This window comes from Pseudomonas sp. BN607 (assembly GCF_029871175.1).
Lineage (GTDB): Bacteria > Pseudomonadota > Gammaproteobacteria > Pseudomonadales > Pseudomonadaceae > Aquipseudomonas.
Genome location: NZ_SSOE01000028.1, coordinates 115,344 through 173,014, shown reverse-complemented (window position 1 = coordinate 173,014; position 57,671 = coordinate 115,344). Strand labels below are relative to the sequence as shown.

The window sequence follows — 57,671 nt, the reverse complement described above, 5'->3', positions numbered from 1 at the left end:
CCCAACTGCAAGCTTCGCAGCCGCTGGAAGGGCACGTGCCACTGGCTAAGGGCCGTCTGCGGGGGCTGTACAGCATCGCCGGCCGGTACTACGTCAAGCTCGGCGATGACGCCTATGAGGTCATCGAGACCTGGAACGGCATGCAGATCATCGGGCCCGAGCCGAGCAGCAGCGAATGGGTGTCGCAATGGAATGGCGACCCGGACGGTTACCACATCGTTGGTCGTGAACGGCAAAAAGGGCCATGGCTTACGCGCTGGCATGAACAATGGTCTTTGAACGTAGGCGTCTTTGGCGGCATGCCAAAGGACAGGCACACCATCAACGCTGAAAACCGCCAACGGTTCGGCATGTTGAGCGCAACCGCCACGGCGAATCAACAAGCGCTGAATCGGGTGGGGCTACTCATGGAGCGCAGCGGAGTGCAACTGCAGGCTTATGACGAGCTCGCTCTGCAGTACAGCCGGGCTATAGATGCATTACCGGAGCAGGAGCGCACTTCACTGCCGCCAGCATTGCAGCTTCAGAAGCAGGCACTGAAGGCCCAACGCTTACGCCAATTGCCTGAAATCAGGGCATCCGCGCTCTACCTGGAGCGACAAAGTACGCTGTTGCATGGGAACATCGAAGTGTTCAAGGAAATGGCCGAACCGCGGTTCAGCAAATACGACGATCGTCCCCAGAACCGACGTCAATACGGTAATTGGTACGGTGCTGCCATAGAAAACGACATGCTGCTGTGCCGCCGTTTGCTAGAGCAGGTCGACCACCAGGCATTGAGCGCACAGGCCGCAGGGCTACGCCGCGTCCCCCAGACCGCCGAAGATATCCAGCATTACCTCGATTATCGCGAACGGGTGCACGATTCCTGCCAGGCCAGCCGCCGCCTGCTTGCCGCCAGCCAGCGTCTGGACCGGACGCTGGCGGAGGCGCTCGATGACCCCAAGATCGATTTTGCCAATAAAGCCACGAAGCTCGCCCAGACCAATCGGAGCAGGACTTATTCGACACTGGTCATTCGGGCACAGTTGCTCAGTGACCTGGCTTACCTCGTCGTCGACAAGACGCGGCTCTCTGCGGACATGGCCGAGCACCTGCTTACCATGCGCGCGCCGCTCAGCAACCTCGAGTTGAGCCGCATGGTATGGAGCCACGACGGGCTGGCAGCTACCGAAGAACCACCCCAGGTCAAGGCCGAACTGCTTGAAGATATCCTTCAGAAGTACCGTACCGTGCTGGACCGCGCCCATTACATGAAGACCCTGGACTCGCCGGCGCTGGTCACGGACGTGCTGGACGAATACATACGCGAATTGTCCACGATGACCCAGGTCACGGAGCAACAACTGAGCGCCACCTTGGCCAACGTCGACAGCGGCATCAGCCCACCTCCGCCTTCCCCCGGCCATCGCCCCACGACCGTCAGGCGGCGGGTCATCCGCATCGACCGAGGTCGACCGCTGCTGGTGGAAGTCGACCAAGTGGGCAACCGGGCAATTCAGCGTAATGCGTTCAACCATGAGCCAGCAGGCAGTTTCGCGCAACGCGACGGGGTGTGGCATGCCGTGGCTGAGCAAGCACGGCCTGCCCAACGTGACCGGGCACAGGTGCGCCAACGAGCGAACCGCCTGCTGGCAGAGGTGGATGGGAAAATCGCCTTCGCCGCTCACTATGCCGATGAGCCCAACAGCCTGAGCGACTTTCTGGAATGGCCGGCCGGTGACATGCGCGAAGTGCAACAGCAGCTGAGCGAGCTCAACAACCCGCTGGATAACGGCCTGGTTGACCTCCTGCGTGCAGCGGTAGACCGTGTCCACCACGAAAGGCTTCGGCTACTCACCGACGCCTACCTGAACACCCGCCATCCCGACGGCAAGGCGCTGCGCTTCCTGGCTGAGCAGGGTCGGATACGGATCAGGCAAACCGTGATTCGCCGCCAGCTACGTCACGCCCATGATTACCTCGACGTTTACGAGGTGCGTGATGTGCAAGCGCCTCGCCGGGTGCTGTGGGAGGCGCACTTTCATTATCCCAGCCTGGACGCGAGCGCCCACGACTTCGTCAAGGGCCACCTCAAGTTCTGGGATGCAGGTGTAAGAGGCCGCAAGGCCATGCTCGAGCAGGCCGCAGACGCGCGCGAGCGCATCGCGATCTACCGCGGCGACCTGCGCCTTGACCAGGTGATCGGCATCATTCCATTCCCGGAGACCCCGCCACGATAGCCAGCAGGTCAGCCCCAGGTCAGGCCAGGGCCTTGTCCAGCGCCCGCTCGATTTCGCCTTTGATGGTGCCGCTCATCATCGACAGCATCATGCCCAGCTTCAACTCGACGCGGATGCTGTCGTCGCCAATGTGCACGCTGCCATTGGCGCCACTGCGCGCCACATCGACCCGGTCACCGTTCCAGGTGGCCTTGAGGTCATATTCGCGGCTGAGCTTGTCGACCAACGCTTCGGCTTTGGCGCGGGCGGCATCGCGGCCTAGGGAGTGTTTGCGTTCGACGCTGATCTGGGTCATGCGGGCGTTCCTGGAAATGTAGACATAATGGGCATTATGCCCGCGCCTGCCCCCTGGCACACCCCGCCAAGACAAATCCGCCCGTTCGCCCTAGAATGGCAGTAATTTTTTCCGGTGAAGCGATATGAACGACCAGCGCAAAGGCGAACACGCCGAACCCACCACCCATTTCGGCTACCAGGACGTGCCTGAAAGCCAGAAGGCGAAGAAAGTCGCCGAAGTGTTCCACTCGGTGGCCGCCAAATACGACCTGATGAACGACGTGCTGTCAGGCGGCATGCACCGCCTGTGGAAGCGCTTTACCATCGAGCTGTCGGGCGTGCGCAGCGGCAACCGCGTGCTGGACATCGCCGGCGGTACCGGTGACCTGGCCGCCAAGTTCTCGCGCCTGGTAGGCCCGACCGGGCAGGTGGTGCTGGCCGACATCAACGATTCGATGCTCAAGGTTGGCCGTGACCGCCTGCTGGACCGCGGCGTGGCCGGCAACATCGAGTTCGTCCAGGCTGACGCCGAAAAGCTGCCCTTCCCAGACAACCACTTCGACTGCGTGACCATCGCTTTCGGCCTGCGCAACGTCACCCACAAGGACGCCGCCATCCGTTCGATGCTGCGCGTGCTCAAGCCCGGTGGCCGCCTGTTGATCCTGGAATTCTCCAAACCGACCAACAAGCTGATGTCCAAGGCCTACGACGCCTACTCGTTCGCCTTCATGCCGCTGGCCGGCAAGCTGATCACCAATGACGCCGAGAGCTACCGTTACCTGGCCGAGTCGATCCGCATGCACCCCGATCAGGAAACCCTGAAAAGCATGATGGTCGAGGCCGGTTTCGACCGCGTCACCTACCACAACATGACCAGCGGCATCGTTGCCGTGCACCGGGGGATCAAGCCCTGATGCTGCTGGCCGGGCTGCTCGCCAGCGTCGAACATGGCCTGAATCGCGTCCTGCGCCTAGACAGCACGGCCTTGCCGCGGCTGGCCGCGCTTGAGGGCAAGGTCATCGAGATCGACTGCCGCCAACCGGCCCTGCAGGTGTTCATTCTGCCCGATGAAGAGGGCCTGATGCTCGCCGCCCATTGGGAGGGCGAGGTCGACTGCAGCCTGCGCGCCCCCGCGGGTAGCCTGGCGCAACTGGCCCTGGTCAAGGACAAGACCGCTGTGCTGCACAGCCCGCAGGTCGAACTACACGGCGACAGCGCCGTACTGCTCGACCTGTTCGGTGTGCTACAGGACCTGGAGCTGGACTGGGAACACGAGCTGCAACGCTGGCTTGGCCCGGTCGCCACGGCCATGCTGGCCGGCCATATCCGCCTGCGCGCTCGCTGGACTCGCCAAGGCCTGGCACGTTTCAGCCAGAACCTGTCCGAATACCTGGCCGAAGAATCCCGTACCCTTGTCGGCAAGCGCGAAGCGGAAGCCGCCTTCAGCGAGCTCGATGCCTTGAAGCTTGATACAGAACGCCTCGAAGCGCGCCTCAAGCGCCTCTCCCGATCCCTAGATACCAGCGATAACGCATGAAGCTGCTCGCCGTCCGACGTCTTTTTCGCATCCAGCGTGTGGTGATCCGCTACCGCCTCGATGACCTGCTGTTCGAACAACCCTTGCTGCCTTGGTGGCTGGCCAGCGTACGCCTGCTGATGCCGTGGCGCTGGCTGCCACGCAAGCCCACCGAACTCAGCCGTGGCGCACGCCTGCGCCTGGCGCTGCAGGACCTGGGGCCGATCTTCATCAAGTTCGGCCAGCTGCTGTCCACCCGCCGCGACCTGCTGCCACCCGACATCGCCGACGAGCTGATGCTGTTGCAAGACCGCGTGCCACCGTTCGACCCGAAAAAAGCCGTGGCCTTGATCGAGGAACAGCTCGGTGCGAAGGTCGGCGAGGTGTTCAGCCGCTTCGACGTCGAACCGCTAGCCTCGGCCTCGGTGGCCCAGGTGCATGCCGCACGCCTGAAAACGGGCGAAGAGGTGGTGGTGAAGGTCGTGCGCCCGGGCCTGAAGCCGGTCATTGCCCAGGACCTGGCCTGGCTGTTCCTGATCGCCAAGGCTGCCGAACGCGCCTCGGCGGATGCCCGTCGCCTGCACCCGGTAGACATCGTCGGCGACTACGAAAAAACCATTTACGACGAGCTCGACCTGCTGCGCGAGGCTGCCAACGCCAGCCAGCTGCGGCGCAACTTCGAAGACTCCGAGCTGATGTACGTGCCCCAGGTGTACTGGGACCTGTGCCGCCCCAAGGTGCTGGTGATGGAGCGCATCTACGGCGTACCGGTGACCGACATGGCTACCTTGGCCGACCAGCGCACCGACATGAAGCTGCTGGCCGAGCGCGGCGTGGAAGTGTTCTTCACCCAGGTGTTCCGCGACAGCTTCTTCCATGCCGACATGCACCCCGGCAACATCTTCGTCAGCACGGTCAAGCCGTGGAGCCCGCAGTATATTGCCATCGACTGCGGCATCGTCGGCAGCCTCACCGCCGAGGACCAGGACTACCTGGCGCGCAACCTGTTTGCCTTCTTCAAGCGTGACTACCGCCGCGTCGCCCAGTTGCACATCGACTCGGGCTGGGTGCCGGCAAACACCAAGGTGAACGAGTTCGAAGCAGCGATTCGCACCGTGTGCGAGCCGATCTTTGAAAAACCGTTAAAGGATATTTCTTTCGGCCAGGTGCTGATGCGCCTGTTCCAGACCGCACGGCGCTTCAACATGGAAGTGCAGCCACAGTTGGTATTGCTGCAGAAAACCCTGCTCAACATCGAAGGCCTGGGTCGTCAGCTGTACCCCGACCTGGACCTGTGGAGCACCGCCAAGCCGTACCTCGAACGCTGGATGCGCGACCGCTACAGCCCCAAGGCCGTGTTCGGCAACCTGCACAGCCAGGTAGAACAACTGCCACACCTGGCCGGCATGACCCGCGACCTGCTCGAACGCCTGTCGCAGCCTCACCTGCACGATCCACAACTGCCGGAGCGCCGTCGTCAGGGCGACCGCTGGGCGCTGCGCCTGCTGGGCGCAGGCCTGCTGGGCGGTGGCGCAGTTCTAGCCGCAGGTGCTGCCGAAACCGCCAGCCTGGCCGCCCCGGTTGCCTGGCCAGCCTGGCTGATGCTGGCTGCGGGCCTTTACCTGATCGTGCGCCAATAGCCAGCCGCGCCTGTGGCTGGCACACTAGCGCAAATGGCCCGGTACAGGAGCGGGCCCGCTTTGGAGTCGACGATGAAAGACTGGCTGGACGAGATCAAGTGGAACAGCGATGGCCTGGTACCGGCGATCGCCCAGGACCACAAGACCGGACGCGTGCTGATGATGGCCTGGATGAACCGCGAATCCCTGGCCCTGACCGCCGCCGAGCAACGCGCCATCTATTGGTCGCGTTCGCGTGGCAAGCTGTGGCGCAAGGGCGAGGAATCCGGGCATGTGCAGAAACTGCATGAGCTGCGCCTGGACTGCGACGCCGACGTGATCATCCTGATGGTCGAGCAACTGGGTCATATCGCCTGCCATACCGGCCGTGAAAGCTGCTTTTATCGCGTCTTCGAAGACGGCCAGTGGAAAATCGTCGACCCGGTCCTGAAGGACCCGGATGCCATCTACAGCGCAGGACACTGACATGAGCGACACCCTCAACCGCCTGGCCGAAGTGCTTGAAGAACGCAAGCAAGCGGCACCTGACAGCTCTTACGTGGCCAGCCTGTACCACAAGGGCCTGAACAAGATTCTTGAAAAGCTTGGCGAGGAGTCGGTCGAAACGATCATTGCCGCCAAGGATGCCGCGGTCAGCAAGGATTACAGCGATGTCATCTACGAAACTGCCGACCTGTGGTTTCATAGCCTGGTGATGCTCAGCGCGCTGGGCCAGCATCCACAAGCCGTACTCGATGAGCTGGATCGCCGTTTCGGGCTGTCCGGGCACGATGAAAAGGCCGCTCGCCAGCCTTCGGCTTGAGCACAACGCATTCTAGGAGAGCACCATGGGTATTTTTGACTGGAAACACTGGATTGTCCTGCTGGTCGTCGTGGTCCTGGTGTTCGGCACCAAGAAACTGAAGAACTTCGGCAGCGACCTGGGCGAATCGATCAAGGGCTTCCGCAAGGCCATGAACGAAGAAGAGAGCAAGCCGGCCGAGCAGACTCCGCCGCCTGCCCAACCAGTGCCGCCGGTGCAGAACACCGCCCAGCCGCAGCAAGGCCACACCATCGAAGGCCAGGCCCAGCCGGTCCAAGAGCCGCAGCGGAAAGACTGACCCATGTTCGGCATCAGTTTCAGCGAGCTGCTGCTCGTCGGCCTGGTCGCCCTGCTGGTGCTCGGTCCCGAGCGCCTGCCGGGTGCCGCCCGCACGGCTGGCCTGTGGATCGGGCGGCTCAAGCGCAGCTTCAACAGCATCAAGATGGAGGTCGAGCGCGAAATCGGTGCCGACGACATCCGCCGCCAGCTGCATAATGAGCACATCCTGCAGATGGAAGAGGAAGCCAAGCGCATCCTCAACCCGCTAGCGCCACCCGCACAGCCGCCAGTGACCACGGCCAGTGTGCAGCCACCTGCCGGGCTCGAAACCAGGCCGGTTGTCGAGCCAGCTGCCACCCCGGCCGCTTCTTCTGAACCACCTCAACCGCCGCGAGCCCCATGAGCGAGAACCCGGAACACGACCAGCCAATGCCGCTGGTTTCGCACCTGACCGAACTGCGCACCCGCCTGCTGCGCTGCGTTGCTGTCATTTTCCTGATCTTTGCCGGGCTGTTCTCTTTCGCCCAGCAGATCTACACCTTGGTCTCCGCCCCGCTGCGCGATCACTTGCCGGCCAATGCAACGATGATCGCCACCGACGTGGCCTCGCCGTTCCTCACGCCGTTCAAGCTGACCATGATCGTGGCGCTGTTCCTGGCCATCCCGTTCATCCTCCAGCAAATCTGGGGCTTTATCGCCCCCGGGCTGTACCGCCACGAGAAGCGCATTGCCATTCCGCTGCTCGTATCGAGCATCCTGCTGTTCTACGCCGGCATGGCCTTTGCCTACTTCCTGGTGTTCCCGCTGATGTTCAAGTTCTTCGCCGCTGCCACGCCGGCAGGCGTGGCGATGATGACCGACATCGCCAACTACCTCGACTTCGTGATGACGCTGTTCTTCGCCTTCGGCGTGGCTTTCGAAATCCCGGTAGCGGTCGTACTGCTGGTGTGGATCGGCGTGGTCGAGGTGAAATATCTCAAAAAGATCCGCCCCTATGTGATCATCGGCTGCTTCGTGGTCGGCATGATCCTTACCCCGCCGGACATCTTCTCGCAGACGTTGCTGGCCGTGCCCATGTGGCTGCTGTTCGAGATCGGCGTACTGTGTGGCGGCCTGATCCGCAAGCGCAGCGCCCACGACGAAACCGCCGACGACCATAACGACCAGCCACCAGCGACCCAACCGTGAACCTGTTGCTTCTTGAAGAGGCCGACTTCGTCTCGGCCGACCGTGTCGTTCTTGCTGATCGACGCTTCACCCACATGCAGGAAATCCACCGCGTGGCAGTGGGCGACAACCTGCGCGTGGGCCGCATCAATGGCCTGATGGGCAAGGCCACGGTGCTGCGCCTGGAAAAGCACGAAGCCGAACTTGAAGTGGCCTTCGACCAGCAACCACCGGCCAAGCTGCCGCTGACCCTGGTGCTGGCGGTACCACGCCCGAAAATGCTGCGTCGACTGTTCCAGACCGTGGCTACCCTCGGCGTATCACGGCTGATCCTGGTGAACAGCTACAAGGTCGAGAAAAGCTTCTGGCAAACACCTTTTCTGCAGCCCGAGAGCATTCGCGAAAACCTGATCCTCGGCCTGGAGCAGGCACGTGATACGGTGCTGCCCGAGGTAGTCATCGAGAAACGCTTCAAGCCGTTCGTCGAAGACCGCCTGCCTGCCATCGCCGCCGGCACCCTGGGGCTGGTTGGCCACCCCGGCCCCTACCCTGCCTGCCCGCGTGCGGTGGACCAACCCGTAACCTTGGCCATCGGCCCCGAGGGCGGCTGGATACCCTATGAAATCGAGCTGCTGGGCAAAGCTGGCCTGGCACCGGTACAACTGGGCGATCGCATCCTGCGGGTAGAGACCGCCGTCACCGCGTTGCTTTCGCGTATTTTCTGACGCAAACACCCCTTTTTCGCCCATCAAGTTTCCTTCTCCCGGGCCGATGGCCTTGGCAACACAACAACTATTTGTGCTGCCAAGCCGCCGGGGAGTCGTACATGTATCAATGGTTAGCCCAATCGATGGGCAATGTGAGCGTCAATCGCAAACTGGGGCTGGGCTTTGGCCTGGTGCTGCTGTTGACCCTGGCCATTACCCTTACGGGTTGGATGGGCATGGATAGCATCATTGATCGAGGTGACAAGCTGGGGAATATCTCGGTGATTCATCAGTACACCCAGGAATTGCGCATTGCCCGCCAACACTACGAACGCAACCGTGACAATGCAGCCGTAGCAGAGCTGGAAAAGGCGTTGAACAACCTTGAGCGCCAGGTCCAGTTGATGCTTGGCCAGATCGAAAAACCCGAGGACCAGCAGCGCCTTCGGCAGCAAATGACAGCGGTAAGCGGATATCGGCAGGCTTTCGCTGACCTCAAGCAATCTGCGGCTGATCCCGACGCCACAGAGCAAGCCCTGCGGCGCATGGCCGAACAAGGCACGGTGCTGCTGCAAACCAGCCAGGCGATGACCACCTCACAAACCGAGGTGCGCGATGCCGGCGCAGCCAACGCCAAGACCCTGCTAGCTGCGGCTACCGCGTTGGCACTGGTCCTCGGCTTGCTGGCAGCCTGGGCCATCACCCGGCAGATCATCATCCCCTTGCGCCATACCCTGCGCGCTGCTGAACGCGTGGCCAGTGGCGACCTTACCCTGAACTTGCAGGTGGACCGCCGCGACGAGCTAGGCCAGTTGCAAGCCAGCATGCAGCGCATGACCCAGGGCCTGCGCGAACTGATCGGCGGCATTGGCGACGGCGTCACACAGATCGCCAGCGCTGCCGAGCAGCTGTCGGCCGTTACCGAGCAGACCAGCGCTGGGGTCAATAACCAGAAGGTCGAGACCGACCAGGTGGCGACCGCCATGAACCAGATGACCGCTACCGTCCACGAGGTGGCCCGCAACGCCGAGCAAGCCTCGGAAGCCGCCTTGATGGCCGACCAGCAAGCCCGTGAAGGCGACCGTGTAGTGGGTGAGGCCGTGGCGCAGATCGAGCGCCTGGCGGGTGAAGTGGTCAATTCCAGCGAAGCCATGAACCAGCTCAAGGCCGAAAGCGACAAGATCGGCAGCGTGCTCGACGTGATCAAGTCGGTGGCCCAGCAGACCAACCTGCTGGCCCTGAACGCGGCGATCGAGGCCGCCCGCGCCGGCGAGGCCGGGCGTGGCTTTGCCGTGGTTGCCGATGAAGTGCGCAGTTTGGCTCAGCGCACCCAGCAATCGACCGAAGAGATCGAAGAACTCATTGCCGGCCTGCAAAGCGGTACCCAACGGGTGGCCAGCGTGATGGACAACAGCCGCCAGCTGACCGACAGCAGCGTCGAGCTGACCCGCCGTGCTGGCAGCTCGCTGGAAACCATCACCCGTACGGTGTCGTCGATCCAGGCGATGAACCAGCAGATTGCAACGGCGGCAGAGGAGCAGACGGCGGTGGCCGAGGAGATCAACCGCAGCGTGATGAATGTTCGGGATATTTCCGACCAGACCTCGGCGGCCAGTGAGGAGACAGCCAGCTCCAGCGTGGAACTGGCGCGGTTGGGCACCCATTTGCAAGGGCTGGTTGGGCGGTTCAGGCTGTGATCTGACCCAACGATCGCCCGGCCGGGCCTCTTCGAGGGTAACTCCACGAAGAGGCCAGTGCGCTTACAGCACCTGGCGTAGGAATGCCTGCGCGCGCGGGTCTTTCGGCGCAGCGAAGAACGCGGCCGGGGCCGAATCTTCCAGCAGTTTGCCGTGGTCGAAGAACAGCACCCGGTCAGCCACTTCGCGGGCGAAGCCCATTTCGTGGGTGACACAAACCATGGTCATGCCTTCCAGGGCCAGGGTCTTCATTACGTCGAGCACCTCACCGACCATTTCCGGGTCAAGCGCCGAGGTGGGCTCGTCGAACAGCATCACTTTCGGGTCCATTGCCAGCGCGCGGGCAATGGCTACCCGTTGCTGCTGGCCGCCAGACAGCCGGGACGGGAATTCATTGGCCTTCTGCGCGATGCCGACCTTTTCCAGCAGCGCCCGGGCCTTGGCCTCGCGGTCAGCCTTGTTGCGCTTGCGCACCACCTTCTGCGCGAGGCACAGATTTTCCAACACAGTCATGTGCGGGAACAGGTTGAAGTGCTGGAACACCATGCCCACTTCGCGGCGGTAGGCATTGATGTCGGTCTTGGGGTCGGCCAGTTGCAAGCCATCGATGGCCACATGGCCCTGGTCGAAATGCTCCAGGCCGTTGAGGCAACGCAAAAAGGTCGACTTGCCCGACCCAGACGGGCCCAGCACCACCACCACTTCGCCCTTGGCGACCTGCGTGGTGACGTTATCCACAGCCCTGACCACCTGGCCACGGGTGTCGAAGACTTTCAGCAAATCACGGACTTCAATCACTTTGCGCAAGCCTCCGCTCAAGCCGGCTGGCAATGTGCGACAGCGGCAGGTTGATCAGCAAGTACAGGCCTGCCACGCAGAACCAGATCTCGAAGGTAGAGAACGACGTAGTGATGGCCTCACGGCCGCTCTTGGTGAGCTCGGTGATGGCGATCACCGACACCAGCGAGGTGTCCTTGACCAGGCTGATGAACTGGCCGGCCAGCGGCGGCAGCACGCGCTTGAACGCCTGCGGCAGGATCACGTGGCGCATCGACTGGCTAGCGTTCAGGCCCAGCGAACGAGCAGCCTCATTCTGGCCCTTGGCAATCGACTGCACGCCAGCCCGCACGATTTCGGCCACGTAGGCGCCGGTGAACAGCGCCAGCGCCGCCACCCCGGCGAACTCGCGGGACAGGTTGAGCACGGTACCGATGAAGAAGTAGAAGATGAAGATCTGCACCAGCAACGGTGTGCCGCGCACCAGTTCGACGTACACGGTCGAGAGGTCGCGCAGGGTCGGGTTGTTCGACAACCGGCACAGGCCCGCGAACAGGCCGATCACCAGGCCGAACGCCCCGGATACCACCGAGATCCACAACGTGGTCCACAGGCCCCAGGCTAGCGGACCTGCCGCCCAATGGCGGGTTACACCAATCTGGTCGCCTTCGGCGACATCGTCGCCACGGCTCAGTTGCAGGCTGTCCTTGTCCACATCGAGCACTTGCTCGGCACCGCTTTCGTCCTTCAGCGTGACGCGGGCGCTATCGCCGGAGATGACGATTTCCTGCACGGTACCGTAGCCAGAGGCGCGCTGGGTTTCCTCAGCCTTGTACGCGAAGTACTGGGGTACGCGGTTCCAGCGCCACTCGTAGGAAATCATCGAGGTGGCCATGTACAGGCTGAACGCCAGGCCCACCAGGACCAGGGCAGTCAACCCATGCCAGGGCCACTGGGCTTTCTTGTGTTTGATCACGTGGGGTACTTCCGTAAATGCGAACGCGCAGGGTTTGCCTGCGCGTCGGGGTCATAAAGCCGGGCTTGTGGCCTTGGCCTTATTCCATTTCCTTCAGCCAGTCCTTGTTCTTGAACCACTTGTCGTGAATACGATCGTAGGTCCCGTCGTGCTTGATCTGGTGCAGGAAGTTGTTGATGAAGTTGATGCTGTCGTAGTCGCCTTTTTTCAGGCCGAAGGCCAGCGGCTCGTAGGTGAAGGGTTCTTCGAGGAACAGCAGCTTGCCAGCACCGGCTTTGTCTACCGCCACCACGTTGTACGGCGCGTCATAGACAAAGGCGTCGGCCTTGCCATTGACCACATCCATCACGGCTTCCTGTTCGTTGTCGTAACCGTGGTACTTGGCTTTGCTGATCAGCTTCTTGGACACCATTTCGCCGGTGGTGCCAAGCTTGGAGGTCAGGCGGTACTTCTCGTTGTTCAGGTCCTTGTACGACTTGATCTCGCCAGCCAGCTCCTTGCGGATCAGCAGGGTCTGGCCAACCACGATGAAAGGCTCGCTGAAGTTCAGGCGCAGGTTGCGTTCCTGGGTAAGCGTCATGCCGCTGCCGATCATGTCGAACTTGTCGGTCAGCAGGGCCGGGATGATGCCGTCATAAGCAGTGGAAACTGCCTCGAACTTCACGCCCATGGACTTGGCCATGGCTTTGAGGATATCGACTTCGAAGCCGATGATCTCGCCACGTTTGTTGGTCATCTGGAACGGCATGTAGGTTGGGTCCATACCCACCCGCAAGGTGCCGCGCTTGACCGCGTCATCGATGGCGCCCGCTTGAGCCGCCGTCACGGCGACCAGTGCGGTGACACCGACCATTAGCCGCGAAAGGTATTTCTTGATCATCACCAAGTCCCCTAGCAAGAAAAGTAGCGAATCTTATTGTGTTGGCACGGCCGTACTGGCCGAAGCGTCGTATCGGAGAGGGATGCTAACGCATGGCGGCCCGTGGACCTAGAGCCGCGGGGGGACTTTGTTGGCCAAAATGAGGGGGCTAGGCCAAAAAGCTTCGCGGGTGAACCCGCTCCTACAAGGGAATGTGTATCCCTGGTAGGAGCGGGTTCACCCCGAAAAGGCCCGATCAGGCGCCGACGAGGGTCGGCTGGCCTTCATTCTCCGGATGCAGGGGCAACAGCGGCGAATGAGGGTCGTTCTTGATCGACGCGCGCCACACATCGATCCACGCCGCATTGTGCCCGGCCCAGACCTGTTCATGCAGGCGGCTCAATGCCACCGGGTCGCTGAGCAGGGCCAGGCGGGTATTGAGGTCCAGCCCTTTCGGCCCGACTTCGATCGCCTTGGCAATGCGCTCGGCACGCAGTGCCTCGATCGGCGCAGCCTGGCCATGCCGGGCGGTGGCCATGGCACAGGCCAGGGCGTTCTGCCGTGGGTCGACCACCGCACGCACGAAGCCGTCATGCAGGGCATGCCAGCGGTTCTCGTGGGTGTACTGGTCGGTGGCCAGCAGCTCCTGCGGGGTGGCGTATTCCTCAGGGATGAGGAACAGCTTCTCGTCCTTCGCCGCCAGGCCCAGACGGGTACGGCTGGAAATCACCGACACCGGGATCGACAGCACCAGCGAGCCAACGATAGGCGCCAGCCACCACAGGAAACTCGGGTTCAGCCACGCCACCAGGCCTGCCCAGGCAAAGCCCAGCAAGGTCTGAGGGCCATGCCGACGCACGGCTTCGCCCCACGGGGTGGAGTCGTCGTCACGCTGTGGCGAGTTCCAGGTCGCGGCCCAGCCGAGAAATGCGGCCAGTACGAAGCGGGTGTGGAAGATCATGCGCACCGGGGCAAGCAGCATGGAGAACAGCATTTCCATGAGCATCGACAGGGTGACCTTGATCCGCCCACCGAACTCGATGGCACCCTTGGCCCAGATCAATATGACGCTGAGCAGCTTGGGCAGGAACAGCAGCACGATGGTGGTGGAGAACAGCGCCACGGCCTTCTCTGGGTGCCACTGCGGCCACAGCGGGTAAAGCTGGTACGGCTCGATGAAATACTGCGGTTCCATCAGCGTGTTGGTCGCCAGCAGCGCGGTCGACAGCACCAGGAACAGGAACCACAGCGGCGCCGACAGGTACGACATCACCCCGGTGAGGAACACCGCACGGTGTACCGGGTGCATGCCCTTGACCAGGAACAGGCGGAAGTTCATCAGGTTACCGTGGCACCAGCGGCGGTCGCGCTTTAGCTCGTCGAGCAGGTTCGGCGGCAGTTCTTCGTAGCTACCCGGCAGGTCGTAGGCGATCCACACGCCCCAGCCGGCACGGCGCATCAGCGCGGCTTCGACGAAGTCGTGGGACAGGATTGCCCCGGCGAACGCGCCCTTGCCCGGCAACGGCGCCAGGGCGCAGTGCTCGATGAACGGCTTCATGCGGATGATCGCGTTGTGGCCCCAGTAGTGCGACTCGCCCAACTGCCAGAAGTGCAGGCCGGCGGTGAACAGCGGGCCGTACACGCGGGTGGCGAACTGTTGCATGCGCGCGTACAGGGTATCCATACCCGAGGCTTTCGGCCCGGTCTGAATGATGCCGGCGTCCGGGTTGGCCTCCATCAGGCGCACCAGGCTGCTCAGGCACTCGCCACTCATGACGCTGTCGGCGTCGAGCACGACCATGTACTTGTACTCGCCACCCCAGCGACGGCAGAAGTCGTCGAGGTTACCGCTCTTGCGCTTCACCCGGCGCCGGCGGCGGCGGTAGAAGATGCGGCCAAAACCTTTGGTTTCGCGGCACACGTCCAGCCAGGCCTGTTGCTCGGCCACGGCGATGTCGGTGTCGTTGGTGTCGCTGAGCACGAAGAAGTCGAAACGGTCGAGGTTGCCGCTGGCGGCTACCGACTCGAACGTCGCCCGCAGGCCGGCGAACACCCGAGGCACGTCTTCGTTGCAGATCGGCATCACCAGCGCGGTACGCGCCTCGGGCGCAATCGGCTCATTGCCGGCGCTGCTGCCGGAAATCTTGTACTTGTCGCGCCCGGTGAGCAACTCGAGGAAGCCCATCAATGCGGTCCAGAAGCCCGCCGACACCCAGCAGAACAGGATACCGAAGAGGATCAGGATGGACGTCTGCAAGGCATACGGCCACACCTGCACCACGGTGTCCCAGAGCGGCTGGCTGAGGACCTCGTCGAGGTCTACGAACGACCAGCCCTGGTACGGCAGGATGCCCTTCATGTACCAGCCGGCAACGATGGTCTGGCCGATCATCAGGGCCAACAGGATATAGCGGCGGATCGAACCGACCGTACGCCAGCGCGCCGGCGGCAGCTCGCGCTTGGGCGGCTGCGGCGGATTCGAGCGGCCGGTCATGCGCCGCCACATGCGGATCAGCACGTTGGTGCGCCACGGCTCGGGCACGACCTTGGTGCGCTTGATCGGCGGTGCAATCTTCAGGCACAGGCGGCCGCTGCCATCGACGCCGAGCATTTCGGCGTCCTCCAGCTCGGCAGCGCTGCCTACGGTAAGGCGCGGGCCCACCGAAGCCTGCACGGCCTCGGCGGAGTTGGCGGCCGGGTTGGCCGCCAGGCGTTGGTGCAACTCACCGAACGACGTGCAACTGGCAAGCTCTGCCCGTTGCTCGTCACTCAGTGGTAGGTGAGCCAGGTACTCGCCAAGCGAGACTGGCCTTGCGCTTGAGTTACTCATCGGCAGGCAACTGATAGCTCCAGGTCTCGGTCAGCACCTGCTCGGTGGTGGCCGGGGCCCCGTTGGTGGATGCCGCATCGGCGGCGGGTTGTTCGGCCTTGGCAGGCTGCTCGGCCTTGGCGGTTTTCTCGGCCTTGGCGTGCTTGGCTGCGGCCTTGTCCTGCTTGGCGTCCTGGGCAGGCTTGGCAGGTTCGACCGGCACGTCACGTACCAGCGCGGCACGCATTTCGGTCGACTTGTTGGCTTCCTTCACCTTCAGCCGCAGGGTCAGGCGCCAGCCCTTGGTCTCTGGGTTATAGCGCAGATTGTTCTCGACCACCTCGGCGTTGCCGTCAACGCTGATCTGGCTGCGCAGGGCGGTATCTTCCGGCAGAGCGGCCAGGGCCGGGCCGGCGAAGTCGACCAGGAAGGCCACGCTGCCGTCTGGCTGGCGGATCAGGTTGGACTGTTTGACGTCACCGGTGGAGCGCAGGGTCTGCTTGACCCAGCCCAGCTCGGAGGCCTGGAACTTCGGCTCGTCGATGGTCCAGTGCAGGCGGTAGGCGTACTCGATCGGCTTGCCAGCCTCCGGCAGCTTTTCAGGGCTCCAGAAGGCCACGATGTTGTCGTTGGTCTCGTCGGCGGTCGGGATCTCGACCAGATCGACGGTACCCTTGCCCCAGTCACCCTTCGGCTCGATCCAGGCGCTTGGGCGCTTCTGGTAGTTGTCGTCGAGGTCTTCGTAGTCGCTGAAGGCGCGCTGACGCTGCATCAGGCCGAAACCACGCGGGTTCTCGACACTGAAGTTGCTCACGGCCAGGTGTTTCGGATTGTTCAGCGGGCGCCACAGCCACTCGCCGTTGCCGGCATGAATCGACAGGCCTTCGGAGTCATGCAGGGCCGGACGATAGTTGAGGACCTTGGATGGCTGGTTGGGGCCGAACAGATACATGCTGGTCAGCGGGGCGATGCCCAGGCGGCTGACGTGGTCACGCAGGAACACACGCGACTCCACGTCCACGACGGTGTCGTTGCCAGGGCGCAGGGTCAGCTTGTAGGCACCGGCGGAGCGCGGCGAGTCGAGCAGGGCGTAGATCACCAGGTGCTTGTCGGCCGGCTTGGGTTTTTCTACCCAGAACTCGGTGAAGCGCGGGAACTCCTCGCCCGATGGCAGCGCGGTGTCGATAGCCAGGCCACGAGCCGACAGGCCGTACACATGCCCCTTGCCGACTACGCGGAAATAGCTGGCGCCAAGCAGGGTCATGATCTCGTCCTGCTTGTCGGCCTTGTTGATCGGGTAAAGCACGCGGAAACCGGCGTAACCCAGGTTCTTGGTGGTTTCCGGGTCGTGTGGCACGTCACCGAACTCGAAGCGGCTCGGGTCGTACTTGATTTCTTCCACCTTGGTGGCGGTCACTTCGTTGATTTTCACCGGGGTGTCGAAATGCATGCCCTGGTGATAGAAGGAAAGCTTGAACGGGGTCTTGTCCTTGGCCCACTCCGCTTTGTCTTGCAGGAAGCGGATTTTCTGGTAGTCGGCGAATTTCATGTCACGGAAAACCGCCGGCAGATTGCTTTTCGGTGCTTCGTACTTCTGGCCGGCCAGATCCTTTGCCTTGGCTGCAACATCGTCAAGATTGAATGCCCACAGCTGGCCCGCGCTCATCAGGCCGACCAGTGCCACGCTGGCGATCAGGGCCTTGCGCAGCCGGACGCCGGGGATTCTTGATGCTTTATGGGGACTAACAATCACGAGCAACCCTCGCCGAAAACAGATCATGAAACCAACGGCCAGCGACAAATGCCGGGTTGGCGAGCACTGTTCGGACCCCGTGAGGGCGTAATGATTCCCCAAACGGATCCAGACAATGCTCGAGTCAGAGTGAAACGAACCTGCGAACGCAGGTCCATGCAGCGCGCGATTATCCAGCAGGTCGCGTGACAACGCATCAGGCTGGAACAACTATTTATCGTACAAAACCCCTTGTTTTCCCAGAAACGAGGGGTTTTTCGAGCTCAAATTTGTAACATAAAAGTCACAGGGCCATCATTGACCAGGTGCACTTGCATATCTGCACCGAATTGTCCGCTGGCCACGTCGGTGTGCCGAGCCTTCGCTTGCTGCAAAAGATAGTCGAACAAATCGGCGCCCAGGGCCGGTGGCGCAGCCGTCGAAAAGCTTGGGCGCATGCCGTTGCGGGTGTCCGCCGCCAAGGTGAACTGCGACACCAGCAACAAACCGCCCCCGACATCCTTGAGCGACAGGTTCATCTTGCCCTGCTCGTCGCTGAATACCCGGTAGTTCAGCAGCTTGTGCAACAGCTTGTCGGCCTTTTCGCGGGAATCTTCAGGCTCGACCGCCACCAGCACCAGCAAACCCTGGTCGATGGCGCCGACCACCTCTCCCCCCACTTCGACCCGCGCACCACGCACGCGCTGCAACAAACCCCTCATGCTTCTTCCAGCGGCAGGTCAAGCAGGCGGCGGGCCATCTGGTCGGCGGCGCGCACCAGGGCGTCGGTAATGCCAGGCTCGGAAGCCGCGTGCCCAGCGTCACGGATCACTTTCAGTTCGCTGTTCGGCCAGGCCTGGTGCAGCGCCCAAGCGTTGTCCAGGGGGCAGATCACGTCGTAGCGGCCGTGCACGATCACCGCCGGCAGGTGGGCGATCTTCGGCAAGTCGCGAATCAGCTGGTCCGGTTCGAGGAACGCGTTGTTCATGAAGTAGTGGCATTCGATACGCGCAATCGACAGCGCCCGCTGTGGCTCGGAGAAGCGGTCGACCACCAGCGGGTTGGGGCGCAGGGTGGCGGTACGGCCTTCCCAGGTGGACCAGGCCTTGGCTGCGTGCATCTGGGCGATCTGGTCATTGCCGGTAAGGCGCTTGTGGAAGGCCTTGACCAGGTCACCGCGCTCTTCCGGTGGAATCGGTGCAATGTAGTCCTGCCAGTAATCCGGGAACATGCGACTGGCGCCTTCCTGGTAGAACCACTCGATTTCCTGCGGCCGGCACAGGAAGATGCCACGCAGGATCAGGCCATGCACTCGCTCGGGGTAGGTCTGGGCGTAGGCCAGGGCCAGGGTCGAGCCCCACGAGCCGCCGAACAGCACCCACTTGTCGATCCCCAGGTGCTCGCGGATGCGCTCCAGGTCTTCGACCAGGTGCCAGGTGGTGTTGTTCTCCAGGCTGGCGTGCGGCGTGGAGCGGCCACAGCCGCGCTGGTCGAAGGTGATGATGCGATACAGCGTAGGGTCGAAGTAGCAACGGCTCTGGGCGTCGCAACCGGCGCCTGGCCCACCGTGGATGAACACCACCGGCAGACCTTCTGGCGAGCCGCTTTCGTCGACATACAGCACATGCGGCGCTTCCACGGCCAGATCGTGCCGGGCGTAGGGTTTGATCTGCGGGTACAGGGTCTGCATTGCGCACTCCGTGTGAGGTTTGGTTCGACCGTTGGCCATCATAAACCTGAATTGCCCTTAGAGCATGTGTCTAAGCAACATCATCTTATGAGCAGCTCACGGACAGGGCCCAATGACACCGGAGAACCCATCAACAGGTGATCCCCCGACGACCGACCCGGCCAAACCTGCAACCTCCGAACCTGACCAGCACCTGCAGGCGCTGTACCCGCCTTGAGAGCGGCGCTTTATCGCCCGTAGCGCTCATGCCCCCACTGCAGGGTCGTTTCCAGCAGGCGGCGCAAAACCGACTGGGTAGGCTGCGCCAATGGTTCGCGATAGGTGAACGGCGCCACTTCATCCATGTAGGTGCTCTGCGCCAGCTCCAGTTGTACCGCGTGGATGTTGTGGTCCGGATCACCGTAGTACCGGGTGATATGCCCACCCTTGAATCGACCATTGAGCACATGGCTGTAGCCCTGTGCTTCGGCACATACGGCCTGCAAGCGCTCGGCCAGCGCCGGGTCACAACTGGCGCCGTTGAAGGTGCCGAGGTTGAAGTCAGGCAGCTTGCCGTCGAACAGGTGCGGGATCACCGAACGGATGGAGTGCGCATCCCACAGCAACGCATAGCCAAATTGCTCACGCAGGCGCTCCAGCTCGTTGCGGAGGGTGTCGTGGTAAGGGCGCCAGATCTGCTCCAGGTACTGCTTGCGCTGGTCGCTGCTCGGCGCCTGCCCGGCCTTGAACAACGGTTCGCCCTCGAACAACGTGGCCGGATACAGGCCGGTGGTAGCACCGGCATAGAGTGGCTTGTCATCATCCGGGCGGTTCAGGTCGATGACGAAGCGCGAGTACTCCGCCGACAACACGCTAGCGCCCATGTCACGGGCAAAATCGTACAACCGGGGGATATGCCAGTCAGTGTCCGGCAGGCTGCGCGCTGGCTCGACCAGGCCGTCACGCACCGCGTCGCTCAGGCGCAGGCCGGCGTGCGGCATGCTGATCAGCAGCGGCAGGCGGCCTTGGTGAAAACTCAGTACCTTGTCCATCGTGCCTCGCTCATTTGGAAATTTCATGGCCCTTGCGCACTACGCGCTTGGGCAGGTCGCCGCCCAGCCAGTAGGCCAGGTCGGCGGGGCGTTCGATCTGCCAGGCGACGAAGTCGGCAACCTTGCCTACCTCCAGCGAGCCGTGGCTGTCGCCCAGGCCCAGCGCCGTGGCAGCGTGCACGGTAACGCCGGCAAGGGCCTCTTCCGGGGTCAGGCGGAAGCAGGTACAGCCCATGTTCAGCATCAAGCGCAGCGACAGCCCTGGCGAGGTGCCAGGATTGAGGTCGCTGGCGAGGGCAATCTTCACCCCATGACGGCGCAACGCATCCATCGGCGGCAACTGGGTTTCGCGCAAGAAGTAGAACGCGCCCGGCAGCAGCACAGCGACCGTGCCGGCTGCAGCCATGGCGATGGCGTCTTCTTCGGTCATGAACTCCAGATGGTCTGCGGACAACGCTTGGTAGCGCGCCGCCAGGCTGGAGCCGTGCAGCGACGACAGCTGTTCGGCGTGGAGCTTGACCGGCAGGCCCAGTTCGCGCGCCTTGATGAACAGCCGCTCGACCTGCGCGGGTGAAAACGCCAGGTGTTCGCAGAACGCATCCACCGCGTCCACAAGGCCTTCAGCGGCCAGCGCTGGCAGCATTTCATCGCAGATATGCGCGATGTAGTCGTCGGCGCGGCCGGCGTATTCCGGTGGCAGAGCGTGCGCGGCCAGGCAGGTTGCGCGCACCGCCAGCGGCAGCTCGTCGGCAAGCCGCCGGGCCACACGCAGCATTTTGCGCTCGTTGGCCAAGTCCAGGCCGTAGCCGGACTTGATCTCGAGCGTGGTCACGCCATCACGCATCAAGGCCTGGACCCGCTGGCGCGCACTGGCGAACAGCTCGTCCTCACTGGCCGCACGGGTGGCCCGCACGGTACTGGCGATGCCGCCGCCGTTAGCCGCGATTTCGGCATAGCTGACGCCCTGCAGCCGCTGCTCGAACTCGCCGCTGCGGTTGCCACCGAACACCGCGTGGGTGTGGCAGTCGATCAGCCCCGGGGTGACCCAGGCGCCGCCCAGGTCCACCGTGCGCTCAGCGTTGACCGGCGCCAGCCCGGCGCGTGGGCCGATCCACTCGATCAGCCCGGCGTTGGTGACGATGGCCGCGTCTTCGATGGCCGAGTAACGGCCATCGGCCATGGTTGCCACATGGCAGTGCTGCCACAGGGTTCTCATGCACAGTCTCCTTTGCTAGCGGTGCAGCTCGGCCGGGGCTGCTGCCGGGGTGCCCTGCCCTGCACGCGGCTTGCACCACAGCAGGTAGGACGCCACCAGGAACACCACCCAGACCACACCGACGATCAATGCCGCCTGAGTGTCCGGGAAGTAGCCGAGTACGCCAAAGATGAACACCATGAACGCAATGGCCATGGCCGGGCCATATGGCCAGAACGGTACCGGGAACTTCAGCTGGGCCGCTTCGTCACGGCTCATGCTGCGCCGCATGGCCACCTGGGTCACCAGGATCATCAGCCAGACCCATACGGTGGCGAAGGTGGCGATCGAGGCAATCAGCAAGAATACGTTTTCCGGGATCAGGTAGTTCAGCAGCACGCCGATGAGCAGCGCGGCGCCCATTACCAGCACGGTCATCCACGGCACGCCATGCTTCGATAGCTTACTGAAGCCGCGCGGGGCGTGGCCTTGCTGGGCGAGGCCATACATCATGCGGCCGGCGCCGAAGATGTCGCTGTTGATAGCGGAGATCGCCGCAGAAATCACCACGACGTTGAGCACGGCGGCGGCCGAGCCGATGCCCAGATTGCTGAAGATCTGCACGAACGGGCTGCCCTGGCTGCCGATCTGCGGCCATGGGTACAGGCACATCAGCACGAACAGGGTGAGCACGTAGAACAGCAGGATGCGCAGCGGCACCGCGTTGATCGCCTTGGGAATCACGCGCTGCGGGTCCTTGGCTTCACCGGCAGTGACGCCGATGATCTCGATGCCGCCGAAGGCGAACATCACCACGGCAAACGACGCGATCAGGCCGCCTACGCCATTGGGCATGAAGCCGCCATGGTCAAACAGGTTGCTCACCCCCACGGCATGCCCGGTACCCACCTGGCTGAAGCCGAAGGCCATGATACCGAGGCCGGCCAGGATCATCGCCACGATGGCGCCGACCTTGAGCAGCGACAGCCAGAATTCCATTTCGCCGAACACCTTGACGTTGCACAGGTTGAGGCCGCCGATCAGGAAGACGATGCCCAGTACCCAGACCCAGCGGGCCACTTCTGGGAACCAGAAGCCCATGTAGATACCGAAGGCGGTGACGTCGGCGATGGCGACGATGACCATCTCGAAGGCGTAGGTCCAGCCGAGGATAAAGCCGGCCATGGGGCCGAGGTAGGTCGTGGCGTAGTGGCCGAACGAGCCGGCCACCGGGTTGTGCACGGCCATTTCGCCCAGGGCGCGCATAACCATGAACACCGCAGCGCCGCCGATCAGGTAGGCCAGCAACACGGCCGGGCCGGCCATCTGGATAGCCGAGGCGGAGCCGTAGAACAGCCCGGTACCGATGGCGGAACCGAGTGCCATGAAACGGATGTGGCGGGCACTTAGCCCGCGCTTGAGACCTTGAGCTTGTTGCATGTCACGTCCTTAAATTGTTTTTGTGGTCGTGAGATCGAGGGGCTGCCTTGCAGCCAGCTCGCAGGCAAACCCGCTTCTACACAGGCAACGCGTTGACGTGCAGGAGCGAGCTTTGCTCGCGAAGGGGCGCACAACGGCCCCGGGAGGCATTACAGGCTTGGCAGCACACCTGCCGGCAGCAAACCGGTCAAACTACCCTTGGCCAACAGTTCCACAGCCTTTTCGATGTCTGGGGCAAAGAAGCGGTCACGGTCGTAGTGCGGCACTTCACTGCGCAGCGCCTGGCGCGCTTTCTCCAGTTTGGTCGACGTTTTTAGGCCTTTGCGCAGGTCCAGGCCCTGGCAGGCGCCCAGCCATTCGATGGCCAGCACGCCGCGGGTGTTTTCGGCCATTTCCCACAGACGCTTGCCGGCGGCCGGGGCCATCGACACGTGGTCTTCCTGGTTGGCCGAGGTCGGCAGGCTGTCGACGCTGTGCGGGTGCGACAGGGCCTTGTTCTCGCTGGCCAGGGCCGCAGCGGTAACCTGGGCGATCATGAAGCCCGAGTTGACCCCACCGTTTTCCACCAGGAACGGCGGCAGTTGGGACATGTGCTTGTCCATCATCAGCGAGATGCGGCGCTCGCTGAGCGAACCGATTTCGGCAATGGCCAGGGCCAGGTTGTCGGCGGCCATGGCCACGGGTTCGGCGTGGAAGTTGCCGCCGGAGATCACATCACCTTCGGCAGCGAATACCAGCGGGTTGTCGGATACGGCATTGGCCTCGATGCCCAGTACCTCGGCGGCCTGGCGCAGTTGGGTCAGGCAGGCGCCCATGACTTGCGGCTGGCAGCGCAGCGAGTACGGGTCCTGGACCTTGTCGCAGTTTTTGTGCGACAGCGAGACTTCGCTGGCATCGCCCAGCAGGTCGCGGAAGCAGGCGGCGGTGTCGATCTGACCGCGTTGGCCACGTGCTTCGTGAATACGTGCATCGAACGGCGAACGCGAGCCCAATACGGCTTCGACGCTCAGGCCACCGCAGGCGATGGCCGCAGCGTACAAGTCTTCGGCATGGAACAGGCCACGCAGGGCATAGGCGGTGGACGCCTGGGTACCGTTGAGCAGGGCCAGGCCCTCTTTTGCAGCCAACGTAAGCGGTTCCAGCCCTGCAACCGCCAGCGCTTCGGTGGCCGATAGCCACTGACCCTTGTAGCGGGCCTTGCCTTCGCCCAACAGCACCAGCGACATGTGCGCCAGCGGCGCCAGGTCACCGGAAGCACCCACCGAGCCTTTGAGCGGGATGTGCGGGTAGACTTCGGCGTTGACCAGGGTGATCAGTGCGTCGATGACTTTGCGACGAATACCGGAGAAACCACGGCTGAGGCTGTTGATTTTCAGCACCATGATCAACCGCACCAGGTCGTCATCCAGCGGCGCGCCGATACCGGCGGCGTGGGACAGCACCAGCGAGCGCTGCAGGTTTTCCAGGTCGTGGCTGGCGATGCGGGTCGAGGCCAGCAGGCCAAAACCGGTGTTGATGCCGTAGGCGGTGCGGTCTTCGGCAATGATCTGCTCGACACAGGCAACGCTGGCGTCGATGGCCGGCGCGGCGCTGGCATCCAGTTGCAGGCGCACGGGCGCGGTATGGATCGCGCGCAGCTGGGCCAGGGTCAGGGTGCCGGGCTTGAGGGTGAGTTCGGTCACGTTACTACTCCAAATCGCGTGGAGCCGCAGGCCCGCTCGTGGGTACCTGCGCGCTCCTTCTTGTTGTTCAGTATCACCCCTTGCAGGGTGCGATCCAAAGCGTGGTGATCAGCCAGTGATCATCGGCAGGTCCAGGCCCTGCTCCTTGGCGCAGTCGATGGCGATGTCATAACCGGCATCGGCGTGACGCATGACACCGGTCCCTGGGTCGTTGGTCAGTACCCGGGCGATACGCGCGGCGGCTTCATCGGTACCGTCGCAGACGATGACCATGCCCGAGTGCTGCGAGAAGCCCATGCCCACGCCACCGCCGTGGTGCAGCGAGACCCAGGTGGCGCCGCCTGCGGTGTTCAGCAGGGCGTTGAGCAGCGGCCAGTCGGAGACAGCGTCCGAACCATCACGCATGGCCTCGGTTTCGCGGTTCGGGCTGGATACCGAGCCGGAGTCGAGGTGGTCACGGCCGATCACCACCGGTGCCGACAGCTCGCCGCTGCGGACCATTTCGTTGAACGCCAGGCCCAGCTTGGCGCGCAGGCCCAGCCCTACCCAGCAGATACGTGCCGGCAGGCCCTGGAAGCTGATGCGCTCGCGGGCCATGTCCAGCCAGCGGTGCAGGTGGGCGTCGTCGGGGATCAGTTCCTTGACCTTGGCGTCGGTCTTGTAGATATCTTCGGCATCGCCGGACAGTGCCGCCCAGCGGAACGGGCCAATACCGCGGCAGAACAGGGGGCGGATGTAGGCCGGGACGAAGCCAGGGAAGTCGAAGGCATTGGCTACGCCCTCTTCCTTGGCCATCTGGCGGATGTTGTTGCCGTAGTCGAAGGTCGGGATACCCTGCTTCTGGAAGTCGAGCATGGCCTGCACGTGCACGGCCATCGACTGCTTGGCGGCCTTGACCACTGCCGCTGGTTCGGTCTGCGCGCGGTCGCGGTACTGTTCCCAGGTCCAGCCTGCTGGCAGGTAGCCGTTCAGCGGATCGTGGGCGCTGGTCTGGTCGGTGACCATGTCCGGGCGTACGCCCCGCTTGACCAGCTCGGGCAGGATTTCGGCGGCGTTACCGTGCAGGGCAATGGAAATGGCCTTGCCCTCGGCGGTGTACTTGGCGATGCGTGCCAGGGCGTCGTCGAGATCTGTGGCCTGCTCGTCGACGTAGCGGGTTTCCAGGCGGAAGTCGATACGGCTCTGCTGGCATTCGATGTTCAGCGAGCAAGCCCCGGCCAGGGTCGCGGCCAGTGGCTGGGCGCCGCCCATGCCACCCAGGCCAGCGGTGAGTACCCACTTGCCTTTCAGGCTGCCGCCGTAGTGCTGGCGACCGGCTTCGACGAAGGTTTCATAGGTGCCCTGGACGATGCCCTGGCTGCCGATGTAGATCCAGCTGCCGGCGGTCATCTGGCCGTACATGGCCAGGCCCTTGGCGTCGAGTTCGTTGAAGTGTTCCCAGTTGGCCCAGTGTGGCACCAGGTTGGAGTTGGCGATCAGCACGCGCGGTGCGTTGCTGTGGGTCTTGAACACACCGACCGGCTTGCCCGACTGCACCAACAGGGTTTCATCGTCTTCCAGGCGGGTCAGGGTTTCGACGATCTTGTCGTAGCAGGCCCAGTTGCGCGCGGCGCGGCCGATACCGCCGTATACCACCAGTTCCTTGGGGTTTTCCGCGACCTGCGGGTCGAGGTTGTTCATCAGCATGCGCAGTGGCGCTTCGGTCAGCCAGCTTTTGGCGGTCAGCTTGTTGCCACGTGGGGCACGGATTTCAACGTCACGGTATTTGTTGTTGTCAGTCACGGGAAAGGTCCTCTGCGGTCGTCCGCGGGCGGGTATGTCGTGGTCAATATACAAACACACCTTTACTTGTATGTACAAGCACGGACAACCAAAATTATCGGAACTGTGCGCTCCTGGCTTGGGTTTCCGGGTGGGGCCCATATCGAGCGCCGCCCGCGCGGCGCTCGATCTCACAGGCGCCAAAAACCTACCGCCGAACCTTCAGCGCCCAACAAGTTCGATGAGGCAGCACCGCCCCTGCACCACAAGTCCCAGCAATTCATCATTGCCTTCCAGCCGCAAGCAATCGAACAACCCCAACCGCTGCGTCTCGCGCCCGGCAATAGTGACTTCGACCAGGCTGCTGGCAGCAAACAACAAAACCGTCGACGCCGAGCTGTACACCCGGCTGGTGCCATCCAGCCACTGCAACCGCGCCCGATACCGCTGCGGTGCATAGATCAGGTTGAAATCGCGAATCGCCCCACCCAGCAACTTGCAACTGACCTGGCTCTCGCCGCTGAAGGCAAACGCATCGAACGCCAGCAATGGCCGACTGGCTTGGCCATCGACCAGCAGGCGCATGCCGTCGCCCTGCAGCACGGTGATGATCCGCTGGTAGCCGGCGAACGTGGAAAAGCCCCCCGACTCCTGGATATCGGCAATCGACAGGCGCCAGCCAAAACCGTCCAGGCCCTCGCCACTGTCGCGGGTAATCTCCTCGGTGAAACCGCCACCGTTCTTCCACGGCATGCGCGGGTAATCCTGCGCACGCAACAACTGCAGCCGACTCATTTGCTGAAACGTCCTTCCAGGCGATGACGGGAACCGGGGTGGATCAACCGTGCAGCGGTCACCGGCTGGCGACCGGACCAGGTACGACGGCGAATCAGCAGGCAAGGCTCGCCGCGCTCGATCTGCAGAAGCCGGCACTCGTCCGGCTCGGCGAGAATCGCTTCGACCACGTGCTCGCCCTCGGTCAGCGGCGCCACCTGGGACAGATAGGCATACGGCGTCTGCCGCGTGAAATCCTGCTTGAGATAGTCAGGGGCGATGGCTGCGTTGACGTAGCGGTCCTCGATCTGTACGGGCACGCCGTTCTCGAAATGCACGATCAGCGAGTGGAAGACCCGCTGGCCTTCACGCATGTCCAGAGCCAGAGCCCGTTCGGAGCCGGCCGCTTCCTCGGTGAGCGTGATCACCTGGCAGCTATGCTGATGCCCGCGCGCGGCGATTTCGTCGGCAATGTTGTTGACCTCGAACAACGCCGAACGGCCCTTGGGCTCGGCTACGAAGGTACCGACCCCTTGCATGCGCACCAACAGGCCTTCGGCGGTGAGTTCGCGCAGGGCGCGGTTGATGGTCATGCGGCTGAAGCCCAGTTCGTTGACCAGTTCGCTCTCCGAGGGCACCCGGTGATGCGGCGGCCAGCTGCCATTGTCGATCTGCTGGATGATCATCTGTTTGACCCGAGCGTACAGCGGCGCCGGGCCCTCGCCCATTTGGGCAACCAGCGCGGAGACAGGAGGTGTCGGCACGGCGGTGGATCCTTGTGCAAATGGAATGAGCGGTAGCTTGCCGCAGTTTACCCGGCAGGCAAACGGCTGTATATGTATATACAAGTTAACAATAACAGGATTTGTACCGATGCCCGCCTACTTCGCCGAACGCGCCCTGCTGCCCACGGGCTGGGCCAGCCACGTCCGCATCGAGGTCGCCAGTGATGGTCATGTGACGAGTATCCAGGCAGGCGCCTCGGCTGAAGGTGCCGAGCGCCTGGCCGGGCCACTGCTACCGGGTATGCCCAACCTGCACTCGCATGCCTTCCAGCGTGCCATGGCGGGGCTGGCGGAAGTCGCCGGCAACCCCAACGACAGCTTCTGGACCTGGCGCGACCTGATGTACCGCCTGGTCGGGCAGATCAGCCCGGAGCAGTTGCAAGTCATCGCCCGCCAGCTGTACATCGAGATGCTCAAGGCCGGCTACACCTCGGTCGCCGAATTCCATTATGTGCACCATGACCAGGCCGGCAAGCGCTACGCCGACCTGGCCGAGCTGTCGCGCCGCATCAGCGCCGCTGCAGCCGACAGCGGCATCGGCCTGACCTTGCTGCCGGTGCTGTACAGCCATGCCGGCTTTGGCGGCCTGCCACCGAATGACGGGCAGCGTCGCTTCATCAACTCCACCGAACACTACTTGCAGTTGCAGGCACAGCTCGCCCCCGTGCTGGCCGCGCAACCCGCGCAGCAACTGGGCCTGTGCTTCCACTCGCTGCGGGCAGTGACACCCGGGCAGATCACCGAGGTACTGGCGGCAAGCGACAAGCACTGCCCGGTGCATATCCACATCGCCGAACAGCAGAAGGAAGTGGACGACTGCCTGGCCTGGAGCGGCCTGCGCCCGCTGCAGTGGCTGTACGAGCATGTGGACGTGGACCGGCGCTGGTGCCTGGTGCACGCCACCCACGCCGAAAGCGATGAAGTAACGGCCATGGCTCGCAGCGGTGCGGTGGCTGGGCTGTGCCTGACTACCGAGGCCAATCTGGGCGACGGAATTTTTCCGGCCGTGGACTACTTGGCGCAGGGCGGGCGCATGGGCATTGGTTCGGACAGCCACGTGTCGTTGAGCGTGGTGGAGGAGCTGCGTTGGCTGGAATATGGCCAGCGCCTGCGTGACCAGCGGCGCAACCGCCTGCACCGCAGCGACCAGCCGATGGTCGGGCGCACGCTGTATGACGCGGCGCTGGCTGGTGGTGCGCAGGCGCTGGGGCAGGCGGTCGGCGAGTTGGCGGTGGGCAAGCGTGCCGACTGGCTGGTACTCGACGGGCAGGACCCATACATCGCCATGGCGGATGGCGATGCCATTCTCAACCGCTGGCTGTTTGCCGGCGGCGATCGCCAGGTGCGCGACGTGATGGTGAATGGCCGGTGGGTGGTGCGCCAAGGGCGGCATGGGCAGGAAGAAGAAAGCGGGCGGGCATTTGCCCAGGTGTTGCGCCAGGTTTTGGGCTGAGTGTACCGGGGCTGCGTTGCAGCCCTTCGCGGGCAAGCCCGCTCCCACAGATTGGACTGCCCCCAAAACTTTCGGGGCAGTCCACGGTTCAGCGCAGGATCTGCGGGGGGCGGGCTTTTGCCCACGACGGGTTGCAACGCAACCCCAGAAAACTCAGTGCATTTTTACTATTTGCTGATCGGACGCCCGCCAGATCAAGCGGCTGGTGTCATAACCCTGCTGCCGCGCCCTGGACAGCAGGTTCTCGCGTTGCCAGGCCGGCAATGTCGGCGTGCGCGATAGAATCCAAAGGTATTTGCGGTCCGGGCTGCCAACGATGGCCGTACGGTAGTGGTCGTCCACATAAAGAATCCAGTACTCACCCCGGGCCACGCCTGGCACCAGCTTGGTAAACCAGTTATCGAACTCGACCCACAGCTTGTCGGTGTGCCCCGGCTCCTGGATATTCGCATGCCCTTCAGCGCGCAGCCATTCGTCACCCATGGTACGGCAGCGGTTAAGCACGCCGTAGCTGCCATCGGGCTTGAGGTTGTAATGGGCCTCGGACTGCTCGCAGCCTTCCTGGTAGCGCATGGGCAGGCGCGCCAATTCGTACCATTTGCCTTGGTAACGCTTGAGGTCGACATTGCCGGCGGTTTTCGGCGCCAGAGGGTCGTGCACGGAGCCTGCACAACCGCCCAGCAGCAACGCCAGGCATACCCCCATCAGCAGGTACGCACGCCTCATTTGAGACCCTGCCCTGAATACATCAGTACTTTGTCAGCTGCGTACTGCACGCTGATGAAGCTCTTCTCGTCCCCCCAGGTGCAGCTGCTCATGCCCAACGCGCCAGAACACTCGGTCGGCGTGCCGAGCAACTGCTCGACCTCGGCCTTGTTCATACCGGCCTTGATCTTGGAATAGTTTTCCTGGTTGATCTTGCTGCAGGCAGTCAGGAAGACGCACAGCGACAACAGGGCGAGGGAACGCAACGACATGAAGGACACTCCTGGAGAGATGAGACAGGCGAGTGGCCTGCAGTGACCTTCGACGTGAAAATCCCTCCCGGGTTCCCTTCCCCACCCTCTTTACCCCTACACCATTGGTCGGATGGCCACTACTGTGCGATTAATCACAAAGTATTAGTCAAACGCCCAATAAAAAGCCGCCCCATATAGGGGCGGCCTTGTGTCACGACGGCCTGCGCACCAGGCCCCTGCAACCTCAGAACCGGGAGCCGGGCTCCAGCAGAAAATCCATCTCTTCGCTGGTACTCGGGCGCTCCAGCACCAGGTTGCGATGCGGAAAACGCCCGAACCGGGCAATCACCCGCTGGTGCTGCTCGGCATAGTCGAGAAAGCCTTCGAACAGCCGGCGGTTGGCCTCGGGCTGCTCGTCCAGCAGGGTCTGGTAACGCTCGACGCACAGGTTCTGCCAGTCCAGCACCTCGGCATGCTCCAGCACCAGCAATACGAAAACCCGCTGGATCGGCAGCAACTGGTAATCCCAGTTCTTCTGCAGGCCTTGCATGGCCACCACCTGGGCACGCCGGTCGCCCTCGAAGGCGCGCGGCGTGTCGCGGTAGATCATGCGTGGCAGCTGGTCCAGCAAGATGAGCAGGCCCAGCCAGCCCTGCGGGGTTTGCTGCCACTCATCGAGCCCGCCCGCCAGGGCTTGCTCGACCAGGTCGCCAAACAACGCATGGGCATCGGCGTCGTGATGCTTGCCGAACCACAGCGTGCTCTTCTCGTCAGCCACGGCCTGGGCACTGGTGCCCCAACCGAACCACCATTCCAGCAACGGCTGCCAAGGTGCGAGCATGACTTACTCCTTGTGGTACGCGGTTGCGCGCTCTACCTCTTCCTTCGAACCAAGGAAGACTGCCACGCGCTGGTGCAGGCCCTCTGGCTTGATGTCGAGGATGCGATTGTAACCGTCGGTAGAGGCGCCACCGGCCTGTTCGATGATGAACGACATCGGGTTGGCTTCGTACATGAGGCGCAGCTTGCCCGGCTTGCTCGGCTCGCGCGCGTCACGTGGGTACATGAACAGGCCGCCACGGGTCAGGATGCGGTGGACGTCGGCCACCATCGAGGCGATCCAGCGCATGTTGTAGTTCTTCTTCAGCGGGCCGGTCTCGCCTGCCAGCAGCTCGCCCACGTAACGCTGTACCGGGGCTTCCCAGTGGCGCTGGTTGGACATGTTGATGGCGAACTCGGCGGTGGTTTCTGGCACGCGAATGTTTTCGTGAGTCAGCACGAAGCTGCCCAGCTCGCGGTCCAGGGTGAAGCCCTTGACACCATTGCCCAGGGTCAGGATCAACATGGTCTGCGGGCCATAGATGGCATAGCCGGCGGCGACCTGCTGGGTGCCTGGCTGCAGGAAGGCGTTTTCGTTCAGGGTTTCGTTCTGGCTCAGGTACTCGTTAGGGCAACGCAGTACCGAGAAGATGGTGCCGACCGACACGTTCACGTCGATGTTCGACGAACCGTCCAGTGGGTCGAAGACCAGCAGGTAGGCGCCTTTCGGGTACTTGCCCGGGATCTGGTAGGCATTGTCCATTTCTTCGGACGCCATGCCGGCCAGGTGGCCGCCCCACTCGTTGGCTTCCAGCAGGATATCGTTGGAAATCACGTCCAGTTTCTTCTGGACCTCGCCCTGCACGTTTTCAGTGCCCATGCTGCCCAGCACACCGCCAAGGGCGCCCTTGGACACGTGATGGCTGATTTCCTTGCACGCACGCGCCACCACTTCGATCAGGAAGCGCAGATCGGCAGGGGTATTGTTGCTGCGGGTCTGCTCAATCAGATAGCGACTCAGGGTAACGCGGGACATGTATGGCTCCGAATGGATGGGGGAGATAAAAAACCCCCGCAGTTTACAGGGAGAGTTGCAGGCTAGCGAGTGATGAGACTCGCCACGGCTCTCAGACGGCACAATAGGTCGGTAGTTCAGCCTTCGCCAGGCCGGCTGTCGAGTGGGATGCTTTGCAGTCCATTCGCGCGGCGAGCTCGCTGCCACAGGTTTTTTGCGCTGCCTTCAAGGCAGCGGAGATACTGTGGGAGCGGGCTTGCCCCGCGAATGGGCCGCAACGCGGCCCCACATGCTCAATCCAAAGCCTTCCAGATATCGGTCGCATACTCGCGAATGGTCCGATCCGACGAGAACCAGCCCATCCGCGCGGTATTCAACACTGCCATGCGCCACCACTCCTGCGGTGTGTGCCACAGCTCCTCGACCCGGCGCTGGGCATCCCAGTAGGCATCGAAGTCGGCGCACACCAGGAAGCGGTCATACGCCACCAGTCCATCGATCAACCCGCTGTAGCGCGACGGGTCGTCCGGCGAAAACACCCCGCTGCGAATGGCCTGCAGCACATCGCCAAGACGGCTCGATGCCGCAATCGCTGCACTGGCACCAAAGTCCCCGGCCTTGCGCCGCGCCTCCACCTGCTGCGCGGTAAGGCCGAAAATGAACATGTTGTCAGCCCCCACCTGCTCGCACATCTCGACGTTGGCGCCATCCAGGGTGCCGATGGTCAGCGCGCCATTCAGGCCGAACTTCATGTTGCTGGTACCGGAGGCTTCGTAACCTGCAGTGGATATCTGCTCGGAAAGGTCTGCCGCCGGGATGATGCTCTCGGCCAGGCTGACGTTGTAGTTGGGCAGGAATACGACCTTCAGCAGGCCGCGCACAGTCGGGTCGTTGTTCACCACCCGGGCGATATCGTTGGCCAGCTTGATGATCAGCTTGGCCTGGTGGTAACTGGCAGCAGCCTTGCCGGCGAAGATCTTCACCCGCGGCACCCAGTCAGTGCCCGGGTCGTTGCGCATGGCCTGGTACAGCGCCACGGTATGCAGCAGGTTGAGCAGCTGGCGCTTGTACTCGTGGATGCGCTTTACCTGCACATCGAACAGCGCTTCGGGGTTTACCGTTACGCCAATGCGGTCCTGGATGATGCTGGCCAGGGCGCGTTTGCTGTGCAGGCGCTGGGCGGCGAACTGCTTGCGGAAACCGGCCTTGTCGGCGAACGGCACCAGGCCGGCCAGGCGCCCTTCCGGGTCGTCCTTCAGCTCGGGACCCAGCGCTTCGACCAGCATCTCGGTCAGAGGCGGGTTGGCCTGGTACAACCAGCGGCGGAAGGTAATGCCGTTGGTTTTGTTGTTGATTCGCTGCGGGTAAAGCTTGTGCAGTTCGGCGAACACCGTGCTTTTCATCAGCTTGCTGTGCAGCGCCGATACGCCGTTGACGCTGTGCGAGCCAAGAAACGCCAGGTTGCCCATGCGCACCCGGCGACCATTGTCTTCCTCGATCAGCGACACTGCCCGCAGCACGTCGAAGTCGTGCAGGCCTTTGGCGCGCAGGCTGTCAATGTGGTAGGCGTTGATCAAGTAGATGATTTGCATGTGCCGCGGCAGCATGCGCTCCATCAACGCCACCGGCCAGGTTTCCAGGGCCTCGGGCAGCAAGGTGTGGTTGGTATAGGCGAGCGTGCCGACGGTCAGCTCCCAGGCTTTGTCCCAGGGGATTTCATGCTGGTCGACGAGCAGGCGCATCAGCTCGGCGACGGCAATCGACGGGTGGGTATCGTTGAGCTGGATGGCCGCCGCATCGGGCAGGTTGAGCAGGCTATCGTGCATGTTGAGGTGGCGGCGCAGCAGGTCCTGCAACGATGCCGAGACAAAGAAGTATTCCTGGCGCAGACGCAGCTCCTGCCCCGCTTCGGTACTGTCAGCCGGGTACAGCACCCGCGAAATACTCTCGGCCCGCGCCACTTCAGCCACGGCGCCAAGGTGGTCACCTGCGTTGAAACGCTCCAGATGAAGCTCTTCCAGCGCCCGTGCTCGCCACAGGCGCAAGGTGTTGACGCTGGAACCACGCCAGCCGACCACGGGTGTGTCGTATGCCACCGCCCGCACCGTTTCGCCCGGCCACCACACCTGGCGCTGGTTGCCCTGGCTGTCGTGCACCGTTTCGACACTGCCACCAAAGCTGATCGGGTAGATCACCTCGGCACGTTCGAATTCCCAGGGGTTACCGAAGTCCAGCCAGTTCTCGGTCTGCTCCTGCTGCCAGCCATCGACCACCGCCTGGCGAAACAGCCCGTGCTCGTAGCGGATGCCATAGCCGTGGGCAGCAATGCCCAAGGTCGACATGCTCTCCATGAAGCACGCGGCCAGGCGCCCCAAGCCGCCGTTGCCCAGCGCGGCATCCGGCTCGAGCAAGCGGATACGCTCCAGGTCCACATCCAGACCTTCCAGAGCATCGCGGGCGATGTCCAGCAGGCCCAGGTTGCTCAGACTGTCGTAGAGCAGCCGGCCAATGAGAAATTCCAGGGAAAGGTAGTAGACCCGCTTCTGGCTACGTCGATAGGCTCGGCGGGTGTGGTCCATCCAATGGTCGACCATGTGATCGCGCGCGGCCAAGGCAATGGCTTCGAACCAGTCATGGTCGAAGGCGTGCTCCGGATCCTTGCCGACCGCGTAGGTCAGCTTGTTCAGTACAGCAGCGCGAAAATCCGCGACTTCGGCGTCACGTGCTTTGGGTTCCTGGGACATGCGGCATCCTCGGGCAAGTTGACGAAAGCGGAGGGAGAGTGTTGAGACTAGACCCTTCGACAGGGAGCGACAGTTACGGTTCGCAGTTTTCATGCCCACTCTGCGATTCCGGCAAAAGGTTGTTCATAAATTGAACAATTCCGGTATCATCGCGCGCCCCAAGACCGTGATCCACCCTATAAAGATGAAAACGACCCTGATCGCCGCGGCCGAAGTCGACCGCCTGGAGACCTGGCAGCGCTACACCAGCAACATGTGCCATGGCTGCCATTCGACCTGCTGCACCCTGCCGGTAGAGGTGAAGATCAAGGATCTGATCCGTATCGGCGTGGTCGACGAGTTCGAAAAAGACGAACCCCCCAAGAACGTGGCCAAGCGCCTGCAAAAAGAAGGCATCATCGAGCGCTTCAACCAGAAGTCCGGGATCTTCACCCTGACCCGGATGAGCAACGACGACTGCATGTATCTGGATCGTAAAAGCCGCCTGTGCACCATTTATGACAAGCGCCCGGATACCTGCCGCAACCACCCCAAGGTCGGGCCGCGGCCGGGGTATTGTGCTTACAAGCCCAAGGTGGTTGGGCGCTGACCTATTGTCTGCAGCCTAAAGAGGCCGGTACCACCGGCACAAAAAAACCAGACAAAAAAAACGCCCCCGGCCTTTCGACCGGGGGCGTTTTCATTCAGCCTGAGCTAACTCAGTTCTTGGCTTTCTTGGCTGCGCGGGTACGCTCGCCTTCGTCCAGGATCTTCTTGCGCAGACGGATCGACTTAGGTGTCACTTCGCACAGCTCGTCGTCCTGGATGAATTCCAGAGCCTGTTCCAGCGTGTGGCGAACTGGCGGTACCAGGGCGATGACTTCGTCTTTGCCCGAAGCACGCATGTTGTCGAGCTTCTTGCCTTTGGTCGGGTTCACGCCCAGGTCGTTGTCGCGGCTGTTCAGGCCGATGATCTGACCGTTGTAGATTTCCTGGCCGTGCTCGACGAACAGCTTGCCGCGAGCCTGCAGGGTTTCCAGCGAGTAGGTCAGGGCCTTGCCGGTCTCGACCGAAACCAGAACACCGTTCAGACGGCCGGACATCTGGCCCGACTTCATGGTGTCGTAACGATCGAAGATCGAGGTCAGGATGCCTGCACCGTTGGTCAGGGTCAGGAACTGGTTACGGAAACCGATCAGACCACGGGCTGGAATGTTGTATTCCAGGCGAACACGGCCCTTGCCATCCGGCACCATGTTGGTCAGGTCGCCTTTACGCAGACCCATCTCTTCCATGACCTTGCCCTGAGATTCTTCAGGGATGTCGATGGTGACGTTCTCGAACGGCTCCTGCTTGACGCCGTCGACTTCGCGGATGATCACTTCAGGACGGCCTACAGCCATCTCGAAGCCTTCACGACGCATGGTTTCGATCAGCACCGACAGGTGCAGCTCGCCGCGGCCCGATACCTTGAACTTGTCAGGGGAATCGGTTTCCTGAACGCGCAGGGCAACGTTGTACAGCAGCTCTTTGTCCAGACGGTCCTTGATGTTGCGGCTGGTGACGAACTTGCCTTCTTTACCGCAGAACGGCGAATCGTTGACCTGGAAGGTCATGGATACGGTTGGCTCGTCAACGGTCAGCGGCTTCATCGCTTCTACCGCGTCCGGGGCGCACAGGGTGTCGGAGATGAACAGCTCGTCGAAACCGCTGATGCAGACGATGTCGCCAGCCTGGGCTTCCTCGACGTCCACGCGGTGCAGGCCGTGGTGGCCCATCAGCTTCAGGATACGGCCGTTACGCTTCTTGCCGTTGGTGTCGATGGCGACAACCGGGGTGTTCGGCTTGACGCGACCACGGGCGATACGGCCAACACCGATAACACCGAGGAAGCTGTTGTAGTCCAGAGCGGAGATCTGCATCTGGAACGAGCCGTCACGGTCAACGTCCGGCGCCGGTACGTTGTCGACGATCGACTGGTACAGCGCGGTCATGTCTTCGCCCATGGCGGTGTGGTCCAGACCGGCGATGCCGTTCAGGGCCGAGGCGTAGACGACTTTGAAGTCCAGCTGTTCGTCGGTGGCACCGAGGTTGTCGAACAGGTCGAAGATCTGGTCCAGAACCCAGTCAGGACGCGCGCCCGGGCGGTCAACCTTGTTGATCACGACGATTGGCTTCAGGCCGGCTTCGAACGCCTTCTTGGTTACGAAGCGGGTTTGCGGCATTGGGCCGTCCTGGGCGTCGACCAGCAGCAGCACGGAGTCGACCATCGACATTACACGCTCAACCTCGCCACCGAAGTCGGCGTGGCCGGGGGTGTCGACGATGTTGATGTGGTAGCCGTTCCAGTTGATGGCGGTGTTTTTCGCCAGAATGGTAATACCGCGCTCTTTTTCCTGGTCGTTGGAGTCCATGACGCGCTCGTCGTTGAGCTCGTTACGCTCCAGAGTGCCGGACTGACGCAGGAGTTTGTCGACCAGGGTGGTTTTACCATGGTCAACGTGGGCGATGATGGCGATGTTACGCAGATTTTCGATCACAAGTGTATCTCGATCAGAGGATTTGGTTGCCGCCCAGTGTAGGCGGCCAATATGTACTGTTTAAGGCTCAGCGGGCCCGGCGGTCGGGAGGGCGATGGCGGATACTGCCGCCATACAGCCCCGGCGTCTTATGTCGGACGATAAACACGCACATTGGCATGTCCCTCACTGAGCAGGTGGTGTGCGTGCAGACGGCTCATCACACCCTTGTCGCAATACAGCAAGTACTGGCGCGTGTGGTCCAGGTGCTTGAACTTGCTGTTGATGGCGTAGAACGGCATGGCCTGGACTTCGATACCGTCCAGCACCAGAGGTTCGTCTTCCTGGGCATCGGGGTGGCGAATGTCGATGACTATCTGGCCTGGCAGCGCCTCGGCCACTTCCTCGATTTCGATGTCCTTGCCCAGCTCATCGATCACATGGTCGATGGAAATGAACTTGGCGCGCTCGAGCGCGCGCTCCAGCACGGCCATGTCGAACTGCTTTTCTTCGTGCTCCATGCGGTGACGCTTGGCATGGGTGGTCGGGTTTACCGAGATCACGCCGCAGTATTCCGGCATGTGCTTGGCAAAGTCCGCGGTGCCGATTTCGGTGGCCTGGTCGATGATGTCCTGCTTGTGGCTGGCCAGCAGCGGGCGCAGTACCAGCTTGTCGGTGGCCGAGTCGATGATCGACAGGTTCGGCAGGGTCTGGCTGGACACCTGGGAAATCGCTTCGCCGGTCACCAGCGCGTCGATCTGCAGGCGGTCGGCCATATGGGCGGCGCCGCGCAGCATCATGCGCTTGAGGGTCACGCCCATGTAGCTGTTGTCGACCTTGTTGAGGATTTCACCAACCACTTCTTCGAACGGTACGCTGATGAACAGTACCCGCTGGCTGCTGCCGTACTTTTTCCACAGGTAGTGGGCCACTTCCATCACGCCCAGCTCGTGGGCACGGCCACCGAGGTTGAAGAAGCAGAAGTGGGTCATCAGGCCGCGGCGCATCATCTGGTAGGCCGCGACGGTAGAGTCGAAGCCGCCGGACATCAGCACCAGGGTCTGCTCAAGGGCACCCAGGGGGTATCCGCCGATGCCGTTGTGCTGGTTGTGAATCACGTACAGGCGCTGGTCGCGGATCTCGATGCGCACCATCACTTCGGGGTTTTTCAGCTCGATGCCGGCGGCACCGCACTGCTGGCGCAGCTGGCTGCCGACGTAACGGTCGACGTCCATCGAGGTGAAATCGTGGTGACCACCGCGCTTGCAGCGCACGGCGAAGTGCTTGCCGGCCAGCAGGTGGCCGAAGTGGTGCTTGCACTTGGCGACGATGTCGTCGAAATCACCCAGCGGGTATTCCTCTACCTGCAGGAAGTGGGTGATACCCGGGGTGCAGGTAAGGCGTTCGATCATCTCGCGCTGCACTTTCTCGTCTTCGACGCGGGTGACCACTTCGAGATTGTCCCAGACACCATCGACCGCGAGCTCAGGGTCGAGATCCTTGAGCACGTTGCGGATGTTCTTGCCGAGCTGACGGATGAAGCGCTTGCGCACCGGCCGGCTCTTGATGGTGATTTCTGGGAAGACTTTGACGATAAGTTTCATTGGTTAACAGCGCGCGCCTGGCCTGCCGAAAAATGAGGGGCGCGAATTATAGCGGAAATTGCTCAGGATTTGACCAACTTTTGATCAGAAGCTTTCAGATAAATGCACAGCAGGATTTTATGGTGCCCGTGAGATCGCGCGCCGCCCGCGCAGCTCGCGATGCGCCGCGCGGGCGGCGCGCGATCTCACGGCACCACAAAAAACCAAGGCATGCACACTATTGGTGCGTCATCTCCAAATACCGCATCTTAAAGGTGCACTTTCCCAGCCTGCCCCACCGCCAAATGCCCGCAAACGCCTTCTTTTATCCCACCCTCGCCATTTTCGGGCACTGGCATGCAATTTGCTCCCTTGTGAGGCAGGTAAGCTTGGCCGACTATCCGCGCCCGGCAACACCCTTTTTCCAGGGCAGCGGCCCACCGCGCTCTAGACCATCCGGAGGACAACATGTCGAAGTCGGTTCAACTCATCAAAGATCATGACGTCAAGTGGATTGATCTGCGTTTCACGGACACCAAAGGCATTCAGCACCACGTGACCATGCCGTCGCGTGATGCGCTGGACGAAGACTTCTTCGAAGTCGGCAAAATGTTCGACGGTTCCTCCATCTCTGGCTGGAAAGGCATCGAAGCTTCCGACATGATCCTGATGCCGGTCGACGAGACCGCCGTTCTGGACCCGTTCACCGAAGAACCAACCCTGATCATCACCTGCGACATCGTCGACCCGTCGAGCATGCAGGGCTACGATCGCGACCCACGCGCCATCGCCAAGCGCGCTGAAGAGTACCTGAAGAGCACCGGCATCGGTGACACCGTATTCGCCGGCCCAGAGCCAGAGTTCTTCATCTTCGACGAAGTGAAGTTCCACTCGGATATCTCCGGCTCGATGTTCAAGATCTTCTCCGAGCAAGGCTCGTGGATGACTGGCGCTGACGTGGAAGGCGGCAACAAAGGCCACCGTCCAGGCGTGAAAGGCGGCTACTTCCCAGTTCCACCGTTCGACCACGACCACGAAATCCGTACTGCCATGTGCAACGCTCTGGAAGAAATGGGCCAGACCGTTGAAGTTCACCACCACGAAGTGGCGACTGCCGGCCAGAACGAAATCGGCGTCAAGTTCAACACCCTGGTGAAGAAGGCAGACGAAGTACAGGCTCTGAAATACGTCGTGCACAACGTTGCCGACGCTTACGGCCGTACCGCTACCTTCATGCCGAAGCCACTGTACGGTGACAACGGCTCGGGCATGCACGTACACATGTCGATCTGGAAAGACGGCAAGAACACCTTCTCGGGTGAAGGCTATGCCGGCCTGTCCGACACCGCCCTGTACTTCATCGGCGGTATCATCAAGCACGGTAAGGCCCTGAACGGCTTCACCAACCCGTCGACCAACTCGTACAAGCGTCTGGTACCAGGCTTCGAAGCCCCGGTAATGCTGGCCTACTCGGCCCGCAACCGTTCCGCCTCGATCCGTATTCCATACGTCGGCAGCCCTAAAGCCCGCCGTATCGAAGCACGCTTCCCAGACCCATCGGCCAACCCGTACCTGGCCTTCGCGGCCCTGCTGATGGCTGGCCTGGACGGCATCCAGAACAAGATCCACCCAGGCGACGCGGCCGACAAGAACCTGTACGACCTGCCGCCAGAAGAAGCCAAGAACATCCCGCAAGTGTGCGGCAGCCTGAAAGAAGCTCTGGAAGAGCTGGATAAAGGCCGTGCGTTCCTGACCAAGGGCGGCGTGTTCTCCGATGACTTCATCGACGCCTTCATCGAACTGAAGAGCGAAGAAGAAATCAAGGTCCGTACCTTCGTACACCCGCTGGAATACGAGCTGTACTACAGCTGCTGATCTGACCGGCACCCCGCGCCGGTAACATGATCGAACGGCCTCCCTCGGGAGGCCGTTTTCGTTTGTGCGCCCCATGCCCATGCACTGCAACCCGCCCGCCGCGCTATGCTCTAACTTGGTGCACAATTTAGCGCCATGCCCTGAATTGCTCCCCAATCTGGTTCAAATTAAACGTTTCACCAAGGGTTTCTGATCCGAATTTGCGCAGATACAGGCCTTTCTGGGCAAATCCCGCTTCTTTTCGGAGCTTTGGTTTGTTTCTTGCATTTTCTTCTGCAGAGTCTCGCATCAGCGGACCCAACCCGTGTCCGGCCCTGGCCAAAGCAGTGCCAGGCAAGCGCCAAAAGAGGTCAACGCCGCCCTATGACCATCAGCGATGCACAGCACCGTCTGCTTCTGGACAACCTGACCACCGCCACATTGCTGCTCAATGCCGAGCTGCGCCTGGAGTACATGAACCCGGCCGCAGAAATGCTGCTGGCGGTCAGTGGCCAGCGCAGCCATGGGCAGTTCATCAGCGAACTGTTCACCGAGTCGACCGAAGCGCTCAGCTCGCTGCGCCAGGCGGTAGAGCAGGCGCACCCGTTCACCAAGCGTGAAGCGCAGCTCACTTCGCTGACCGGGCAGACCATCACTGTCGACTACGCGGTAACGCCGATCCTGCATCAGGGCCAGACCCTGCTGCTGCTGGAGGTACACCCGCGTGATCGGCTACTGCGCATCACCAAGGAAGAGGCCCAGCTGAGCAAGCAGGAAACCACCAAGATGCTGGTGCGCGGCCTGGCCCACGAAATCAAGAACCCCCTCGGTGGCATCCGTGGCGCGGCCCAGCTGCTGGCCCGCGAGCTGCCCGAGGACGGCCTGCGCGACTACACCAACGTGATCATCGAAGAGGCCGACCGCCTGCGTAACCTGGTCGACCGCATGCTCGGTTCGAACAAACTGCCGTCGCTGGCCATGACCAACATCCACGAGGTGCTGGAGCGGGTCTGCAGCTTGGTCGAAGCCGAGAGCCAGGGCTGCATCACTTTGGTGCGCGACTACGACCCAAGCCTGCCGGACGTGCTGATCGACCGCGAGCAGATGATCCAGGCGGTACTGAACATCGTGCGCAATGCCATGCAGGCAATCAGTTCTCAAAACGAACTGCGCCTGGGCCGCATCACACTGCGCAGCCGTGCCTTGCGCCAGTTCACCATCGGCCACGTGCGCCATCGCCTGGTCGCCCGCGTTGAAATCATCGACAACGGCCCGGGCATCCCGCCGGAACTGCAGGACACCCTCTTCTATCCCATGGTCAGCGGTCGCCCGGACGGTACCGGGCTGGGCCTGGCCATTACCCAGAACATCATCAGCCAGCACCAGGGCCTGATCGAGTGTGAAAGCCACGCCGGGCACACTGCCTTCTCGATCTACCTGCCCCTGGAACAAGGAGCCACCGCCTCATGAGCCGAAGTGAAACCGTATGGATCGTCGACGATGATCGCTCCATCCGCTGGGTCCTGGAAAAAGCCCTGCAACAGGAAGGCATGACCACCCAGAGCTTCGACAGCGCAGACGGTGTAATGGGCCGCCTGGCGCGCCAGCAGCCGGACGTGATCATTTCCGACATTCGCATGCCGGGCGCCAGCGGCCTCGACCTGCTGGCGCAGATTCGCGAACAGCACCCGCGCCTGCCGGTGATCATCATGACCGCGCATTCCGACTTGGACAGTGCGGTGGCCTCGTACCAGGGCGGCGCCTTCGAGTATCTGCCCAAGCCGTTCGATGTCGACGAGGCAGTGTCGCTGGTCAAGCGCGCCAACCAGCACGCCCAGGAGCAACAAGGCCTGGATGTACCGCAGAGCCTGGCCCGCACCCCGGAAATCATCGGTGAAGCCCCTGCAATGCAGGAGGTGTTCCGCGCCATCGGTCGCCTCAGCCACTCCAATATCACTGTATTGATCAACGGCGAGTCCGGTACCGGTAAAGAGCTGGTGGCCCACGCACTGCACCGCCATAGCCCGCGTGCGGCATCGCCGTTCATTGCGCTGAACATGGCCGCCATCCCCAAGGACTTGATGGAGTCCGAGTTGTTCGGCCATGAGAAAGGGGCCTTCACCGGGGCTGCCAACCTGCGCCGCGGCCGTTTCGAGCAGGCGGACGGCGGTACGCTGTTCCTCGACGAAATCGGTGACATGCCTGCCGACACCCAGACCCGTCTTCTGCGGGTGCTGGCCGATGGCGAGTTCTACCGCGTGGGCGGCCACGTGCCGGTCAAAGTCGATGTGCGCATCATCGCCGCCACCCACCAGAACCTGGAATCGCTGGTGCAGGCCGGCAAGTTCCGCGAGGACTTGTTCCACCGCCTGAACGTCATCCGCATTCATATCCCGCGCCTGGCCGACCGCCGCGAAGACATCCCCGCCCTGGCCCGTCACTTCCTCGCCCGTGCCGCCCAGGAATTGTCAGTCGAACCGAAGATTCTCAAGCCGGAGACCGAGGAGTTCATCCGCAACCTGCCATGGCCGGGCAACGTGCGGCAGATGGAGAACACCTGCCGCTGGATCACGGTGATGGCTTCCAGCCGCGAAGTACTGATCGGTGACTTGCCGCCCGAACTGCTGAACCTGCCGCAAGACGCTGCGCCCGTCACCAACTGGGAGCAGGCCCTGCGCCAGTGGGCCGACCAGGCGTTGGCGCGCGGCCAGACCAACCTGCTGGACAGCGCAGTGCCGAGCTTTGAGCGGATCATGATCGAGACGGCACTCAAGCACACCGCCGGTCGCCGTCGCGATGCGGCACTGTTGCTGGGTTGGGGGCGCAATACCCTGACGCGCAAGATCAAGGAGCTGGGGATGAATGTGGCCGGGGGGGATGATGAGGAAGGTGATGACCACTGAGCTCTGAATTAGACTTTTAGATTGCTGGGGCTGCTTTGCAGCCCATCGCGACACAAGGCCGCTCCCACTGGATCACCTCTGCCCCCTGGCTGATGCGATCCAGTGGGAGCGGCCTTGTGTCGCGATGGGGCGCAAAGCGGCCCCAGTCATTTCAGCCTTCTGAATGCACCGTTCCTGTGCCGGCTGCACCTCTCGAAGGCACAAATCCCCTCAAAACCCGGCCAAATCACCCGCAAAGCCCAGTATTCATGGGTTTTGCAAAACTGGCACGCCCCCTGCAATACCTAATACATACCCAGTTTCGGGGGCCCTGGTACAGGCAGGCCGGGTGAACCCCTCTTTTATTTGCAGCACCGCCGCTTTTGGGGACCTCGGTACAGGCAGGCCGGGCCATCCCCCCTTTACACGCAATACGCCGTAGCCCTTTTGGGGACCCTGGTACAGGCAGGCCGGGAAATCCCCTCTTTTATTCGTGCAGTGTCACCTGCACCCGCCAGCGCCCCGCGTCCTCTGCACCCGACCACTCGCCGTGCAGGGGGCGCGCCGCCACCACCGTCAGCAACAACCCTTCCTTGCTGTTCTGCACCCGCCAGCTCACCGGCTTGCCCTGGAGGCTCAATTGCCCCTGCTGGGGCTTGCCCTGGGCCTGGAACAGCAGCGCCACCGTACCTTCTACGTTCTCGCCGTGCAGCTTGGGCTCTTCGTTGAACCACAGCTCAAGGCCTTCCTGCACCACCTGCACCTGCTGCAACTCGCGCTCGTCTGGCGTGGTCAGGCGGCCGATCATCAGCCCCACCATCACACCGACGATTGCCAGCGAAAGCATCATTCGCGGCATCGCCTTCGAACGCACGTCCGGTTCGGGGGTAGAATGCCCGTCATCTTCACGCTTGGAGCCGTGCATGTTTCACGTCATCCTTTTTCAACCAGAGATTCCGCCGAATACCGGCAATATTATTCGCCTGTGCGCCAACAGCGGCTGCCACCTGCACCTGATCGAACCCATCAGCTTCGAACTGGATGACAAGCGCCTGCGCCGTGCGGGGCTGGATTACCACGAGTATGCCACGCTCAAGCGCCACGAGAGCCTGGCCGGATGCCTGGAAAGCCTGGGCAACCCACGGCTGTTCGCCTTCACCACCAAGGGCTCGCACCCGTTCCATGAGGTGGCCTATCAGCCTGGCGATGCGTTCCTGTTCGGGCCGGAGAGCCGCGGTTTGCCGGCCGAGGTGCTGGACAGCCTGCCGGCCGAGCAACGCCTGCGCCTGCCGATGCGGCCCGGGTGCCGTAGCCTGAACCTGTCCAACACTGTAGCGGTGACGGTATACGAGGCGTGGCGGCAGAACGGGTTTGCCGGGAGTTGATGCACTGGCAGGAACGGCCTCTTCGCGGGGCAAGCCCGCTTCCACATTGAACGTGGGCTTGCCCCGCGAAGAGGCCGGAACAGGCAATAAAAAAGCGCCCCGAGAGGCGCTTTTCTGATACCGGTCGCGATTACTGAACGGTCGGCGCTTCGCCGGCTTCCTGCATGCGCTGCATTTCTTGCGCGTACAGGGCGTCGAAGTTGACCGGGGACAGCATCAGCGCCGGGAACGAACCGCGGGTCACCAGGCTGTCCAGGGTCTCACGGGCGTACGGGAAGAGGATGTTCGGGCAGAACGCACCCAGGGTGTGGCTCATCGAAGCCGCATCGAGGTTGGCGATCAGGAAGATACCAGCCTGCTGCACTTCAGCGATGAATGCCACTTCGTCGCCGTTCTTGACGGTAACCGACAGGGTCAGCACCACCTCGTGGAAGTTACCTTCCAGGGCTTTTTGCTTGGTGTTCAGGTCCAGGGCAACGCTCGGCTCCCACGTCTGACGGAAGATCTGCGGGCTTTTCGGGGCTTCGAACGACAGGTCGCGCACATAGATACGCTGCAGGGAGAACTGAGGGCTGTTGTCTTCTGCAGCAGCGCCGTTGGTCTGTTGGTCAGTCATGGCAGATCCTTATCCTAATGTTTTTGAATGCAGTGCAAATCAGGCCGCCAGCAGCGCGTCGAGCTTGCCGGCACGCTCCAGGGCATAGAGGTCATCGCATCCACCGACATGGGTGCTGCCGATCCAGATCTGCGGCACCGATGTACGGCCGGCCTTCTGACTCATCTCGGCGCGAACCTGCGGTTTGCCGTCGACCTTGATTTCCTCGAAGGCCACGCCCTTGCTCTCGAGCAGGTACTTGGCGCGCATGCAGTAGGGGCAATAGTCGCTGGAATAGACGATGACGGGCTTCATATCACTTCACCAGGGGCAGGTTATCGGCTTTCCAGCTGGAAACGCCACCGCTCAGTTTGGCGGCGTTGTAACCAGCCTTGAGCAGCTCGCGGCAAATGGTGCCGGACTGCTGGCCCATGGCGTCGACGACGATCAGGGTCTTCTCTTTGTGCTTGTCCAGCTCGTTCATGCGGTTGGCCAGCTTGTCCTGCGGGATGTTCACCGCACCGACGATGTGACCGGCGGAGTACTCCTTGGCCGGGCGGATGTCGATCACCAGCGCCTTCTCGGCATTGACCAAGGCAGTCAGCTGGCCATTGCTCAGGCTCTGGCCGCCACGGCGGATTTCATTGATGAGCAGCAAGACCAGCAGAATGAAGAAGATCGCAACCAGGATGTAGTGATCTGTCGCGAATTGAATCAGGTGAGCAACCATCAGCGGTGTTCCAGGCGATTGAAAATGCCGGCCAGTATACACAGCCCCTTGGTGCCACCAAAGCCCGGCTGGCCGGCCACAAAGCCAGCTTCATGTTGATGCCGCAGGCACGCCGGTCGGGGGAATGGGACGATTATTCGCCGCAGGTGGCGTATTTGCCCTAAAATGCGTGTCTTTATCATCTTTGAACAACCGTGAGTTTGATTGATGACGAGCACGCCCAAACCCCTGGTCCTGGTTATCCTGGATGGCTTCGGCCACAGCGAAATCCCCGAACACAACGCCATCTTTGCCGCCAAGACACCGGTCTACGATCGCCTGCGCGCTACCCAGCCGCACGGCCTCATTTCCGGTTCAGGCATGGATGTCGGCCTGCCGGACGGGCAGATGGGCAACTCTGAAGTCGGTCACATGAACCTCGGTGCAGGCCGCGTCGTCTACCAGGACTTCACCCGGGTGACCAAGGCCATCCGCGACGGCGAGTTCTTCCAGAACCCGGTGCTGACCGGCGCTGTGGACAAGGCCGTAGGTGCAGGCAAGGCTGTACACATCCTTGGCCTGCTGTCCGACGGCGGCGTACACAGCCACCAGGATCACCTGGTGGCCATGGCCGAACTGGCCGCCCAGCGCGGTGCCGAGAAAATCTACCTGCATGCCTTCCTCGATGGCCGCGATACCCCGCCACGCAGCGCGCAGTCGTCCATCGAACTGCTCGACGACACCTTCGCCAGGCTGGGCAAGGGCCGCATCGCCAGCTTGATCGGCCGCTACTACGCCATGGACCGCGACAACCGCTGGGACCGCGTCAGCGCCGCCTATAACCTGATTGTCGACAGTGCTGCCGAATACACCGCCGACACCGCCCTGGCCGGGCTGGAAGCAGCCTACGCCCGTGACGAGAGCGACGAATTCGTCAAAGCCACACGCATTGGCGAAGCGGCCAAGGTGGAGGACGGCGACGCCGTGGTGTTCATGAACTTCCGCGCCGACCGCGCCCGCGAGCTTTCGCGTGCATTCGTCGAGCCGGACTTCAGCGAGTTCAGCCGCGCGCGCCTGCCCAAGATGGCGGCCTACATCGGCCTGACCCAGTACTCGGCTAAAATTGCAGCGCCGGCAGCCTTTGCCCCGTCCAGCCTGAACAACGTGCTGGGCGAGTATCTGGCAAAGCACGGCAAGACCCAGCTGCGCATCGCCGAAACCGAGAAGTACGCCCACGTCACTTTCTTCTTCTCTGGCGGCCGCGAAGAACCCTTCGAAGGCGAAGAGCGCATCCTGATCCCGTCGCCAAAGGTCGCCACCTACGACCTGCAGCCGGAAATGAACGCCCCGCAAGTGACCGACCGCATCGTTGAAGCCATCGAGCAACAGCGTTTCGACGTGATTGTGGTCAATTATGCCAACGGCGACATGGTCGGCCACACTGGCGTGTTCGAAGCCGCGGTCAAAGCAGTGGAAGCCCTGGACACCTGCGTCGGCCGCATTGTCGAGGCGCTGGGCAAGGTCGGCGGCGAAGCGCTGATCACCGCTGACCACGGCAACGTCGAGCAGATGGAAGACGAGTGCACCGGCCAGGCGCACACCGCGCATACCACCGAGCCGGTACCGTTCATCTATGTGGGCAAGCGCAATCTCAAAGTGCGTGATGGCGGCGTGCTGGCTGACGTGGCGCCGACCATGCTGAAGCTGCTGGGGCTGGAAAAGCCGGTTGAAATGACCGGTACGTCGATTCTTGTCGACGCCTGACTGGCGACAAAGGGGCTGCATTGCAGCCCATTCGCGGGACAAGCCCGCTCCCACAAGCTGCACAGCCCGCCAAGGGGTGCCCAACTTCTTGGAGGCAAGCCAAGGCCTGCATGAATACCTGAGGGAGCGGGCGCGCCCCGCGAAGCGGCCCCAATTGCACATGAATTCCAGACAAACGCCCCCCTGCACCTGCAGCGAGGCGTTTTTTTTGCCTGCCCACGCGGGCATACTAAGCCGGTCTCCATCCTTGGTACGCCAAACCCCATGCTTCGCGCCCTGATCCTCCTAGCCCTGTCTTGCCTGCTCAGCCCGGCCTTTGCCGATGAGCGCGCACAGACCCAGCAGCAACTGGACGCCACCCGCCAGGACATTGCCGAGCTCAAAAAGACGCTGGGCAAGCTCCAGGAAGAAAAGGCCGGTGTGCAAAAGGACCTCAAAGCCACCGAGACCGACATCGGCAACCTCGAAAAGCAGGTAGAGGGGCTGCAGCAAGAACTAAAAAAGACCGAGGGCGAGCTGGAGCGCCTTGATACCGAGAAAAAAAAACTCCAGAGCGCCCGCGTTGAACAACAGCGACTGATCGCCATCCAGGCCCGTTCGGCCTACCAGAACAACGGCCGCGAGGAATACCTCAAGCTGCTGCTCAACCAGCAGAACCCTGAAAAGTTCGCCCGCACCCTCACCTACTACGACTACCTGAGCAAGGCGCGCCTGGAACAACTGCGCACCTTTAACGAGACCTTGCGCCAGCTGGCCAACGTCGAGCAGGAGATTTCCAGCCAGCAACAACAGCTGCTCGCCCAACGCGCCGACCTCGACAGCCGCCGCCAGGAGCTGGAAACCGAACGCGGCAAGCGCCAGCAAGTCCTGGCCAAGCTCAACAGCGATGTGAAGGACCGCGACCAGAAGCTGCAGGCCCGCGAGCAGGACCAGGCCGACCTGGCCAAAGTGCTCAAGACCATCGAGGAAACCCTGGCGCGCCAGGCACGCGAGGCTGAAGAAGCGCGCAAGAAGGCCTTGCTGGCCCGGCAAGAGGCAGAAAAACGCCGTCAGCAGGAAGCCCTGGCCGCTGCCGCTGCCCGCGAGCAGGCCCGTGAGCCCGCCGAGCCTGTGGAACCGCCGAAAAAGGCCCGCACTACCCTCGGGCCGATGGTTTCCAGCGACGGCGCCAACTACGGCGGCGCTTTTTCTGCTGCACGGGGCAAACTTCCATGGCCGGTCAATGGTCGATTGTTGGCACGCTTCGGCGATGCGCGCGGCAGCGATGCCCGGGCCAAGTGGGACGGGGTGATGATCAGCGCCAACCCTGGTACACAGGTTCGCGCAGTACACGGCGGGCGCGTGGTGTTCGCCGACTGGTTGCGCGGTGCCGGGCTTCTCGTCATTCTCGACCATGGCAACGGTTACCTGAGCCTGTACGGCCACAACCAGAGCCTGCTCAAGAGCGCCGGTGATATCGTCAAGGCCGGTGATGCCATTTCCACCGTTGGCGACAGCGGTGGCCAGGACGCGGCAGGCTTGTACTTCGCCATTCGCCAGCAGGGCCGGCCGACCGACCCTTCACAGTGGTGCCGAGGCTAATCAAATTTCTACGGCGTAGCCTGAATGCTGCGCCGCTGCTCCCCAGGGAGCTATTACAGGATCAGGAGTTCGTTCGACATGCTGCACTCGCCTCGTCTCACCCAGCTGGCCCTGTCCATCGCCCTGGCGGTCGGCGCGCCCCTGGCCGCCGCCGCAGAGCCGGCCAAGCCAGCCGCAGTACCCGCCACCGAGGTGACCGCCAAGGCGCCGCTGCCGCTGGAAGAACTGCGCACCTTCGCCGAGGTCATGGACCGCATCAAGGCCGCTTACGTCGAGCCGGTGGACGACAAGACCCTGCTGGAAAACGCCATCAAGGGCATGCTCAGCAACCTCGACCCCCACTCCGCCTACCTCGGCCCTGAGGACTTCCAGGAGCTGCAGGAAAGCACCAGCGGCGAATTTGGTGGCCTGGGCATCGAAGTGGGCCAGGAAGACGGCTTCATCAAGGTGGTGTCGCCAATCGACGACACCCCGGCTTCGCGTGCCGGCGTGCAGGCCGGCGACCTGATCGTCAAGATCAACGGCGCGCCGACCCGTGGCCAGACCATGACCGAAGCGGTCGACAAGATGCGTGGCAAGGTCGGGGAGAAAATCACCCTGACCCTGGTGCGTGACGGCGGCAACCCGTTTGACGTGACCCTGGCCCGTGCGGTCATTCAGGTCAAGAGCGTGAAGAGCCAGCTGCTGGAAAACGACTACGGCTATATCCGTATCACCCAATTCCAGGTCAAGACCGGTGACGAGGTGGGCAAGGCGCTGGCCAAGCTGCGCAAGGACAACGGCAAGAAGCTGCGCGGCGTGGTGCTGGACCTGCGCAACAACCCCGGTGGCGTGCTGCAATCGGCAGTGGAAGTGGCCGACCACTTCCTGACCAAGGGCCTGATCGTCTACACCAAGGGCCGTATCGCCAACTCCGAACTGCGCTTCTCGGCCGACCCGGCCGACGCCAGCGAAGGCGTGCCACTGGTCGTGCTGATCAACGGCGGCAGCGCATCGGCCTCGGAAATCGTCGCCGGCGCCCTTCAAGACCAGAAGCGTGCCGTGCTGATGGGTACCGACAGCTTCGGCAAGGGCTCGGTGCAGACCGTGCTGCCATTGGCCAACGACCGAGCGCTGAAGCTGACCACCGCGCTGTACTTCACCCCCAACGGCCGCTCGATCCAGGCCCAGGGCATTGTCCCCGACATCGAAGTGCGCCCGGCCAAGCTGACCGCCGAAGTCGATACCGACAACTTCAAGGAAGCCGACCTGCAAGGCCACCTGGGCAACGGCAACGGCGGTGCAGACCGCCCGACCGGTAGCAGCAAGCGCAAGGAGCGCCCGCAGGATGACGACTTCCAGCTGAGCCAGGCACTGAGCTTGCTCAAGGGCCTGAACATCACCAAGGGCGACTGATACCCCCAATGCGTTATCTGTTGTGTCTGCTGTTCTGCCTGATGGCCGGGGTCGCGCAAGCGGGAACGGCCGCCAAGGCCTACATGAGCATCATCATCGACGACCTGGGCCAAAGCCCGGAGCGCGACAGCCGGACCCTGGCCTTGCCCGGGCCGGTGACCATGGCAATCATGCCCGACACCCCGCATGCCAGCGACTTCGCCCGCCAGGCGCACAAGGCCGGCAGGACGGTGATCCTGCATATGCCCATGGACCCGGCCACAGGGCCTTATGCCTGGCACCCAGGCATTGCCATCGAAGAGCTGGCCAGGCGCCTCGACGCCGCCCTGCTCAAGGTGCCCTACGCCGCCGGCATCAACAACCACATGGGCAGCCGCATGACTGCCCAACGTGAGCCGATGACCTGGTTGATGGGTGAGTTGCAGCGCCGCCACCTGTTCTTTGTCGACAGCCGCACCAGTGCCGTTACGGTCGCGGCAGCCGAAGCGCAAGCACAGGATGTCGCGCATGTGTCGCGGGATGTATTTCTGGATGACGTGCGCACGCCGGAAGCCATCGACGCTCAGCTGCAACAGGGCATCGAGCTGGCCCGAAAGCAAGGCTCGGCCGTGTTGATCGGCCACCCCTACCCGCAAACGCTAGCGGTACTGGAAAGGCAAATTCCACGGCTCAAGCAGTTGGGTGTCGAACTGATCACGCTGCAACAGATGATCGCCACACGTGGCAACCAGGCCATGCCTGCTCACGGTAAGCATGGCCGTTACAGCAATCGCTAGCGTTTGCCGATCGCGGCCTGCCGCGAGGCGGACAATGCGACTGTTCAGAGGTTGAACGGGATTACATCCTTGGACTGTGCGTAGGTCAGATTACCCCGGTAAATACTCAGGACCTGCCCCTCGCTCGCCGCTTTCATTTGCTCGCGATAGCCCATCTTGCGCTGGCTCCACAGTTTCAGATGGCCTTTGCCAAACGCCGTCGGCGCAGCCTGGGAGTCGGCAAAGTGGAAATGCGCGGCCCACAAGGGTTTGCCGAGGGCCTCGCCGGGAGCACGCAACAGGCTGATCCGGTATTCGTCCAGATACCCATCGGAGACCACCTGCCGAGGCCCGACATATTCCACGGCGAGCAAGCCCTGCTGATGGAGAAAGTTCAACCCTCTGTAACCTGGGTAGCGCGTCTTGCTGTAAAGCTCTACCAAACAGTCGCGGCGGGCCTGCCGCAACAGAATCAACGCATCGTCCATACCCGCCAGCAGCGCTTGCTCTGCGTCGGCATCGCTGAGCTGTTCACGCAGCTCGGCTACTTCGTTGATCTGGCTGTCCAGCATCGACATCAGGCCCATGTCGTCTGCATCCTTGGCAACGAGGTCTCGGGCTTGCGCGATGACGTTTTCGTTCTGGGCCAGTATGGCCCCGGCCAGTTCCCGGTTGTTCCGTTCAGAGTCCGGCGTCGAAGTGCGGGACTGCGGTTCCGGTTCGCCGGCCGCTACCTGTTCCACCCAGGCGTTTCCCTGCTTCTGGAAGCGATACACTACGTTCTTGTTGAAAGCCCCTGCGACTTGCAGCACCGGCTGCCCATCGACCACCGCTTCGCTGCCAATCACTACCTGGCCCGCCCGGGTATGGGCCACCTGCAGGCTCCTTTGTGGATAAACCGCACGACGCGTGCCCCGGGCCTGACCGTCTGCCTGCTCGCGCATGGCCTCCACCAATGCCTCACCAGCGATGGATTTCAGCTCCACCATCTGTTGCTTGTAGGCTTCGAGGCGCTGGACATCGATGAGCTTGCTACCGAGTGTCTTGATCCGTTCGGCGTTGAGAATTGCCGCGAGGTATTCGTTCCACGCACTTTGCAGCACCTCGATTCGTTCGGCGACAGGCAGGTCACAGAACATCAGCAGATGATGCGTTTGTGCGGCCACCCGCAGGCGCTGGCTGGCGAGCGCCTGGCGGAAAATCATGTAGTGCTGGGTAGGCGTGCCTTTGTGCCACTGCAGGGCCAGCTCGACCAGGCCCATGGCCTGGAAAAACCGGATGTTGATCGTGGTCGTCTTGCGAGTTCCGATAATGCCCGAGACACTCAGGGTGGCATCGGTGTAAGGCACCTGCATGTCGATATCGGTTACCGCCAACAGGCGATCCAGCTGGCTGGAGGCCTTGATGATCCTGGGCTGCTCTTCGAGCATCTTCTCCAGCATCGTCCGGTATCTGGCATACAACTCGGACTTTTGCTCTGGCGGCGCAACGTTGAGCGCGTTGGTGAGGCGGTCATATTCCCTGAAGCCACCCAAGGCCAGCAGCTCATCCATGAAGAACATGCCATAGCTGATAAGGCTCTTGCGGACTTGGGCCAAGAGCATACGCTGGTCTCTCACGCTGCCGTCCTGCGGCGAAAAACTTGACTTGTCGAGCACGAAGACAATGTTGCGTTCGGCCTCGAGATATCCCGCGAACAGCCTGTCGTTCAACGCCAGGCGCTGGGTGCGAAGTTCATTGGTCTGCTGGAGCAATTGCTGGTACTTGCGGTTGAACAACTCGGTAGCCTGCTCGAATTGCGCACGTTCGCCCGGGTCGGCTGGCGGGTCTTTTTTCAGCCGTTCCTCGACTTTTTTCACCGGATCACGCAAACCCACAATCTGCTCGCTCAACGCGTTGAAATCCTTGGTCATTGCCTCCGCTTCCAAGATTTGCCGCTCGATCTCCGTCTGAGCCTTGGCGACCGGCTCGCTAAGCTTCTTGCGCAGCCGCTCCCGGGCCAGCTGGCCCGAGCGACCACTGCCACCATGCAGGTGTGAATTGTTGAGGAACCAGATGTCGCCATCGCGCATCAGGTAGGGCCCAAGCGTGCCGTCCGGGCCCATGATCCGAGGGCCGGCATTCTCAAGGCTGACTCGATAAACGTGACCGTCCAGCGACACATAGAAATCGCCCTCGACGCGTACCAGCCCAGCAGCCATGCCCTGCGTCTGCGGTTCGCGCCCTTCCAGCGAAACACTGGCCGCCAAGGTCCGCAGGTGCTCGCGCTGGGCCTTCGACAAGCCGTTAAGCCCCCCCGCCCCACGCCAGGAAAAATCGAGGTGGGTATTGGCCATGGCCTGCAGCGTGTCGACCGAGGCAGTGGGCTCCCGCATTGCTGTGGACAGGGTCGCCAGCTCGATGCCATTGCCTGCCGGCGGCCCCTCAAACAGCAATGGCGGCAGGTCGCCAGAAACCGCCGGCGCAGCCAGCTTCGGGGTCTGCAGGTGGACCAAAGCCAGCAAGGTATTGTTCAGCACATCGACCATCGCCTGGATACGCTCGTCAAGGTCCGTGCTGGCCAGGCCGTGCACATCGCTGATCAAGCTGCGCATGCCGATATAGAGCCAGGCAACCGAGGTGAGGGGGCCCGGCAACACAGGGAGCACGACATTCAGCAGCTCCCAGGAAAATGCCGTGACCAGCCGCCAGCGCACCTCGCTGTTGCTCATGGCGCTGCGATCCGCCAGTTCCAGCAGCATCCGGCCCTTCGCTTCGAACATCTGCCGATCCACGTCCTGCGCCCAGAATTGCAGTGCCAACCGAACAGGCTGCGGTTTCTCCGGGAGCGTGTAAGGGTCGAGCTGCCACTGGGGCAAGTGCGGTTCCCGGAAGCCGCCATTGTCGTAAACCGCACGCTGCGCTTGTTCGATCCAGAGCAGCACGCTGTCCTGCAACGCCCCCGGGCTGCTGATCGCATCCAACAGTGCCTGAGCGCTGTCGAACTGAATGAGTGCCTTGTCGGTGTACAGCGGGCAGTACAACAGATGAGCACCCAACTCGATGAGTTCGATCACGTAGAAACCATGCGCCACGTCGACCCTCTCTGATGTCGGCGCGCGTTTGAACGCAAGCGGTGCAATCCGCACAGCCGCTGCACCTTCCTGGCCGCTACGGCAGAATTCTGCCAGGGCGCCGTAGGCGAACTTGTCGAGCCGTTTGACTGCCCGCGCCCGCGCAGCATCGAACATCAGGGTGATACGCCAGCGTATGGCGAATGCCGAGATGTGTTCGGCGCGACTCGCCGAGCGATCAAGAATCGACTGCACATGCCGTGGATAACTGCCGCCGATATCGACTCGCCGCACCAACTCACGGATGTAGTCAATGGTCATCCATTTCATGATCAGTTGGTTTTCACGGTGCGCGATGTGAGTCACCACCCCTCCAGCGGTGGCATCCAGGCGGCCGATCGCCAACTGCGTCAAGGTCAACGTCTTGTCGCCGGTCTTCTGGCCGAAGCCTAGCCCGTGACCGTCACTGACAAAGGTTTCGACGGTGAGGATAAGGTCATCAGGGAAGTAATTGGCATCTACCGGGTGGTCATGCAGCATTTCCTCGCGCAGGCGCGTCGCTGCGTAGGTGTGCAAGTCCGGCAGGCCGGCCGAACCACCCAGGGCCGCGCTGTGCTGTTGCAGTAGCGACAAGTCGAGCATGGCTTGCAGGTAGGCGGTCTGGCTATCCGTATCGGCTCGCGACAGGCCCTTGGGCAGCGCCAGGCCCAGCCCACCAGTGCCATAGTCACTGAACTCGGCAAAAAAAGACGCAGGGTCGCAGGCCAAATGGCAGTACCGCTCCAGCTGGTCGACGCTGTCGATCGCGCTCCAGCGCAGGCGGGCCAAGCGCTCGAGCAAGATTTCCAGCAACAGGGCGCTGTACGCGGCAAAAGCGTCGCCCTCGACCGCCAGGCCTTGCCAGCTCAACTCATCAAACCGGTATCGATCAGCCATCCGCATGTGCAACGCAGCCCCGAATGCTGCCTGGGAATCGAAACTGCGCACCAGGCCGTCGGGAGAACACCAGAGCGTCAGCTCACGAACCTCGCTGGAGGCGGTAATCAGCAAGCCGGGCAACAACTCATGGAATGTGGCGCCGCCCTCACGTAACGCCACCCGCACCAGCAGCACATCCAGCCCGGTGCGATTGCCCATCATCAGGTCACGCAGAAGCTTGCTTTGTTCGTCGTCCAGCGCCTCGTCTTTCAGGCCATCGAGCAGAGTGGCACGCAACACCTGCTGCAACCAGAGGTCCCGGTCGATCGTGGCATCGCCGTTCCAATAGTCGATCTGTGCTTGCTGGAAGTGCCAACGCAGCATAGGCACCAACGCATTCAGGGCATCGGTCAAACGCGAGGGCTCGATCAAATCGCCCTCGGCAGTTTCAAAGCTCGACTCGATGGCGAAAAAGCGCCTGGGCGGGTTCAGGCTAAGGCGGTAGTCACCTGCTGGGGCGAAGTCCAGCGGTTTAGCCTCAAGCATGGCTTGCAGCACAACATCCACGAGCGGCTGAGGGTGCCAGACACCATCCGGCTGCAGGGACAGAAGGTACAGCGGTGCAGCGGAGGTCATTTCAGGGCGATGCACGCCGACCAGAGGATAGTGCTCCAGGATCACGTTCATGATCCGTTCGCCCGCGACCTGGCGAAACGTGGGACGGCTGGCGAACTGGGCGGCGACTGCGTGATTGAGGTTGTGCGCGTGAGTGGCGGACATGACCAGGACTCGTGATGGAATGAACCACACAGCGTCCTTGAGAGGCTACCAAGACCGGTGCTACATATTGCTGCTGGCAGGCCGCTGCACCTTGCGGTACAGCGACCTGCCGGCCAGTCAGCTATAGACCCGGCCAAGCACCTGGCGGTGGCTTTCGAACTGGTCCAGCACATCACGCACGATCTGCTCTGGCGCGAAGCCCATCAGGTCGTACTCCTGGCTGCCATCGTGCAGGTAAACCTCGGCGCGATAGAAACGCTGGCGCACTTCCGGCTCGCCTTGCACGGGTGCTTCGCTCGGCGCGGCCATGTAACCGTCCAGGCTCACTTCGTAAACGAACGGGTTACCCTCGTCCATCATCACCCGCAGGCCCATCATGTTACGCGACTGGCCAACACGGGTTTCCACCTCGAAGCCCAGGTTCTGCAACTGCGCGGCAGCGTCTTTCAACGCCGGGCTGACCTGCTTGTCCATGAAGCGCTGCACCACGGCCTGGGTTGGCTGCAGTTCCAGCTGGGTCAGGCGCTCGCTGAAGCCACGCCGGCCACGGGCGGCCAGCTCGGCGCGCTCCTGCTCTACCGCCACGTCCTGCTTCATGGCCTTGTACAGGCCGAACATGAACAGCACGAGCACTACCGAGAACGGCAGGCCTGCCAGCACGACCATGGTCTGCATGGCTTCGAAGTTACCGGCAAACAGCAGGCCGATGGTGACCAGGGTAATGACCACGGACCAGAACACCACCATCCAGTGCGGGGCGTCTTCGTCGACCTTGCCGCCTTTGCACGAAAGGTTGGCCATCATCACCGCGCCGGAGTCGGCCGGGGTGAGGAACAGCACGAAACCGACGAACACCGCCACGCCGATCACGATCTTGGCCGCCGGGAAGTATTCCAGCAGTTGGTAGATCGACATCGATGGCTGTTCCAGCGCAGTCTTGCCCAGTTCCACGGCGCCCTGGTTGATCACCAGGTCCAGCGCGGTGTTGCCGAAGATCGACAGCCAGGCCAAGGTGAAGCCCAGCGGGATCAGCAGCACACCCATCACCAGCTGGCGCACGGTGCGGCCCTTGGAGATACGGGCAATGAACATGCCGACGAACGGGCCCCAGG

49 protein-coding genes (2 of these 49 cut by a window edge) are annotated in these 57,671 nt (G+C 62.4%); 21 read left to right on the top strand and 28 right to left on the bottom strand.

Annotated features, from left to right (window positions below; genetic code table 11):
- Nucleotides 1–2,222, top strand: partial view of a DUF6543 domain-containing protein gene (locus E8E68_RS07090; protein ID WP_280340366.1) — the 3' portion only. The gene continues 2,539 nt to the left of window position 1, outside the view; the window shows 2,222 of its 4,761 coding nt (coding positions 2,540–4,761); its start codon lies beyond the left edge, outside the window; its stop codon occupies nucleotides 2,220–2,222.
- Between the two features lie 19 nt (nucleotides 2,223–2,241).
- Here E8E68_RS07090 and E8E68_RS07085 read toward each other — a convergent pair whose 3' ends face one another.
- Nucleotides 2,242–2,517 carry a polyhydroxyalkanoic acid system family protein gene (locus tag E8E68_RS07085; RefSeq protein ID WP_003249289.1) on the bottom strand — a complete coding sequence of 92 codons (276 nt, stop codon included), beginning with the start codon at nucleotides 2,515–2,517 and terminating at the stop codon, nucleotides 2,242–2,244.
- Nucleotides 2,518–2,641: 124 nt separating this feature from the next.
- Between E8E68_RS07085 and ubiE the strand changes: the two genes are divergently transcribed.
- From ubiE to E8E68_RS07035, 10 genes are all read left to right on the top strand, one after another.
- Complete coding sequence (gene ubiE, locus E8E68_RS07080; RefSeq protein ID WP_110745096.1) at nucleotides 2,642–3,412, top strand: bifunctional demethylmenaquinone methyltransferase/2-methoxy-6-polyprenyl-1,4-benzoquinol methylase UbiE; 771 nt, start codon at nucleotides 2,642–2,644, stop codon at nucleotides 3,410–3,412.
- On the top strand, nucleotides 3,412–4,035 hold the full coding sequence (locus E8E68_RS07075; RefSeq protein ID WP_280340365.1) for an SCP2 sterol-binding domain-containing protein: 624 nt from the start codon (nucleotides 3,412–3,414) through the stop codon (nucleotides 4,033–4,035). The genes ubiE and E8E68_RS07075 overlap by 1 nt, the downstream gene beginning before the upstream one ends.
- Entirely contained in the window at nucleotides 4,032–5,654 is a 1,623-nt protein-coding gene (gene ubiB / locus E8E68_RS07070; RefSeq protein WP_280340364.1) for a ubiquinone biosynthesis regulatory protein kinase UbiB, read from the top strand. The genes E8E68_RS07075 and ubiB overlap by 4 nt, the downstream gene beginning before the upstream one ends.
- A gap of 72 nt (nucleotides 5,655–5,726) precedes the next feature.
- Nucleotides 5,727–6,119, top strand: coding sequence for a phosphoribosyl-AMP cyclohydrolase (hisI, locus tag E8E68_RS07065; protein WP_064490835.1), 393 nt, complete (start codon nucleotides 5,727–5,729; stop codon nucleotides 6,117–6,119).
- 1 nt (nucleotide 6,120) lies between these two features.
- Nucleotides 6,121–6,456 carry a phosphoribosyl-ATP diphosphatase gene (locus E8E68_RS07060; RefSeq protein ID WP_016489563.1) on the top strand — a complete coding sequence of 112 codons (336 nt, stop codon included), beginning with the start codon at nucleotides 6,121–6,123 and terminating at the stop codon, nucleotides 6,454–6,456.
- 25 nt (nucleotides 6,457–6,481) lie between these two features.
- Nucleotides 6,482–6,754: a twin-arginine translocase TatA/TatE family subunit gene (locus tag E8E68_RS07055; RefSeq protein WP_209969551.1), complete on the top strand. Its 273-nt coding sequence runs from the start codon at nucleotides 6,482–6,484 to the stop codon at nucleotides 6,752–6,754.
- Nucleotides 6,755–6,757: 3 nt separating this feature from the next.
- Nucleotides 6,758–7,138 (top strand): Sec-independent protein translocase protein TatB, encoded by a 381-nt coding sequence (tatB, locus tag E8E68_RS07050; protein WP_110745100.1) that lies wholly within the window; start codon nucleotides 6,758–6,760, stop codon nucleotides 7,136–7,138.
- Nucleotides 7,135–7,923 carry a twin-arginine translocase subunit TatC gene (tatC, locus tag E8E68_RS07045; protein WP_280340363.1) on the top strand — a complete coding sequence of 263 codons (789 nt, stop codon included), beginning with the start codon at nucleotides 7,135–7,137 and terminating at the stop codon, nucleotides 7,921–7,923. Before tatB ends, tatC begins: the two co-directional genes overlap by 4 nt.
- Nucleotides 7,920–8,627, top strand: a complete 708-nt coding sequence (locus E8E68_RS07040) for a 16S rRNA (uracil(1498)-N(3))-methyltransferase (RefSeq protein WP_266029101.1) — start codon at nucleotides 7,920–7,922, stop codon at nucleotides 8,625–8,627. Before tatC ends, E8E68_RS07040 begins: the two co-directional genes overlap by 4 nt.
- 101 nt (nucleotides 8,628–8,728) lie before the next feature.
- Complete coding sequence (locus E8E68_RS07035) at nucleotides 8,729–10,306, top strand: methyl-accepting chemotaxis protein (RefSeq protein WP_280340362.1); 1,578 nt, start codon at nucleotides 8,729–8,731, stop codon at nucleotides 10,304–10,306.
- A 63-nt stretch (nucleotides 10,307–10,369) separates the two neighbouring features.
- On the opposite strand, the gene E8E68_RS07030 is transcribed toward E8E68_RS07035, so the two are convergent.
- From E8E68_RS07030 to hutC, 14 genes are all read right to left on the bottom strand, one after another.
- Nucleotides 10,370–11,104 (bottom strand): amino acid ABC transporter ATP-binding protein, encoded by a 735-nt coding sequence (locus tag E8E68_RS07030; RefSeq protein ID WP_280340426.1) that lies wholly within the window; start codon nucleotides 11,102–11,104, stop codon nucleotides 10,370–10,372.
- A complete protein-coding gene (locus tag E8E68_RS07025) occupies nucleotides 11,097–12,059 on the bottom strand; it encodes an amino acid ABC transporter permease (RefSeq protein WP_266029099.1) in 963 nt (320 codons plus the stop codon). The genes E8E68_RS07030 and E8E68_RS07025 overlap by 8 nt, the downstream gene beginning before the upstream one ends.
- A 79-nt stretch (nucleotides 12,060–12,138) precedes the next feature.
- Entirely contained in the window at nucleotides 12,139–12,936 is a 798-nt protein-coding gene (locus E8E68_RS07020; RefSeq protein ID WP_110745191.1) for a transporter substrate-binding domain-containing protein, read from the bottom strand.
- A 238-nt stretch (nucleotides 12,937–13,174) separates the two neighbouring features.
- Nucleotides 13,175–15,748: a glucans biosynthesis glucosyltransferase MdoH gene (gene mdoH, locus E8E68_RS07015; protein ID WP_266029098.1), complete on the bottom strand. Its 2,574-nt coding sequence runs from the start codon at nucleotides 15,746–15,748 to the stop codon at nucleotides 13,175–13,177.
- Nucleotides 15,741–17,480: a glucan biosynthesis protein G gene (locus E8E68_RS07010; RefSeq protein ID WP_280340361.1), complete on the bottom strand. Its 1,740-nt coding sequence runs from the start codon at nucleotides 17,478–17,480 to the stop codon at nucleotides 15,741–15,743. The genes mdoH and E8E68_RS07010 overlap by 8 nt, the downstream gene beginning before the upstream one ends.
- A gap of 263 nt (nucleotides 17,481–17,743) precedes the next feature.
- Nucleotides 17,744–18,181: a D-aminoacyl-tRNA deacylase gene (gene dtd, locus E8E68_RS07005; protein ID WP_110745107.1), complete on the bottom strand. Its 438-nt coding sequence runs from the start codon at nucleotides 18,179–18,181 to the stop codon at nucleotides 17,744–17,746.
- Complete coding sequence (pip, locus tag E8E68_RS07000) at nucleotides 18,178–19,149, bottom strand: prolyl aminopeptidase (protein WP_110745108.1); 972 nt, start codon at nucleotides 19,147–19,149, stop codon at nucleotides 18,178–18,180. The genes dtd and pip overlap by 4 nt, the downstream gene beginning before the upstream one ends.
- Before the next feature lie 227 nt (nucleotides 19,150–19,376).
- Complete coding sequence (gene hutG, locus E8E68_RS06995; RefSeq protein ID WP_280340360.1) at nucleotides 19,377–20,180, bottom strand: N-formylglutamate deformylase; 804 nt, start codon at nucleotides 20,178–20,180, stop codon at nucleotides 19,377–19,379.
- 10 nt (nucleotides 20,181–20,190) lie between these two features.
- A complete protein-coding gene (gene hutI / locus E8E68_RS06990; RefSeq protein WP_280340359.1) occupies nucleotides 20,191–21,396 on the bottom strand; it encodes an imidazolonepropionase in 1,206 nt (401 codons plus the stop codon).
- A 15-nt stretch (nucleotides 21,397–21,411) separates the two neighbouring features.
- Nucleotides 21,412–22,815 carry an amino acid permease gene (locus E8E68_RS06985; RefSeq protein ID WP_280340358.1) on the bottom strand — a complete coding sequence of 468 codons (1,404 nt, stop codon included), beginning with the start codon at nucleotides 22,813–22,815 and terminating at the stop codon, nucleotides 21,412–21,414.
- Nucleotides 22,816–22,964: 149 nt separating this feature from the next.
- A complete protein-coding gene (gene hutH, locus E8E68_RS06980) occupies nucleotides 22,965–24,497 on the bottom strand; it encodes a histidine ammonia-lyase (RefSeq protein ID WP_280340356.1) in 1,533 nt (510 codons plus the stop codon).
- 108 nt (nucleotides 24,498–24,605) lie between these two features.
- Nucleotides 24,606–26,279, bottom strand: a complete 1,674-nt coding sequence (gene hutU, locus E8E68_RS06975) for a urocanate hydratase (protein ID WP_110745113.1) — start codon at nucleotides 26,277–26,279, stop codon at nucleotides 24,606–24,608.
- 201 nt (nucleotides 26,280–26,480) lie between these two features.
- A complete protein-coding gene (locus E8E68_RS06970; RefSeq protein WP_266029093.1) occupies nucleotides 26,481–27,053 on the bottom strand; it encodes a HutD family protein in 573 nt (190 codons plus the stop codon).
- On the bottom strand, nucleotides 27,050–27,760 hold the full coding sequence (hutC, locus tag E8E68_RS06965; RefSeq protein WP_266029121.1) for a histidine utilization repressor: 711 nt from the start codon (nucleotides 27,758–27,760) through the stop codon (nucleotides 27,050–27,052). The genes E8E68_RS06970 and hutC overlap by 4 nt, the downstream gene beginning before the upstream one ends.
- A 145-nt stretch (nucleotides 27,761–27,905) precedes the next feature.
- Between hutC and E8E68_RS06960 the strand changes: the two genes are divergently transcribed.
- On the top strand, nucleotides 27,906–29,270 hold the full coding sequence (locus tag E8E68_RS06960; protein WP_280340354.1) for a formimidoylglutamate deiminase: 1,365 nt from the start codon (nucleotides 27,906–27,908) through the stop codon (nucleotides 29,268–29,270).
- 153 nt (nucleotides 29,271–29,423) lie between these two features.
- Here the strand turns inward: E8E68_RS06960 and E8E68_RS06955 are convergent, their stop codons facing one another.
- The 5 genes from E8E68_RS06955 to E8E68_RS06935 form a co-directional block, all read right to left on the bottom strand.
- Nucleotides 29,424–29,996, bottom strand: a complete 573-nt coding sequence (locus E8E68_RS06955; RefSeq protein ID WP_266029091.1) for a lipocalin family protein — start codon at nucleotides 29,994–29,996, stop codon at nucleotides 29,424–29,426.
- Complete coding sequence (bamE, locus tag E8E68_RS06950) at nucleotides 29,993–30,247, bottom strand: outer membrane protein assembly factor BamE (protein WP_266029090.1); 255 nt, start codon at nucleotides 30,245–30,247, stop codon at nucleotides 29,993–29,995. The genes E8E68_RS06955 and bamE overlap by 4 nt, the downstream gene beginning before the upstream one ends.
- Before the next feature lie 226 nt (nucleotides 30,248–30,473).
- Nucleotides 30,474–31,070, bottom strand: a complete 597-nt coding sequence (locus tag E8E68_RS06945; protein WP_110745119.1) for a DUF924 family protein — start codon at nucleotides 31,068–31,070, stop codon at nucleotides 30,474–30,476.
- A gap of 3 nt (nucleotides 31,071–31,073) precedes the next feature.
- A complete protein-coding gene (locus E8E68_RS06940) occupies nucleotides 31,074–32,084 on the bottom strand; it encodes a class 1 fructose-bisphosphatase (RefSeq protein WP_110745120.1) in 1,011 nt (336 codons plus the stop codon).
- Nucleotides 32,085–32,356: 272 nt separating this feature from the next.
- Complete coding sequence (locus E8E68_RS06935; RefSeq protein ID WP_110745121.1) at nucleotides 32,357–34,807, bottom strand: glycogen/starch/alpha-glucan phosphorylase; 2,451 nt, start codon at nucleotides 34,805–34,807, stop codon at nucleotides 32,357–32,359.
- Between the two features lie 184 nt (nucleotides 34,808–34,991).
- Between E8E68_RS06935 and E8E68_RS06930 the strand changes: the two genes are divergently transcribed.
- The gene (locus E8E68_RS06930; RefSeq protein ID WP_003249225.1) at nucleotides 34,992–35,396 is read left to right on the top strand and encodes a YkgJ family cysteine cluster protein; all 405 of its coding nucleotides are present in this window, start codon (nucleotides 34,992–34,994) and stop codon (nucleotides 35,394–35,396) included.
- A 109-nt stretch (nucleotides 35,397–35,505) separates the two neighbouring features.
- Here E8E68_RS06930 and typA read toward each other — a convergent pair whose 3' ends face one another.
- Both typA and thiI read right to left on the bottom strand, forming a co-directional pair.
- Entirely contained in the window at nucleotides 35,506–37,326 is a 1,821-nt protein-coding gene (gene typA, locus E8E68_RS06925; protein WP_027921032.1) for a translational GTPase TypA, read from the bottom strand.
- 128 nt (nucleotides 37,327–37,454) lie between these two features.
- Complete coding sequence (gene thiI / locus E8E68_RS06920) at nucleotides 37,455–38,909, bottom strand: tRNA uracil 4-sulfurtransferase ThiI (RefSeq protein WP_110745122.1); 1,455 nt, start codon at nucleotides 38,907–38,909, stop codon at nucleotides 37,455–37,457.
- A 447-nt stretch (nucleotides 38,910–39,356) separates the two neighbouring features.
- On the opposite strand from thiI, the gene glnA reads away from it, so the two are divergent.
- The 3 genes from glnA to ntrC all read left to right on the top strand — a co-directional run bounded on the left by glnA (nucleotide 39,357) and on the right by ntrC (nucleotide 43,645).
- Nucleotides 39,357–40,763: a type I glutamate--ammonia ligase gene (glnA, locus tag E8E68_RS06915; RefSeq protein ID WP_110745123.1), complete on the top strand. Its 1,407-nt coding sequence runs from the start codon at nucleotides 39,357–39,359 to the stop codon at nucleotides 40,761–40,763.
- 363 nt (nucleotides 40,764–41,126) lie between these two features.
- Nucleotides 41,127–42,212: a nitrogen regulation protein NR(II) gene (gene glnL, locus E8E68_RS06910; protein WP_110745124.1), complete on the top strand. Its 1,086-nt coding sequence runs from the start codon at nucleotides 41,127–41,129 to the stop codon at nucleotides 42,210–42,212.
- Entirely contained in the window at nucleotides 42,209–43,645 is a 1,437-nt protein-coding gene (gene ntrC, locus E8E68_RS06905; RefSeq protein ID WP_266029088.1) for a nitrogen regulation protein NR(I), read from the top strand. The genes glnL and ntrC overlap by 4 nt, the downstream gene beginning before the upstream one ends.
- A gap of 466 nt (nucleotides 43,646–44,111) precedes the next feature.
- On the opposite strand, the gene E8E68_RS06900 is transcribed toward ntrC, so the two are convergent.
- Nucleotides 44,112–44,549, bottom strand: a complete 438-nt coding sequence (locus tag E8E68_RS06900) for a hypothetical protein (RefSeq protein ID WP_266029087.1) — start codon at nucleotides 44,547–44,549, stop codon at nucleotides 44,112–44,114.
- Here E8E68_RS06900 and trmL point away from each other — a divergent pair.
- Nucleotides 44,548–45,009 carry a tRNA (uridine(34)/cytosine(34)/5-carboxymethylaminomethyluridine(34)-2'-O)-methyltransferase TrmL gene (trmL, locus tag E8E68_RS06895; RefSeq protein WP_012274606.1) on the top strand — a complete coding sequence of 154 codons (462 nt, stop codon included), beginning with the start codon at nucleotides 44,548–44,550 and terminating at the stop codon, nucleotides 45,007–45,009. The two genes, E8E68_RS06900 and trmL, sit on opposite strands and share 2 nt — an antisense overlap.
- Nucleotides 45,010–45,139: 130 nt before the next feature.
- Here trmL and secB read toward each other — a convergent pair whose 3' ends face one another.
- The 3 genes from secB to E8E68_RS06880 are packed head-to-tail and all read right to left on the bottom strand — an operon-like array spanning nucleotide 45,140 to nucleotide 46,334.
- Nucleotides 45,140–45,625: a protein-export chaperone SecB gene (secB, locus tag E8E68_RS06890; protein ID WP_110745128.1), complete on the bottom strand. Its 486-nt coding sequence runs from the start codon at nucleotides 45,623–45,625 to the stop codon at nucleotides 45,140–45,142.
- Between the two features lie 39 nt (nucleotides 45,626–45,664).
- Nucleotides 45,665–45,919 (bottom strand): glutaredoxin 3, encoded by a 255-nt coding sequence (grxC, locus tag E8E68_RS06885; protein ID WP_003249204.1) that lies wholly within the window; start codon nucleotides 45,917–45,919, stop codon nucleotides 45,665–45,667.
- 1 nt (nucleotide 45,920) lies between these two features.
- Nucleotides 45,921–46,334: a rhodanese-like domain-containing protein gene (locus tag E8E68_RS06880; protein ID WP_266029086.1), complete on the bottom strand. Its 414-nt coding sequence runs from the start codon at nucleotides 46,332–46,334 to the stop codon at nucleotides 45,921–45,923.
- A 207-nt stretch (nucleotides 46,335–46,541) separates the two neighbouring features.
- Between E8E68_RS06880 and gpmI the strand changes: the two genes are divergently transcribed.
- The 4 genes from gpmI (at nucleotide 46,542) to E8E68_RS06860 (ending at nucleotide 51,829) form a co-directional block, all read left to right on the top strand.
- The gene (gene gpmI, locus E8E68_RS06875) at nucleotides 46,542–48,077 is read left to right on the top strand and encodes a 2,3-bisphosphoglycerate-independent phosphoglycerate mutase (protein ID WP_110745130.1); all 1,536 of its coding nucleotides are present in this window, start codon (nucleotides 46,542–46,544) and stop codon (nucleotides 48,075–48,077) included.
- Nucleotides 48,078–48,341: 264 nt separating this feature from the next.
- Complete coding sequence (locus E8E68_RS06870; RefSeq protein ID WP_266029084.1) at nucleotides 48,342–49,658, top strand: murein hydrolase activator EnvC; 1,317 nt, start codon at nucleotides 48,342–48,344, stop codon at nucleotides 49,656–49,658.
- Nucleotides 49,659–49,736: 78 nt separating this feature from the next.
- A complete protein-coding gene (locus E8E68_RS06865; RefSeq protein ID WP_266029083.1) occupies nucleotides 49,737–51,053 on the top strand; it encodes a S41 family peptidase in 1,317 nt (438 codons plus the stop codon).
- Nucleotides 51,054–51,061: 8 nt separating this feature from the next.
- Complete coding sequence (locus E8E68_RS06860) at nucleotides 51,062–51,829, top strand: divergent polysaccharide deacetylase family protein (RefSeq protein WP_280340342.1); 768 nt, start codon at nucleotides 51,062–51,064, stop codon at nucleotides 51,827–51,829.
- A gap of 44 nt (nucleotides 51,830–51,873) precedes the next feature.
- Here E8E68_RS06860 and E8E68_RS06855 read toward each other — a convergent pair whose 3' ends face one another.
- Nucleotides 51,874–56,559: a DUF6543 domain-containing protein gene (locus E8E68_RS06855; protein WP_280340340.1), complete on the bottom strand. Its 4,686-nt coding sequence runs from the start codon at nucleotides 56,557–56,559 to the stop codon at nucleotides 51,874–51,876.
- Between the two features lie 117 nt (nucleotides 56,560–56,676).
- Nucleotides 56,677–57,671 carry the 3' portion of a BCCT family transporter gene (locus E8E68_RS06850; protein WP_266029120.1) on the bottom strand. 952 nt of this gene lie beyond the right edge of the window, so only the last 995 of its 1,947 coding nucleotides appear in the window; its start codon lies beyond the right edge, outside the window — the gene reads right to left on this strand; its stop codon occupies nucleotides 56,677–56,679.

Coding starts and splice junctions, on each gene's coding strand:
- E8E68_RS07085 (WP_003249289.1), bottom strand. CDS start 2,517: ATGACCCAGATCAGCGTCGAACGCAAACACTCCCTAGGCCGCGATGCC.
- ubiE (WP_110745096.1), top strand. CDS start 2,642: ATGAACGACCAGCGCAAAGGCGAACACGCCGAACCCACCACCCATTTC.
- E8E68_RS07075 (WP_280340365.1), top strand. CDS start 3,412: ATGCTGCTGGCCGGGCTGCTCGCCAGCGTCGAACATGGCCTGAATCGC.
- ubiB (WP_280340364.1), top strand. CDS start 4,032: ATGAAGCTGCTCGCCGTCCGACGTCTTTTTCGCATCCAGCGTGTGGTG.
- hisI (WP_064490835.1), top strand. CDS start 5,727: ATGAAAGACTGGCTGGACGAGATCAAGTGGAACAGCGATGGCCTGGTA.
- E8E68_RS07060 (WP_016489563.1), top strand. CDS start 6,121: ATGAGCGACACCCTCAACCGCCTGGCCGAAGTGCTTGAAGAACGCAAG.
- E8E68_RS07055 (WP_209969551.1), top strand. CDS start 6,482: ATGGGTATTTTTGACTGGAAACACTGGATTGTCCTGCTGGTCGTCGTG.
- tatB (WP_110745100.1), top strand. CDS start 6,758: ATGTTCGGCATCAGTTTCAGCGAGCTGCTGCTCGTCGGCCTGGTCGCC.
- tatC (WP_280340363.1), top strand. CDS start 7,135: ATGAGCGAGAACCCGGAACACGACCAGCCAATGCCGCTGGTTTCGCAC.
- E8E68_RS07035 (WP_280340362.1), top strand. CDS start 8,729: ATGTATCAATGGTTAGCCCAATCGATGGGCAATGTGAGCGTCAATCGC.
- mdoH (WP_266029098.1), bottom strand. CDS start 15,748: ATGAGTAACTCAAGCGCAAGGCCAGTCTCGCTTGGCGAGTACCTGGCT.
- dtd (WP_110745107.1), bottom strand. CDS start 18,181: ATGAGGGGTTTGTTGCAGCGCGTGCGTGGTGCGCGGGTCGAAGTGGGG.
- pip (WP_110745108.1), bottom strand. CDS start 19,149: ATGCAGACCCTGTACCCGCAGATCAAACCCTACGCCCGGCACGATCTG.
- hutG (WP_280340360.1), bottom strand. CDS start 20,180: ATGGACAAGGTACTGAGTTTTCACCAAGGCCGCCTGCCGCTGCTGATC.
- hutI (WP_280340359.1), bottom strand. CDS start 21,396: ATGAGAACCCTGTGGCAGCACTGCCATGTGGCAACCATGGCCGATGGC.
- E8E68_RS06985 (WP_280340358.1), bottom strand. CDS start 22,815: ATGCAACAAGCTCAAGGTCTCAAGCGCGGGCTAAGTGCCCGCCACATC.
- E8E68_RS06970 (WP_266029093.1), bottom strand. CDS start 27,053: ATGAGTCGGCTGCAGTTGTTGCGTGCGCAGGATTACCCGCGCATGCCG.
- hutC (WP_266029121.1), bottom strand. CDS start 27,760: ATGGGCGAGGGCCCGGCGCCGCTGTACGCTCGGGTCAAACAGATGATC.
- E8E68_RS06960 (WP_280340354.1), top strand. CDS start 27,906: ATGCCCGCCTACTTCGCCGAACGCGCCCTGCTGCCCACGGGCTGGGCC.
- E8E68_RS06955 (WP_266029091.1), bottom strand. CDS start 29,996: ATGAGGCGTGCGTACCTGCTGATGGGGGTATGCCTGGCGTTGCTGCTG.
- bamE (WP_266029090.1), bottom strand. CDS start 30,247: ATGTCGTTGCGTTCCCTCGCCCTGTTGTCGCTGTGCGTCTTCCTGACT.
- E8E68_RS06945 (WP_110745119.1), bottom strand. CDS start 31,070: ATGCTCGCACCTTGGCAGCCGTTGCTGGAATGGTGGTTCGGTTGGGGC.
- E8E68_RS06940 (WP_110745120.1), bottom strand. CDS start 32,084: ATGTCCCGCGTTACCCTGAGTCGCTATCTGATTGAGCAGACCCGCAGC.
- E8E68_RS06935 (WP_110745121.1), bottom strand. CDS start 34,807: ATGTCCCAGGAACCCAAAGCACGTGACGCCGAAGTCGCGGATTTTCGC.
- E8E68_RS06930 (WP_003249225.1), top strand. CDS start 34,992: ATGAAAACGACCCTGATCGCCGCGGCCGAAGTCGACCGCCTGGAGACC.
- thiI (WP_110745122.1), bottom strand. CDS start 38,909: ATGAAACTTATCGTCAAAGTCTTCCCAGAAATCACCATCAAGAGCCGG.
- glnA (WP_110745123.1), top strand. CDS start 39,357: ATGTCGAAGTCGGTTCAACTCATCAAAGATCATGACGTCAAGTGGATT.
- glnL (WP_110745124.1), top strand. CDS start 41,127: ATGACCATCAGCGATGCACAGCACCGTCTGCTTCTGGACAACCTGACC.
- ntrC (WP_266029088.1), top strand. CDS start 42,209: ATGAGCCGAAGTGAAACCGTATGGATCGTCGACGATGATCGCTCCATC.
- trmL (WP_012274606.1), top strand. CDS start 44,548: ATGTTTCACGTCATCCTTTTTCAACCAGAGATTCCGCCGAATACCGGC.
- E8E68_RS06900 (WP_266029087.1), bottom strand. CDS start 44,549: ATGCACGGCTCCAAGCGTGAAGATGACGGGCATTCTACCCCCGAACCG.
- secB (WP_110745128.1), bottom strand. CDS start 45,625: ATGACTGACCAACAGACCAACGGCGCTGCTGCAGAAGACAACAGCCCT.
- grxC (WP_003249204.1), bottom strand. CDS start 45,919: ATGAAGCCCGTCATCGTCTATTCCAGCGACTATTGCCCCTACTGCATG.
- E8E68_RS06880 (WP_266029086.1), bottom strand. CDS start 46,334: ATGGTTGCTCACCTGATTCAATTCGCGACAGATCACTACATCCTGGTT.
- gpmI (WP_110745130.1), top strand. CDS start 46,542: ATGACGAGCACGCCCAAACCCCTGGTCCTGGTTATCCTGGATGGCTTC.
- E8E68_RS06870 (WP_266029084.1), top strand. CDS start 48,342: ATGCTTCGCGCCCTGATCCTCCTAGCCCTGTCTTGCCTGCTCAGCCCG.
- E8E68_RS06865 (WP_266029083.1), top strand. CDS start 49,737: ATGCTGCACTCGCCTCGTCTCACCCAGCTGGCCCTGTCCATCGCCCTG.
- E8E68_RS06860 (WP_280340342.1), top strand. CDS start 51,062: ATGCGTTATCTGTTGTGTCTGCTGTTCTGCCTGATGGCCGGGGTCGCG.
- E8E68_RS06855 (WP_280340340.1), bottom strand. CDS start 56,559: ATGTCCGCCACTCACGCGCACAACCTCAATCACGCAGTCGCCGCCCAG.